This is a genomic window from Mesocryomonas fontinalis, assembly GCF_055730125.2.
Window position 1 is genome coordinate 278,060 of sequence record NZ_JBUZWG020000006.1, and the last position, 57,076, is coordinate 335,135.

At 67.6% G+C, this 57,076-nt stretch carries 52 protein-coding genes (2 of these 52 cut by a window edge); 38 read left to right on the forward strand and 14 right to left on the reverse strand.

Features of this window, described 5'->3' with window-relative positions:
• Positions 1-305, forward strand: partial view of a l-ornithine N(alpha)-acyltransferase gene (gene olsB / locus ACZL02_RS16530; RefSeq protein WP_472939347.1) — the final stretch only. Its footprint begins 619 nt before the window's first position; only the last 305 of its 924 coding nucleotides appear in the window; its start codon lies off the left edge, out of view; its stop codon occupies positions 303-305.
• Between the two features lie 182 nt (positions 306-487).
• On the opposite strand, the gene ACZL02_RS16535 is transcribed toward olsB, so the two are convergent.
• Positions 488-787, reverse strand: a complete 300-nt coding sequence (locus tag ACZL02_RS16535) for a DUF1236 domain-containing protein (protein WP_472939348.1) — start codon at positions 785-787, stop codon at positions 488-490.
• Between the two features lie 317 nt (positions 788-1,104).
• On the opposite strand from ACZL02_RS16535, the gene mutS reads away from it, so the two are divergent.
• The 27 genes from mutS (at position 1,105) to truB (ending at position 32,955) form a co-directional block, all read left to right on the forward strand.
• Positions 1,105-3,789 (forward strand): DNA mismatch repair protein MutS, encoded by a 2,685-nt coding sequence (gene mutS / locus ACZL02_RS16540; RefSeq protein WP_472939349.1) that lies wholly within the window; start codon positions 1,105-1,107, stop codon positions 3,787-3,789.
• A 271-nt stretch (positions 3,790-4,060) separates the two neighbouring features.
• On the forward strand, positions 4,061-6,859 hold the full coding sequence (locus tag ACZL02_RS16545) for a [protein-PII] uridylyltransferase (RefSeq protein ID WP_472939604.1): 2,799 nt from the start codon (positions 4,061-4,063) through the stop codon (positions 6,857-6,859).
• A complete protein-coding gene (gene murJ / locus ACZL02_RS16550) occupies positions 6,856-8,457 on the forward strand; it encodes a murein biosynthesis integral membrane protein MurJ (protein ID WP_472939350.1) in 1,602 nt (533 codons plus the stop codon). Before ACZL02_RS16545 ends, murJ begins: the two co-directional genes overlap by 4 nt.
• 184 nt (positions 8,458-8,641) lie before the next feature.
• Positions 8,642-9,910 carry an acyltransferase family protein gene (locus tag ACZL02_RS16555; protein WP_472939351.1) on the forward strand — a complete coding sequence of 423 codons (1,269 nt, stop codon included), beginning with the start codon at positions 8,642-8,644 and terminating at the stop codon, positions 9,908-9,910.
• Between the two features lie 73 nt (positions 9,911-9,983).
• The gene (gene trpS, locus ACZL02_RS16560; RefSeq protein WP_472939352.1) at positions 9,984-11,066 is read left to right on the forward strand and encodes a tryptophan--tRNA ligase; all 1,083 of its coding nucleotides are present in this window, start codon (positions 9,984-9,986) and stop codon (positions 11,064-11,066) included.
• A 53-nt stretch (positions 11,067-11,119) separates the two neighbouring features.
• Positions 11,120-11,404, forward strand: a complete 285-nt coding sequence (locus ACZL02_RS16565) for a CopG family ribbon-helix-helix protein (protein WP_472939353.1) — start codon at positions 11,120-11,122, stop codon at positions 11,402-11,404.
• Entirely contained in the window at positions 11,401-11,712 is a 312-nt protein-coding gene (locus tag ACZL02_RS16570; RefSeq protein ID WP_472939354.1) for a type II toxin-antitoxin system RelE/ParE family toxin, read from the forward strand. Before ACZL02_RS16565 ends, ACZL02_RS16570 begins: the two co-directional genes overlap by 4 nt.
• 39 nt (positions 11,713-11,751) lie before the next feature.
• A complete protein-coding gene (locus ACZL02_RS16575) occupies positions 11,752-12,243 on the forward strand; it encodes a universal stress protein (RefSeq protein WP_472934378.1) in 492 nt (163 codons plus the stop codon).
• 185 nt (positions 12,244-12,428) lie between these two features.
• Entirely contained in the window at positions 12,429-12,995 is a 567-nt protein-coding gene (locus ACZL02_RS16580) for a NifU family protein (protein ID WP_472939355.1), read from the forward strand.
• Positions 12,996-13,018: 23 nt separating this feature from the next.
• The gene (gene tsaB, locus ACZL02_RS16585; RefSeq protein WP_472939356.1) at positions 13,019-13,753 is read left to right on the forward strand and encodes a tRNA (adenosine(37)-N6)-threonylcarbamoyltransferase complex dimerization subunit type 1 TsaB; all 735 of its coding nucleotides are present in this window, start codon (positions 13,019-13,021) and stop codon (positions 13,751-13,753) included.
• Positions 13,754-13,840: 87 nt separating this feature from the next.
• On the forward strand, positions 13,841-14,365 hold the full coding sequence (locus ACZL02_RS16590) for a GNAT family N-acetyltransferase (RefSeq protein WP_472939357.1): 525 nt from the start codon (positions 13,841-13,843) through the stop codon (positions 14,363-14,365).
• 155 nt (positions 14,366-14,520) lie between these two features.
• Entirely contained in the window at positions 14,521-15,375 is an 855-nt protein-coding gene (olsA, locus tag ACZL02_RS16595) for a lyso-ornithine lipid O-acyltransferase (RefSeq protein ID WP_472939358.1), read from the forward strand.
• Positions 15,376-15,417: 42 nt separating this feature from the next.
• The gene (gene miaB / locus ACZL02_RS16600; RefSeq protein ID WP_472939359.1) at positions 15,418-16,887 is read left to right on the forward strand and encodes a tRNA (N6-isopentenyl adenosine(37)-C2)-methylthiotransferase MiaB; all 1,470 of its coding nucleotides are present in this window, start codon (positions 15,418-15,420) and stop codon (positions 16,885-16,887) included.
• The gene (locus ACZL02_RS16605) at positions 16,884-17,930 is read left to right on the forward strand and encodes a PhoH family protein (protein WP_472939360.1); all 1,047 of its coding nucleotides are present in this window, start codon (positions 16,884-16,886) and stop codon (positions 17,928-17,930) included. Before miaB ends, ACZL02_RS16605 begins: the two co-directional genes overlap by 4 nt.
• A 107-nt stretch (positions 17,931-18,037) precedes the next feature.
• Positions 18,038-18,559 (forward strand): rRNA maturation RNase YbeY, encoded by a 522-nt coding sequence (gene ybeY, locus ACZL02_RS16610; RefSeq protein WP_472939605.1) that lies wholly within the window; start codon positions 18,038-18,040, stop codon positions 18,557-18,559.
• Positions 18,560-18,696: 137 nt separating this feature from the next.
• Positions 18,697-19,614, forward strand: a complete 918-nt coding sequence (locus tag ACZL02_RS16615) for a hemolysin family protein (RefSeq protein WP_472939606.1) — start codon at positions 18,697-18,699, stop codon at positions 19,612-19,614.
• 104 nt (positions 19,615-19,718) lie between these two features.
• Positions 19,719-21,404, forward strand: a complete 1,686-nt coding sequence (gene lnt / locus ACZL02_RS16620) for an apolipoprotein N-acyltransferase (protein ID WP_472939361.1) — start codon at positions 19,719-19,721, stop codon at positions 21,402-21,404.
• A gap of 134 nt (positions 21,405-21,538) precedes the next feature.
• Positions 21,539-21,958 (forward strand): helix-turn-helix domain-containing protein, encoded by a 420-nt coding sequence (locus tag ACZL02_RS16625; protein WP_472939362.1) that lies wholly within the window; start codon positions 21,539-21,541, stop codon positions 21,956-21,958.
• 312 nt (positions 21,959-22,270) lie between these two features.
• Positions 22,271-23,479, forward strand: a complete 1,209-nt coding sequence (gene metK, locus ACZL02_RS16630) for a methionine adenosyltransferase (protein ID WP_472939363.1) — start codon at positions 22,271-22,273, stop codon at positions 23,477-23,479.
• Positions 23,480-23,523: 44 nt separating this feature from the next.
• Positions 23,524-24,231 (forward strand): tRNA (guanine(46)-N(7))-methyltransferase TrmB, encoded by a 708-nt coding sequence (gene trmB, locus ACZL02_RS16635; protein WP_472939364.1) that lies wholly within the window; start codon positions 23,524-23,526, stop codon positions 24,229-24,231.
• A gap of 254 nt (positions 24,232-24,485) precedes the next feature.
• Positions 24,486-25,124 (forward strand): ribosome maturation factor RimP, encoded by a 639-nt coding sequence (gene rimP / locus ACZL02_RS16640; RefSeq protein WP_472939607.1) that lies wholly within the window; start codon positions 24,486-24,488, stop codon positions 25,122-25,124.
• 103 nt (positions 25,125-25,227) lie between these two features.
• The gene (gene nusA / locus ACZL02_RS16645; protein ID WP_472939365.1) at positions 25,228-26,832 is read left to right on the forward strand and encodes a transcription termination factor NusA; all 1,605 of its coding nucleotides are present in this window, start codon (positions 25,228-25,230) and stop codon (positions 26,830-26,832) included.
• Between the two features lie 34 nt (positions 26,833-26,866).
• Entirely contained in the window at positions 26,867-27,688 is an 822-nt protein-coding gene (locus ACZL02_RS16650) for an RNA-binding protein (RefSeq protein ID WP_472939366.1), read from the forward strand.
• Positions 27,689-30,832 (forward strand): translation initiation factor IF-2, encoded by a 3,144-nt coding sequence (gene infB / locus ACZL02_RS16655; protein WP_472939367.1) that lies wholly within the window; start codon positions 27,689-27,691, stop codon positions 30,830-30,832. It begins immediately after the preceding gene.
• A gap of 267 nt (positions 30,833-31,099) precedes the next feature.
• Complete coding sequence (gene rbfA / locus ACZL02_RS16660) at positions 31,100-31,504, forward strand: 30S ribosome-binding factor RbfA (RefSeq protein ID WP_472939368.1); 405 nt, start codon at positions 31,100-31,102, stop codon at positions 31,502-31,504.
• Between the two features lie 4 nt (positions 31,505-31,508).
• Positions 31,509-31,967: a hypothetical protein gene (locus ACZL02_RS16665; protein WP_472939369.1), complete on the forward strand. Its 459-nt coding sequence runs from the start codon at positions 31,509-31,511 to the stop codon at positions 31,965-31,967.
• Position 31,968: 1 nt separating this feature from the next.
• Positions 31,969-32,955 (forward strand): tRNA pseudouridine(55) synthase TruB, encoded by a 987-nt coding sequence (truB, locus tag ACZL02_RS16670; RefSeq protein WP_472939370.1) that lies wholly within the window; start codon positions 31,969-31,971, stop codon positions 32,953-32,955.
• A 37-nt stretch (positions 32,956-32,992) separates the two neighbouring features.
• Here truB and ACZL02_RS16675 read toward each other — a convergent pair whose 3' ends face one another.
• Positions 32,993-34,366 carry a diguanylate cyclase domain-containing protein gene (locus ACZL02_RS16675; RefSeq protein ID WP_472939371.1) on the reverse strand — a complete coding sequence of 458 codons (1,374 nt, stop codon included), beginning with the start codon at positions 34,364-34,366 and terminating at the stop codon, positions 32,993-32,995.
• Positions 34,367-34,693: 327 nt separating this feature from the next.
• Between ACZL02_RS16675 and rpsO the strand changes: the two genes are divergently transcribed.
• From rpsO to ACZL02_RS16695, 4 genes are all read left to right on the forward strand, one after another.
• Positions 34,694-34,963, forward strand: a complete 270-nt coding sequence (gene rpsO, locus ACZL02_RS16680) for a 30S ribosomal protein S15 (protein ID WP_472939372.1) — start codon at positions 34,694-34,696, stop codon at positions 34,961-34,963.
• 341 nt (positions 34,964-35,304) lie between these two features.
• A complete protein-coding gene (pnp, locus tag ACZL02_RS16685) occupies positions 35,305-37,431 on the forward strand; it encodes a polyribonucleotide nucleotidyltransferase (protein ID WP_472939373.1) in 2,127 nt (708 codons plus the stop codon).
• Between the two features lie 154 nt (positions 37,432-37,585).
• Complete coding sequence (locus ACZL02_RS16690) at positions 37,586-37,882, forward strand: putative quinol monooxygenase (RefSeq protein WP_472939374.1); 297 nt, start codon at positions 37,586-37,588, stop codon at positions 37,880-37,882.
• 70 nt (positions 37,883-37,952) lie between these two features.
• Positions 37,953-38,489 carry a DUF2937 family protein gene (locus ACZL02_RS16695; RefSeq protein WP_472939375.1) on the forward strand — a complete coding sequence of 179 codons (537 nt, stop codon included), beginning with the start codon at positions 37,953-37,955 and terminating at the stop codon, positions 38,487-38,489.
• A 57-nt stretch (positions 38,490-38,546) separates the two neighbouring features.
• Here the strand turns inward: ACZL02_RS16695 and fabI are convergent, their stop codons facing one another.
• The 3 genes from fabI to fabA all read right to left on the reverse strand — a co-directional run bounded on the left by fabI (position 38,547) and on the right by fabA (position 41,340).
• Positions 38,547-39,395, reverse strand: a complete 849-nt coding sequence (gene fabI, locus ACZL02_RS16700; protein WP_472934401.1) for an enoyl-ACP reductase FabI — start codon at positions 39,393-39,395, stop codon at positions 38,547-38,549.
• 129 nt (positions 39,396-39,524) lie between these two features.
• The gene (gene fabB / locus ACZL02_RS16705; protein WP_472939376.1) at positions 39,525-40,745 is read right to left on the reverse strand and encodes a beta-ketoacyl-ACP synthase I; all 1,221 of its coding nucleotides are present in this window, start codon (positions 40,743-40,745) and stop codon (positions 39,525-39,527) included.
• Positions 40,746-40,815: 70 nt separating this feature from the next.
• Entirely contained in the window at positions 40,816-41,340 is a 525-nt protein-coding gene (gene fabA / locus ACZL02_RS16710) for a 3-hydroxyacyl-[acyl-carrier-protein] dehydratase FabA (protein WP_472934403.1), read from the reverse strand.
• 177 nt (positions 41,341-41,517) lie between these two features.
• Here fabA and ACZL02_RS16715 point away from each other — a divergent pair, with 177 nt between their 5' ends.
• Positions 41,518-41,997 carry a hypothetical protein gene (locus ACZL02_RS16715; RefSeq protein WP_472939377.1) on the forward strand — a complete coding sequence of 160 codons (480 nt, stop codon included), beginning with the start codon at positions 41,518-41,520 and terminating at the stop codon, positions 41,995-41,997.
• 233 nt (positions 41,998-42,230) lie between these two features.
• Entirely contained in the window at positions 42,231-42,680 is a 450-nt protein-coding gene (gene irrA / locus ACZL02_RS16720; RefSeq protein WP_472934466.1) for an iron response transcriptional regulator IrrA, read from the forward strand.
• 427 nt (positions 42,681-43,107) lie between these two features.
• Here irrA and ACZL02_RS16725 read toward each other — a convergent pair whose 3' ends face one another.
• Positions 43,108-43,689 carry an SH3 domain-containing protein gene (locus ACZL02_RS16725; RefSeq protein ID WP_472939608.1) on the reverse strand — a complete coding sequence of 194 codons (582 nt, stop codon included), beginning with the start codon at positions 43,687-43,689 and terminating at the stop codon, positions 43,108-43,110.
• A gap of 168 nt (positions 43,690-43,857) precedes the next feature.
• Here ACZL02_RS16725 and ACZL02_RS16730 point away from each other — a divergent pair, with 168 nt between their 5' ends.
• On the forward strand, positions 43,858-44,859 hold the full coding sequence (locus tag ACZL02_RS16730) for a 2-hydroxyacid dehydrogenase (RefSeq protein ID WP_472939378.1): 1,002 nt from the start codon (positions 43,858-43,860) through the stop codon (positions 44,857-44,859).
• 196 nt (positions 44,860-45,055) lie between these two features.
• Positions 45,056-46,867, forward strand: coding sequence for a flavin-containing monooxygenase (locus ACZL02_RS16735; protein ID WP_472939609.1), 1,812 nt, complete (start codon positions 45,056-45,058; stop codon positions 46,865-46,867).
• 293 nt (positions 46,868-47,160) lie between these two features.
• Here the strand turns inward: ACZL02_RS16735 and moeB are convergent, their stop codons facing one another.
• The 8 genes from moeB to mutM all read right to left on the reverse strand — a co-directional run bounded on the left by moeB (position 47,161) and on the right by mutM (position 55,614).
• Positions 47,161-47,940, reverse strand: a complete 780-nt coding sequence (moeB, locus tag ACZL02_RS16740; RefSeq protein WP_472939610.1) for a molybdopterin-synthase adenylyltransferase MoeB — start codon at positions 47,938-47,940, stop codon at positions 47,161-47,163.
• An 83-nt stretch (positions 47,941-48,023) separates the two neighbouring features.
• Positions 48,024-49,142: a DNA replication/repair protein RecF gene (gene recF / locus ACZL02_RS16745; RefSeq protein ID WP_472939611.1), complete on the reverse strand. Its 1,119-nt coding sequence runs from the start codon at positions 49,140-49,142 to the stop codon at positions 48,024-48,026.
• Positions 49,143-49,291: 149 nt separating this feature from the next.
• Positions 49,292-50,410, reverse strand: coding sequence for a DNA polymerase III subunit beta (dnaN, locus tag ACZL02_RS16750; protein ID WP_472939379.1), 1,119 nt, complete (start codon positions 50,408-50,410; stop codon positions 49,292-49,294).
• 258 nt (positions 50,411-50,668) lie between these two features.
• On the reverse strand, positions 50,669-52,264 hold the full coding sequence (gene dnaA / locus ACZL02_RS16755) for a chromosomal replication initiator protein DnaA (protein WP_472939381.1): 1,596 nt from the start codon (positions 52,262-52,264) through the stop codon (positions 50,669-50,671).
• Positions 52,261-52,692, reverse strand: coding sequence for a rhodanese-like domain-containing protein (locus ACZL02_RS16760; RefSeq protein WP_472939382.1), 432 nt, complete (start codon positions 52,690-52,692; stop codon positions 52,261-52,263). The genes dnaA and ACZL02_RS16760 overlap by 4 nt, the downstream gene beginning before the upstream one ends.
• 640 nt (positions 52,693-53,332) lie before the next feature.
• Positions 53,333-53,611, reverse strand: a complete 279-nt coding sequence (rpsT, locus tag ACZL02_RS16765; RefSeq protein ID WP_472939383.1) for a 30S ribosomal protein S20 — start codon at positions 53,609-53,611, stop codon at positions 53,333-53,335.
• A 181-nt stretch (positions 53,612-53,792) separates the two neighbouring features.
• Positions 53,793-54,566 (reverse strand): enoyl-CoA hydratase, encoded by a 774-nt coding sequence (locus ACZL02_RS16770; protein ID WP_472939384.1) that lies wholly within the window; start codon positions 54,564-54,566, stop codon positions 53,793-53,795.
• A gap of 145 nt (positions 54,567-54,711) precedes the next feature.
• Positions 54,712-55,614, reverse strand: a complete 903-nt coding sequence (mutM, locus tag ACZL02_RS16775) for a bifunctional DNA-formamidopyrimidine glycosylase/DNA-(apurinic or apyrimidinic site) lyase (protein ID WP_472939385.1) — start codon at positions 55,612-55,614, stop codon at positions 54,712-54,714.
• A gap of 158 nt (positions 55,615-55,772) precedes the next feature.
• Here mutM and ubiE point away from each other — a divergent pair, with 158 nt between their 5' ends.
• Together ubiE and ubiB are read left to right on the forward strand one after the other, a co-directional pair.
• Positions 55,773-56,552 (forward strand): bifunctional demethylmenaquinone methyltransferase/2-methoxy-6-polyprenyl-1,4-benzoquinol methylase UbiE, encoded by a 780-nt coding sequence (gene ubiE / locus ACZL02_RS16780; RefSeq protein ID WP_472939386.1) that lies wholly within the window; start codon positions 55,773-55,775, stop codon positions 56,550-56,552.
• Positions 56,553-56,557: 5 nt separating this feature from the next.
• Positions 56,558-57,076 carry the 5' portion of a 2-polyprenylphenol 6-hydroxylase gene (ubiB, locus tag ACZL02_RS16785; protein WP_472939387.1) on the forward strand. The gene runs 1,062 nt beyond the window's last position, so the window shows 519 of its 1,581 coding nt (coding positions 1-519); it begins with the start codon at positions 56,558-56,560; the stop codon falls past the right edge of the window.

Below are 57,076 nucleotides of genomic sequence, written 5' to 3' on the forward strand. Positions count from 1 at the left end.
GACTGGCGCTGCCGCTGTCGTTCCTGCGCTCCAACGCCTCGGCGCCGGCCGAATGGCGGGTCCTGGCGCAGCCGCACCGCGGCCTGCCGGTGGACGAGGACGTCGTCTGCGCCGACCCGCGCCGGGCGCTGGCCTCGCTGCCGCCGCTGCTGAAGGGGTATTTGAGGATAGGCGGCTATATCGGCGGCGACGCCGTGGTCGATGCGCAGTTCGGCACCACCGACGTGCTCGTGGTCGTCCCGGTCGCCAACATCGATCCGCGCTACATCGAATACTACGGGCCGGACTCGCGCTTCGCCGCCTGAGCGATAGAAGGCGGCGGCCAAGCCTTGCTGCGGTTTGGTCTCACACACCACAAGAGGCTGGGCGTTCAAGCCTCTTCCAGACTAGGCTTTCCCGGACTAAGCCTTCCCGGACGCGGCCTGAACGCGACGCAGCCCGAGGTCAGCCGCTCCGTCAGCCGCTCCGTCAGCGCGGAGGCGCGGCTCTACTGGCCGACGCGGACGACGCTGCGGGTGGTGACATCGACGATCACCGGCAGGCCGTTGTAGTAGAAGTAGGCGTAGCTCGCCTCGCCTTCGAGCGGCACCAGGTGGATCACCTCAGGCACGGTCTCGCCGAGCGTCGGCGCGAAGCGAAGGCTGGAATCGTCGACCGGGTTCTCGACCGCAAAATCATAGACGTTGACGCGCACGGCCGCCTTGGCGGGCTCCGCCGCCTGTCCATGCGCGATGCCGGTAAAGGCGAGCATTGTCAGGAGAGTGGTCAGCGACGGGCGGTGGGTCATGCGTTCCTCGGGGACTGGCAGGCGGACCAGATGGCCACCCGCACCGCCCCAATATAGAACGGCCCCCGCCGCTTGATAATGGCCGCGTGTGCGGCGCACGCAATTCTCTTGCAGTGTTGCTCTCGCCTCTTCCGGTGCGGCCACAACGGTGGACAGCGGGGCCGGGGCCTTTCCGCCGCCGCGCCCCACCGCTATGCCAGAGGTGCCACGCTGCCAGCGGCCCGCCGGAGGGCCGGCAGCCCGGCGGTCCGCCTTCGGAGCTGCTCTTTGAGGCGGCCTATCGGGGCAGAACTTCTAGGAGACGATCGATCGCCGCGATGAAAGAGGAGAACGCCCCGACGCCGATGATGGCGCAGTACATCGAGATCAAGGCGGCCAATCCCGATTGCCTGCTGTTCTACCGGATGGGCGATTTCTACGAGCTGTTCTTCGAGGACGCCGCCATCGCCTCGCGCGCGCTCGGCATCGCGCTGACCCGCCGCGGCAAGCACCAGGGCGAGGACATCCCGATGTGCGGCGTGCCGGTGGTCTCGTCCGACGACTACCTGCAGCGGCTGATCGGCCTCGGCCACCGCGTCGCGGTCTGCGAGCAGCTGGAGGATCCGGCCGAGGCGCGCAAGCGCGGTGGCAAGTCGCCGGTCAAGCGCGACGTCGTCCGCCTCGTCACCCCCGGCACCATCACCGAAGAGCGCCTGCTCGATCCCGGCCGGCCGAACTATCTGATGAGCCTTGCCCGCCTCGGCGGCTCGGGGCCGCAGGCCGAGTACGCGCTGGCCTGGGCCGATCTCTCGACCGGGCAGTTCACCGTCAAGGCGAGCGATGCGGCGCGGCTGTCGACCGACATGCTGGCGGTCGAGCCGTCGGAGATCATCGTCGCCGACACGGTGTTCCACGATGCGGCGCTGAAGCCGCTGTTTGCCCAGCTTCGCCAGCTTGCTCGGCCGGAGCCTGCCGTGCTCTTCGATGCCGCGACGGCCGCCGCGCGGCTCTGCCGCTTCTACGATGTCGCGACGCTCGACGGCTTCGGCGAGTTCGGCCGGGCGGAGCTTGCCGCGGCCGCCGCGCTCCTCGCCTATCTCTCGAAGACGCAGTTCGCCGCCAAGCCGGCTCTCGCGCGGCCCGAGCGCCTCGGCAGCAATGCGGTGATGCTGATCGACCCGGCGACCCGGGCGAGCCTCGAGCTGACCCGCTCGACCGACGGCAAGCGGCAGGGCAGCCTGCTCGCCACCATCGACCGCACCGCCACCGGCGGCGGCTCGCGCCTCCTCGCCCAGCGCCTCGCCGGCCCGCTGACGGCACCGGCGGCGATCCGGCGGCGGCTCGATGCGGTCGGCTTCTTCGCCGAGGAGCAAGGCCTGCGTGCGGGCCTGCGCGCGCTTCTGAAGACGCTGCCCGACACCGAGCGCGCGCTGTCGCGCCTGTCGCTCGAACGCGGCGGCCCGCGCGACCTTGCCGCCGTTCGCCACGGGCTCGCCGTCGCCCGCGAGATCGCCGCACTGCTCGCCGGCAAGCCGCTGCCGGACGAGCTCGGAGCTGCCGTCGCAGGGCTCGCGGCGCTGCCGGCCGGCATCGAGGGGGAGCTTGCCGGCATGCTGGCCGAGACCGTGCCGCTGCAGAAGCGCGACGGCGGCTTCATCCGCGACGGCGCCATTCCCGGGCTCGACGAGGCGCGCGCGCTGCGCGACCGCTCGCGCCGGGTGATCGCCGAGCTGCAGGGGCGCTATGCCGAGGAGACCGGCGTCCGCTCGCTGAAGATCAAGCACAACAACGTGCTCGGCTATTTCGTCGAGGTCTCCGAGGCGCATGCACCCTCGCTGAACGGCACCGACGCGCTGAAGGCGCGCTTCTTCCACCGCCAGACCATGGCGAACTGCCTGCGCTTCTCGACCGTGGAGCTCTCCGACCTCGAAAGCCGCATCGCCGGGGCCGCCGCCGAGGCGCTGGCGCTGGAACTCGCATCGTTCGAGACGCTGTCGGCGGTTATCGTCGCGGCCTCCGCGCCGCTGCAGCAGGCGGCCGAGGCGCTCGCCGTGCTCGACGTTTCCGCAGCGCTGGCGGAGCTTGCGCTGTCCGAGGCCTGGACCCGGCCGGAGGTCGACGACAGCCTCGCCTTCGCCATCGAGGGCGGCCGGCATCCGGTGGTCGAGGCGGCGCTGAAGGCGGGATCGGGCGATCCCTTCATCGCCAACGACTGCGACCTCTCGCCGCCGTCGGCCAGCGGCAAGGATTCCAAGGCCGGCGCGATCTGGCTGCTGACCGGCCCGAACATGGGCGGCAAGTCGACCTTCCTGCGCCAGAACGCGCTGATCGCCGTCCTCGCCCAGGCTGGCGCCTACGTGCCGGCGACCTCGGCGCATATCGGCGTCGTCGAGCGGCTGTTCTCGCGCGTCGGCGCGTCCGACGATCTGGCGGAGGGGCGCTCGACCTTCATGGTCGAGATGGTCGAGACCGCCGCGATCCTCAACCAGGCCGATGTGCGCACGCTGGTGATCCTCGACGAGATCGGCCGGGGCACCGCGACCTATGACGGCCTGTCGATCGCCTTTGCCGCGGTCGAGCACCTGCACGAGGCGAACCGCTGCCGGGCACTGTTCGCCACCCACTTCCACGAGATGACCGCGCTCTCGTCCCGCCTGAAGCGGCTGAAGAACGCCACCATGCGGGTGAAGGAGTGGGAGGGCGAGGTGATCTTCCTGCACGAGGTGAAGCCCGGCGTCGCCGACCGCTCCTACGGCGTCCAGGTGGCGAAGCTCGCCGGCCTGCCGCCGAGCGTCATCGACCGCGCGCGGCAGGTGCTGCATGAGCTGGAGAAGGGCGAGCAAGGCGAGAAGCGCACCGCCTTCATCGACGATCTCCCGCTGTTTGCCGCCGTTGCCCGGCGCGAGCCCGACAAGGTAGCCGAGCCGCCGGCGGCGCTGGCGGCGCTCGCCGGCATTAACCCCGACGAGATGAGCCCGCGCGAGGCGCTGGAGGCGCTCTACCGCCTGAAGTCGCTCGCCTGACGCGAAGCGGCGCGCCCACTCTGCGCTCTGCGCGTCGACAAGGACTGCAGGCGGGGCCGGCTTCTCGGCTGACGCGCTCCTCCGAGCGAGTGCCGCGACGGTTCGCATGGCGACGTTAACCGAAATGGCCTATACGCCCGGTCCGACGCTATTGATCCGAGGTCCGTCGCGGTGACGACGGGGCTGCGGCAGGACCGATGACATGCCGCTGGAAACCCGCAAGATCTCGCTGAAGGAAAACGCTCCGGCCGAGGGCGTGGCCGGCCTGCGCATGGGCGAGATCATCGACGTGCCCGCTCTGGTGCGCGACCTCGCCGCTTCGGCGGGCGCCGAGCCCGGCAGCGTCGCGCCAGCCAAGATGCGGGCCGACGTGCTCGCCCTCCTGAAGGACCGCATCGCCACCGGCCGCACCGCGGCGGAAGCCATGCTGTTCGAGGACGGCAGCGGCCTGTTCTGCGCCGCCCGGCTGTCGGCCCTGCAGGACGAGATCATCCGCGCGGTCTACGACTTCGCGCTCGAGCGCGTCTTCGTCGCCTCCAACCTCTCCTCCGGCGAGCGTGTCGCCGTGGTGGCCGTCGGCGGCTATGGCCGGGGGACGCTGGCGCCGGGCTCGGACATCGATCTCCTGTTCCTGCTGCCCTACAAGCAGACCGTCCTCGGTGAGCAGGTGCTGGAATTCCTGCTCTATCTGCTCTGGGATCTCGGCTTCAAGGTCGGCCACGCCACCCGGTCCGTGGAGGAGTGCATCAAGCTCGCCAAGACCGACTTCACCATCCGCACCGCGCTCCTGGAGCGCCGGCTGGTGGTCGGCGACCGCATGCTGCTGGAGGAACTCTCCGAGCGCTTCGACAAGGAAGTGGTGCAAGGCACCGCGCAGGAATTCGTCGCCGCCAAGCTTGCCGAGCGCGATGCCCGCCACACCAAGAGCGGCGACACCCGCTATCTCGTCGAGCCCAACGTCAAGGAGGGCAAGGGCGGCCTGCGCGACCTCAACACGCTGTTCTGGATCGCCAAGGACTACTACCGCGTCGAGACCTCGGAGGAACTCGTCGCCGCCGGCGTGTTCTCGCGGCGCGAGGCGCGCCTCTTCCGCAAGGCCGAGGATTTCCTCTGGGCGGTGCGCTGCCACATGCATTTCCTCACCGGCAAGGCCGAGGAGCGCCTGTCCTTCGACATCCAGCCGGAGATCGCCCGGCGGCTCGGCTACAATGCCCATCCGGGCATGCGCGACGTCGAGCGCTTCATGAAGCACTACTTCCTGATCGCCAAGGAGGTCGGCGACCTCACCGGCATCTTCTGCGCGGCGCTGGAGGAAGAGCAGGCGAAGGACTTGCCGGGCCTGAAGGGCTTCGTGCGCAGCCTTCGCAACCGAGCCCGAAAAATTCCCGGCACGCTCGACTTCCACATCGACAACAACCGCATCAACATCAGCGGCAAGGAGGTCTTCGAGAAGGATCCGGTCAACCTCATCCGGATCTTTGCGCTCGCTGCCGCGCTGAAGCTCGAATATCACCCGGATGCGCTGAAGCTGATCCGCCGCTCGCTGCGGCTGATCGGGCCGGCGCTGAGGGAGGATCCGGACGCCAACAGCCTGTTCCTCGACGTCCTCACCGACGTGACCGACCCGGAGCTGCATTTGCGGCGCATGAACGAGGCCGGCGTGCTCGGCCGCTTCATCCCGGATTTCGGCCGCATCGTCTCGATGATGCAGTTCAACATGTACCACCACTATACCGTCGACGAGCACCTGCTGCGCTCGGTCGCCATCCTCTCGCGGATCGAGAAGGGCGAGCTCGTCGCCGACCATCCGATGGCGAGCGAGATCGTCACCCCGCTGAAGGACCGCGTGCCGCTCTACGTGGCGCTGCTGCTGCACGACGTCGCCAAGGGGCGGCCGCAGGACCATTCGATCGCCGGCGCGAAGATCGCCCGCGAACTCTGCCCGCGCCTCGGCCTCGACGAGCGCGAGACCGAGCTCGTCGCCTGGCTGATCGAGGAGCACCTGGTGATGTCGATGACCGCCCAGCAGCGCGACCTCAACGACCGCAAGACGATCATCGACTTCGCCGAACGCGCCCAGACCCTCGACCGGCTGAAGCTGCTGACCGTGCTCACCGTCTGCGATATCCGCGCCGTCGGCCCCGGCGTCTGGAACGGCTGGAAGGGGCAGCTCCTGCGCACGCTCTACTACGAGACCGAGCTGATGCTGACCGGCGGCTTCTCGCAGTCCTCGCGCAAGCAGCGCTTCGCCCATGCCAAGGAGAAGCTCGCCGAGCGCCTCGCCGACTGGCCGGCGGCGGAGGCCGAGGCCTATGTCGAGCTGCATTACCAGAACTACTTCCTGACGACGCCGCTCGAGGAGCAGCGCCGGCATGCCGACTTCATCCGCCAGACGGGGGAGGGCGACGAGCAGCTGGCCACCATGGTGCGCACCGACGCCTACCAGGCGATCACCGAGATCACCGTTCTCGCGCCCGACCATCCGCGGCTGCTGTCGATCATCACCGGCGGCTGCGCGGCGGCCGGCGGCAACATCGCCGACGCGCAGATCTTCACCATGACCGATGGACGGGCGCTCGACGTCATCACCATCAACCGTGAATTTGCCGATGACGAGGACGAACTGCGCCGGGCCGAGCGGATCGGGCGCTACATCCGCGAGGTGCTGCAGGGCAAGCAGGGCATGCCGGACCTCATCGCCCAGCGCAAGAACGGCCGCGGCATGAAGCTGTTCTCGCTGAAGCCGCGCGTCACCGTCGACAACGCGCTGTCGAACCAGTTCACGGTGGTCGAGGTCGACGGCATCGACCGCCCGGGCCTCCTGTCCGACCTCACCAGCGCGCTCTCCGACCTCAGTCTCGACATCCGCTCGGCGCACATCTCCACCTATGGCGAGAAGGTGGTCGACGTGTTCTACGTCACCGACCTCATCGGCATGAAGATCGCCAGCCCCAGCCGCGTCGAGCGGATCGAGCAGCGCCTCACCTCGGTGTTCGAGAGCCCGGAGGGCGAGCTTTCCTCGCGCACCGCCATGCCCTCCACCAAAGCTTTCGGTTTCGCCGCCAAATGAGCCTGATCTCCAAATTTGCCACCGTCGGTGGCGCGACCCTCTTCTCGCGCGTCTTCGGCTTCGGCCGCGAGATGATGATGGCCTCGGCGCTCGGCATCGGGCCGGTTGCCGACGCGTTCAACCTCGCCTTCCGCTTCCCCAACCTCTTCCGCCGGCTGTTTGCCGAAGGCGCGTTCAACGCCGCCTTCATCCCGCTCTTCGCCCGCTCGCTGGAGGAAGACGGCGAGGAGGGCGCACGGGCCTTCGCGACGGAGATCTTCTCGACGCTCTTCGTCGTCCTCGCCGGCGTCACAGCCATTGCGATGGTGTTCATGCCCTTCCTCGTGCAGACGGTGATCGCGCCCGGCCTTGCCGCCTGCGTCGACGATCCCGCCAACGCCGCGCAAGCGATCTCCTGCGACGACCGCTTCGAGATCACCGTCGCCTTCTCGCGCATCATGTTCCCCTACCTCGCCTCGATGTCGCTGATGGCGATGGTGTCGGGCATCCTCAACGCCTTCCGCCGCTTCTTCGCCGCGGCAATCGCGCCGAGCCTCCTCAACTTCATCCTGATCGGCGTTCTCGCCTGGTGCCACTGGACCGGCGCCGACACCCGCACCATCGGCTTCCTGATGAGCTGGGGCGTGCTCGTCGCTGGCGTCGCGCAGCTGGCCGTCGTCACCTTCGCCATGCGGATGGCGGGCTTCGGCGTCTCGCTGCAGCGGCCGCGCTGGACCAAGGGCCTGAGGCGTCTCCTGATCCTCGCCGGGCCCGCCGCGCTGATCGGCGGCATCACCCAGATCAACCTCTTCGTCGGCCAGGCCATCGCCTCCTACAAGCCGGGCGCGGTGTCGATCCTCACCTATGCCGACCGGCCCTACCAGCTGCCGCTCGGCATGGTCGGCGTCGCCATCGGCGTCGTGCTGCTGCCCGAGCTTGCCCGGGCGCTGAAGGCCGGGCGCCTTGCCGAGGCGCAGCACACCCAGAACCGCAGCCTCGAATTTGCACTGTTCCTCACCGTCCCGGCGGCGGTGGCGCTGTTCCTGATCCCCGAGCCGATCATCCGGCTGATCTACGAGCGCGGCGCCTTCGATGCCGGAACCACCAAGGCTGTCGCCGACGTGCTCGGCCTCTACGCCCTCGGCCTGCCGGCTTTCGTGTTGATCAAGGTGTTCTCGCCCGGCTATTTCGCCCGCGAGGACACCCGCACGCCGATGATCGTCACATCGGCCTCGGCGGTCGGCAACATCGTGCTGTCGCTGATCCTCTTCTACTACTTCGCCGAGAAGGGCATCGCCTTGGCGACGACGCTCGCCGGCTGGATGAACGCGCTGCTGCTGTTCGAGGGCCTCCGCCGCAAGGGGCTCTGGCACCTCGACCGGCCGCTGGTGAAGCGCGGCGCCCTGGTCTTCGTCTCGGCCGGCCTGATGGGCATCGCCCTTGTCGGGCTCGAAGGGCTGACGCGGCCCTGGCTGGTGCCGAGCGCCAGCGTCGTCTCGCAGATCGCCGGCATCGGCGTCCTCGTTGGCGCCGCCATGGCCGTCTACTTCGCGCTGACGCTCGCGACCGGCGCCGTCGACCGCAACCTCGTGCTGAAGGTCGTGAAGCGCCGGCGCTGAGCGGAGGCCATCGCGCGCCTCCGGATCCCGGAGCGTTTCCCGGTCGGCGCGCCCGGCCACCGGATGTGTCGGCGTTTCGCTTGCCTGCCTACACGTTTAGCGGGTTAGCTCCGGTATATCTGCAACCATTTCATGTTCCGATGCGTCGACGTCCGGATGGGCCGGCCGCGCGGGAACGGCAGAGATGGCAGGCGAACGTGGCGAGCGACTGCACTATGTCGACGCGCTGAGGGTCGGGGCCTTCGGCGTCCTCATCCTCTATCACGCCTCCGCCGCCTTCTTTCCGGGGATGGTCTGGCTGGTCCACAGCGCCGAGACGAGCGCGCTCCTGGAGGCGGTGATGAACCAGCCGCGCGCCTGGCGGCTGCCGCTGCTGTTCTTCGTCGCCGGCATGGGCGCCTGCTTTGCCGCGTCCCGCACCCGTCCTTCCGTCTTTCTCGCCGAGCGCCTTCGCCGCCTTCTGCCGCCGCTGATGGCCGCCATGGCGCTTTTCGTCGTTCCGCAGGTCTGGTGCGAGCGGGTGATGGAGGAGGGTTACAAAGGCTCGCTCGCGACCTTCTGGCTGACGCGCTACTTCACCGAGGGCAAATACCCGGAGGGCAACATCACCTGGGCGCACATGTGGTTCGTCGGCTATCTCCTGGCGATCATGGTCGCCGTGGTGCCGCTGCTCCGATGGGCCACAAGGCCAGGCGGGCTTTCCGGCAAGCTCGAGCAAGCCGCCCGCGGCCCCTGGCTCTACGCCTTCTTCCTCGCGCCGCTGGCGCTGAACCTTGGCCTGTCGCCGTTCTTTCCGCGCCAGACCAACGCGCTCTACAATGACGGCGCCTGGTTCGCCACGTGGTCGGCCTGGTTCGGCCTCGGCTATGTCTTCGCCCGGCACCATGGGCCGCTCATCGGCCGCATCGTCGCCTTGCGCTGGCGCAGTCTCGGGCTCGCCGCGCTGCTCAGCGCCGTGTTGGCGGGCGTGTCGCTTGGCACCGCTGCAGCACCTTTCGTCGGCGGCTACGCGGAGATGCGGGCGCCGTTCAAGCTTTTGACCTTCGCCCTCGCCTGGTGGACGATCCTCGCCTTGGTCGGCTTCGCCGCCCGGCATCTGAACCGCCCGAGCCGCCTGCTCGCCTATCTCGGCGAGGGCGTGTTCGCCTTCTACATCATCCACCAGACGATCGTGGTGACCGGGCTCTATCTCCTCCTGCCGTGGTCGCTCGGGGTCGGGCCGACCTATGCCGCCCTCGTCGCGCTGACGGTGCTCGGCTGCCTCCTGTTCTACGAGCTCGGCCGACGTCTGCCGCCACCGCTGGCTCTGGCCTTCGGCATTCGCCCACGACGCTGGCCGGTACCGCTGGTGTCGCCGGCGGCACGGCGCGCCGCATCCGCGAGGAGCACCGCGCCATGCTCCGCCGGCAGCCGACAGGTGCTGCCAGCCTATGAGGCGGCCACCGAGCCTTGATCGCTTCCCCAGCGCCGTGCATATAGCCCGCCGATCCCCGGTCCTCTCCGCCGGGCGCGAAAGGGATGATCTGATGTCGGATGCGGCCTCGAACGGTTTCCAGCCGCGCGTCTTTTCCGGCGTGCAGCCCACGGGCAATCTCCATCTCGGCAATTATCTCGGTGCGATCCGCCGCTGGGTGGCACTGCAGGCGACGCATCCCTGCATGTTCTGCGTCGTCGACCTCCACGCCATCACCGTCTGGCAGGATCCGGCCCAGCTCGAGCGCTCGATCCGCGAGGTGACCGCCGCCTTCATCGCGTCGGGCATCGACGCCGAGAAGCACATCGTGTTCAACCAGAGCCGGGTGCCCGAGCATGCCGAGCTCGCCTGGATCTTCAACTGCACCGCGCGCATGGGCTGGCTCAGCCGCATGACGCAGTTCAAGGACAAGGCCGGCAAGGACCGCGAGAACGCCTCGGCCGGGCTCTTCGTCTATCCCGCGCTGATGGCCGCCGACATCCTCCTCTACCGCGGCACCCACGTGCCGGTCGGCGAGGACCAGAAGCAGCACCTGGAACTGACCCGCGACATCGCCGCCAAGTTCAACCACGACTTTGCCCACCGCATCGCCGAACTCGGCCTTGGCGTGCCGATGACGATGAACGACGCGCCCTCGACGGGCTTCTTCCCGATGACCGAGCCGTTGATCGAGGGCCCAGCGACGCGGGTGATGAGCCTGAAGGACGGGGCGAAGAAGATGTCGAAGTCCGACCCCTCGGACCTCTCGCGGATCAACCTCACCGACGACGCCGAGACCATCGCGCGCAAGATCCGCAAGGCCAAGACCGATCCCGACGCGCTGCCGTCGGCGGTCGAGGGCCTCGCCGGCCGGGCCGAGGCCGACAACCTCGTCGGCATTTTCGCCGCGCTGTCCGAGCGGACCAAGGCGGACGTCCTGTCGGAGTTCGGCGGCAAGCAGTTCTCGGCCTTCAAGCCGGAACTCGCGGACCTTGCCGTCGCCAAGCTCGGGCCGATCACCTCGGAGATGCGCCGCGTCCTCGCCGACCCCGGCGAGATCGACCGGGTGCTGTCGAAGGGCGCCGCCCGCGCCCGCGAGATCGCCGCGGTGACCATGGCCGACGTCAAAAGGATCGTCGGGCTCCTCGCCGACTGACTCGCCTATCCGCCGGCGTTTGCGTATCATTCAGCGAGCGACGGGGGCCGATCATGGCGAAGGCGAAGACCACGGTGACGATCGAGGGCAAGGCGGCGGAAAAGCTTGCCCGGCTTGCCGCGGAATCCGGCCGCAGCGAATCCTTCTACGTCGCCTACATGATCGAGGAATACGCAGCGCGCGAACTGCGGATCATCGGTGAGATGAAGGCCGCACGGGAGCGCGTCGCCAACGGCGAGGGCATTCCCCATGACGAGGTCATGGCCGAGATCGATGCGATCATCGAGGCGGCAAGATCTCGGGAGCCAAGGGCTGTTGGGCGTCGCGCCACGAAATGAGGCGCCTCGTCTGGGACGTGGATGCCCGGCGGGATTTTAGGGAGATCACGGCCTTCCTTGTGGACCGTGACGCAGATGTTGCAAGTCTTGTCCAACAGCGCCTAAGGGATGCCGTGATCCGCTTGGCTCGGTATCCAACCGGCCGACCAAGCCGCTTCACGGGCTTCTTCGAGAAGCGCGCGGAGGGTACGCCCTACATCATCGCCTATACGCTCGGCGACACTGTCATCACGATCACCCGGATCATCCACCAGCGTCGTGATTGGCCCATGGATGACTGGCCGGTGGACGACTGGCCGCAGCCCTGACGGCTTGCTCTCCACCGGCCCGCCTGCCATGTTCCCGCCATGGTTTCCAAGCGCATTGGCCGCGACGCAGGCGGCAAACGAAAATTCCTGGCGATCGTCGACGCGACGCCCGAATGCGGCCGCGCCGCCTCCTATGCCGCGCGCCGCGCCAAGGCGAGCGGCGGCGGGGCCGTGCTGCTCTACATCATCGAGGCCGAGGATTTCCAGCACTGGCTGGGGGTCGAGAAGATCATGCGCGCCGAGGCCGAGGCCGAGGCGAACTCGCGGCTGTCGAAGGTCGCCGAGGAAATCCGCGAATCCGTCGGCATCGAGCCCGAACTCGTGGTGCGCGAGGGCAAGACGGTCGAGGAGATCACCGCGGTGATCGAGGCCGACCGCGAGATCGCCATCCTGGTGCTCGCTGCCGGCGACAGCTCGGACGGCCCGGGTCCGCTGGTCTCCTCGATCGCCGGCAAGGCCGCCGCCTTCCCGATTCCGGTGACCATCGTTCCGGCGACGCTGACCGACGAGGACATCGAGAGCCTCTGCTGATCCCGGCACAGCCGGGGAGGTGCCGGTGAACGGCGGTGAACGGCACGTCGCCCTTTTGCTTCGCGGCGAACATCACTAGGTTAGTCTCAGTCATTTGCCTCACCGTCCGAACCTTGGCTGCGAAGCGAAGCCGGCCGGCCAAGAGCGCTTCCCGCAGGATCTAGGCATCCTCGAAAGGACGAAACATGTTCATCCAGACCGAAGTCACGCCGAACCCGGCGACGTTGAAGTTCCTGCCCGGCCGCGTCGTGCTCGACGAGGGCACGGCGGAATTCCTGTCGCCGGAGGATGCCGAGGTCCGCTCGCCGCTCGCCGCCCGCCTGATGGCGGTGGACGGCGTGACCGGCGTCTTCTTCGGCTATGATTTCGTCACCGTCTCGAAGGACGGGCCGGAATGGCAGCACCTGAAGCCGGCGATCCTCGCGGGCCTCATGGAGCATTTCATGTCGAATGCGCCGGTGATGGCCGAGAATGGCGCAGCTGCCGAGTCCGACAGTGGCGAGGAGTTCTTCGAGCCGGAGAGCGCCGGCATCGTCTCGACCATCAAGGAACTGCTGGAGACCCGCGTCCGTCCGGCCGTGGCTCAGGATGGCGGCGACATCACCTTCCGCGGCTTTCGCGACGGGACGGTGTTCCTCAACATGCGCGGCTCCTGCGCCGGCTGTCCGTCTTCGACCGCGACGCTGAAGCACGGCATCCAGAACCTCCTTCGCCACTTCATCCCCGAGGTCGAATCCGTCGAGGCGGTGTGAGCCTAGCGCCAGACTCCGCAGCCATGCCGCCGATCCTTCTTTGCATCGACACCGCGGGCCCGCGCTGTGCCGTGGCGCTCTGCGACATGGAGACCGGCGCAATCCTGTCGTCGGTCGAGCCGGACATCGGGCGCGGCCATGCCGAGGTGCTGATCGGCCTCGTCGACGAATGCCTGGCGACCGCCGGGGTCGTCTATGCCGACATCGGCAAGATTGCCGTCGTGGTCGGCCCTGGTTCCTTCACGGGGCTGCGTGTCGGTGTCGCGGCGGCCAAGGGGCTCGCGCTGGCGCTCGGCGTTCCCGCCATCGGCATCTCCAGCCTCGAAGCCCTTGCCGAGCCGCACCGTGGCGCCGGCAGACCCCTCCTTGCGGTCATTGATGCCAAGCGCAACGAGGTCTACGCCGCGCTCTTTGCGGCGGATGGCCGGGTGGTGGCCGAGCCACGGGCGCTCGACCCGCTGGATCTCCCCGCCTTTCTCGAAGGCGCCGGAGCCGGAGAGGTGAGCCTTCTGATCGCCGGAAGCGGCGCGGCCATCGCCGCCACGGCCTTGCCGGGCGTGCCGAGCGAGACCGTCAACCCCGCCGGCGACACCGAGATCGCCGCCGTCGCCCGGCTTGGCCGGCAGAGGCGTGCAGGCGCGCCGGTCCGGCCGCTCTACCTCCGCGGTGCCGACGCCAAGCCACAAGCGGCGACGGGGATCTCGCATAGGCCAGCCGATTCGATCTTGCCGGGGCCGGCTGCCGCAAGCTTGCCGTAACGCCTCGGCTGTACGATCCTCGTAAGGGTGGGCATGACGGGATTTCTTGCGGTGCGACCGCGGGAGATCGATAGGAAAGGCGCGGCCATGTATTGGTATCTGCCGTGGGTGTGGACGGTCTCGTTCTGGGACGGCCTGGTTCATCAGGGCCAGCTGGTCGCCATGCCGCTCGAGCTCGACGACATCGATTTTGCCGCCGAGCTGCACAGCGAGGCGTTTGCGCGGCCCTGGTCCGGCGACGAGTTCGCCGCCCTCCTGTCGCAGGCCGGCACCTTCGGCTTCGTCGTCCGCCGTGTCGGCGATACGCGCCACCCGCCGGTGGGCGTCGTCCTCGCCAGGACCATGGCGGGCGAGGCCGAGATCCTGACCATCGTCGTGTCGAAGAAGAGCCGCCGCCAGGGTGTCGGGCGGCTGCTGATGGATGCCGTCCTGCAGCGACTGCACGCCGATCGCACCGAGGCGCTGTTTCTGGAGGTCGACGAGGAGAATACGGGCGCGCTGGCGCTCTATCGCCGGCTGCGTTTTGCCGAGGTCGGCCGCCGTCCCGCCTATTATGTCGATGCGAGCGGCCGCAAGACCAGCGCGCTTGTCCTCAAGCGGGCGCTTCGCTAAACGCCTTTTGAAACAGGGGCGAAACAGGGGCGAACCCGGCCCGAAAGAGGGCGACCGCGCGGCATGGCGATGCAGATCCTTGATCCGGCGAGCGACGGCGGACGCGGCCCGGTCGTGATCGGCACCGGCCGCGGCCTGCCCGCGGCAGGAGCCGCTTGATGGCCCGGTTGCGGATCGCCTTGATGGTGGTGGTGCTGACGGTGCTGACGCTGGTCAGCCTGCCGCTGCAGGCGCTGGCGATTCGCTTCGACTGGCCGATCGCGCGCTTCCTGCCCTGGCTGTGGCACCGTATCGCCTGTCCGCTGGCGGGTTTGCGCGTCATCGTCCGCGGCACGCCGGCTTCGGCGCGGCCGCTGATGCTCGTCGCCAACCACCAGTCCTGGGCCGACATCATCGCCCTCGGCCATGTCATGCCGCTGTCCTTCATCGCCAAGTCGGAGGTGCGGGACTGGCCGGCCTTCGGGCTTCTGGCCCGGCTGCAGCGGACGATCTTCGTCGAGCGCGACGCCCGTCACCGCACGGCCGACCAGGCGCATGCCATCGCCGACCGGCTGACCGCAGGGGATGCGATGGTGCTGTTCGCGGAAGGGACGACCTCGGACGGCAACGAGGTGCTGCCGTTCAAGACCGCACTGTTCGGGGCCGCGCAGGCGGCGCTGCGCCGTTCGGACGCCGGTGCGGTGGCGATCCAGCCGGTGGCGATCGCCTATGTCCGCGCGCACGGCCTGCCGCTCGGCCGGTTCTTCCGCCCGCTCGCCGCCTGGCCGGGCGATGTCAGCCTTGCGCCCCACCTGCTGCGCTTCCTCCAGGAAGGCGCCATCGACGTCGAGATCAGTTTCGCCGAGCCGATCGTCTTCACCGGCGAGAGCGACCGCAAGGCGGTGGCGCGGGCGGCCGAGAGCGCGGTGCGGCACATGATGGCCGAGAGCCTGGCGGGGCACGCGGAGCGGGCGGATCGGCGCCTTGCGGCGCCGACGCCGCAATCGGCGCTTGCGTCCGGCCCCGGCTGAGCCGATATAGAAAGCCTGCTGACAGGTCTTCCAGAAGGGCGCATGACCTCAAGACTCGACGATGCTTTCCCGGCCCTGGCCGGCGACGACGCCCTGACGCCGGTGCTCGGCGGTTTGACCGTCGGGGCTCCGCCCGCCCGCAAGGTCTTCATCAAGACCTATGGCTGCCAGATGAACGTCTATGATTCGCAGCGGATGGGCGATGCCCTCGCGAGCGACGGCTATGCGCCGACCGAGACGATCGAGGATGCCGACCTTGTCCTCCTCAACACCTGCCATATCCGCGAGCGTGCCGCCGAGAAGATCTATTCGGAGCTCGGCCGCATCCGCCAGATGAAGGCCGAGCATGCGAGCGTCGGGCGTACGCTCAACGTCGTCGTCGCCGGCTGCGTGGCGCAGGCGGAGGGGCGCGAAATCCTCGGACGCTCGCCGGTCGTCGACCTCGTCATCGGCCCGCAGACCTATCACCGCCTGCCGCAGGCGCTGGCCCGCGTCGCCAAGGGCGAGCGCGTGGTCGAGACCGACTATGCCGTCGAGGACAAGTTCGAGCACCTGCCGGCCTCCACCGCCAGGCAGACCCGCACCCGCGGCGTCACAGCCTTCCTGACGGTGCAGGAGGGCTGCGACAAGTTCTGCACCTTCTGCGTTGTGCCCTATACCCGGGGCGCCGAGGTGTCGCGGCCGACCGCGCAGATCATCGAGGAAGCGCGGAGCCTTGCGGCAGCGGGCGTGCGCGAGATCACCCTGCTCGGGCAGAACGTCAACGCCTGGTATGGCGAGCACGACGGGGCCGAGATCGGTCTTGGCCAACTGCTGCGCGCGCTGTCCGACATCCCCGGCATCGCCCGGCTGCGCTACACGACCTCGCACCCGCGCGACATGGCCGACGATCTGATCGAGGCCCACCGCGATCTCCGCACCTTGATGCCCTACCTGCACTTGCCGGTGCAGTCGGGCTCCGACCGCATCCTCAAGGCGATGAACCGGCGCCACAAGGCCGCCGACTATCTGGCGCTGATCGAGCGGATCCGCGCGACGCGGCCGGGCATCGCGATCTCCGGCGACTTCATCGTTGGCTTCCCCGGCGAGACCGAGGAAGATTTCCAGGCGACGCTCGATCTGGTGCGGGCGGTCAACTACGCCTCGGCCTTCTCGTTCAAATACTCGCCGCGCCCGGGAACGCCGGGCGCGCTGCTGCCCGATCACGTGCCGGAGGCGGTGATGTCGGAGCGGCTGGAGCGCCTGCAGGCGCTTCTGCGCGACCAGAACCTCGCCTTCATGGCCTCGCTGGTCGGAGAGGAGATCGAGGTTCTCATCGAGAAGCCCGGCCGCTATCCGCACCAGCTGGTCGGACGCTCGCCCTATCTGCAGCCCGTCGTCCTGCCGGTTTCGGCGGGCGCGATCGGCGACGTGGTGACGGTGCGGATCGAGGGGCTTCTGGCGAACTCGCTGATGGCCGCAGGGGCGAGCCCCGCCGAGACTGAAACCCGCCTGTTGAGGAAGAGCGCATGAAGGCTGTCCGTGGAGCTTCCTCGCCGTCCGGTGCCTCCGACATGGCGCACATCGTCCTCACCTACGAGGACAACCGTCTGGCGAGCTCCCTCTTCGGCCAGTTCGACCAGAACCTTGCCTTGATCGAGCAGAAGCTCGGCGTCGACGCGCGGACCCGCGGCAACACCGTCGAGCTGCGCGGCGAGCGCACGGCCAGCGAGCAGGCGCGCCGGGCGCTCGACACGCTCTATGCCCGGCTGCAGTCCGGCGGCGAGGTGCAAGGCTCCGACGTCGAGGGCGCCATCCGCATGGCTATCGCCCAGGACGACCAGCTGGTCCTGCCGACGCTCGAGAAGAAGGGCCGGCTGTCGCTCGCCTCGATCGCCACCCGCAAGAAGACCATCCACGCCCGCACGGCGACCCAGGACGCCTACATGCGCGCCCTCGACCGGGCGGAGCTGGTGCTCGGCGTCGGCCCGGCCGGTACCGGCAAGACCTATCTCGCCGTCGCCCATGCCGCGATGCTGCTGGAGCGCGGTCAGGTCGACCGCATCGTCCTTTCGCGCCCTGCGGTGGAGGCGGGCGAGCGGCTCGGCTTCCTGCCCGGCGACATGAAGGACAAGGTCGATCCGTATCTGCGCCCGCTCTACGACGCGCTCTACGACATGATCCCGGCAGAGAAGGTCGAGCGGGCGCTGGCCGCTGGCGCCATCGAGGTGGCACCGCTCGCCTTCATGCGCGGCCGGACCCTCTCCAACTGCTGCGTCATCCTCGACGAGGCGCAGAACACCACGTCGATGCAGATGAAGATGTTCCTGACGCGGCTCGGCGAGAACGCCCGCATGGTCGTCACTGGTGATCCCTCGCAGATCGACTTGCCGCCCGGCCAGAAGTCGGGCCTCGTCGAGGCGATGCGGGTGCTCGCCGATATTCCGAACGTCGTCACCGTCCGCTTCGAGTCCAAGGACGTGGTGCGCCACCATCTGGTGCAGGCGATCGTCGAGGCCTACGAGTCGGATGCCACGCGGGGGCGTCCCCCGGTGCTGGCCGGCGACCGGTCGTGAGCCCGGTCCCGCAACCCAGCGCCCCGTCCGGCGGGCCCGATAGTTCCGACGGCGATTTCGCCGGCGCCGACGGTGCCTATTCGGTAGAAGGCGGCGACTTTGCCGGCCTGTCGATCCTCGTCACCGTCGAGGACGACGCCTGGCTGGCGCAGGGCCTCGGCGACCTGCCGGCGCTGGTACGAAAATGCGTCATTGCCGCCGCCCGCGTCGCAGAGGTTCCGGCCGACGTGGTGACCGAGTTCAGCGCGACCTTCACCGACGATGCCGCGGTGAAGCTGCTCAACGCCGAATGGCGCGGCAAGGACAAGCCGACCAACGTTCTCTCCTTTCCCATGCTCGACCTCGTCCCGGGCGACCGCCCCGGTGCGATGCTCGGCGACATCGTCCTCGCCCGCGAGACGGTGATGGCCGAGGCGCAGAGCGAGGAAAAATCGCTCAACGATCATTTCTGTCATCTCGTCGTGCACGGCTTCCTGCATTGTCTCGGTTTCGATCACGTCGATCCCGAGGATGCCGACGAGATGGAAGGCCTCGAGATCGACATCCTGGCCGATCTCGGCATTGCAGATCCCTATGCTGCGGCGGGTGCGCCGATCGATGAAACGGAGAGAACGGCAGACCGACGATGAGCCAGAGCAACACCGACACCGCCGGCGGCATCGACGCCAACCGGCCAGAAACCGGCGGCGAGCCGCAGACCGACGACCGAAGTCCCGCCGAGCGACGGGAACCGGCGTGGCCGGGTTTCATCGCCGGCGTCCTCGCGATGCTGAAGCCGCGCGTGCCGGCCATGCTGCGCACGGATCTTGCCGAGGCGCTTCTGGATGAGTCCGGCGACGGCGCCTTCTCGTCCGATGAACGGGCGATGCTGAAGAACATTCTTCGCCTGCGGGAAGTTCGGGTCGAGGACGTGATGGTGCCTCGCGCCGAGATCGAGGCGGTGGAGATCACCGCAACGCTCGGCGAATTGATGCGGTCTTTCGAGTCCAGTGGCCATTCGCGCATGCCGGTCTACGGCGACGATCTCGACGATCTCCGCGGCATGGTGCACATCCGCGACGTGCTCGCGCACATCACCGGCACGGCCGGGCTCGGCAGCTCGGCGGAGGTGGCGGAAGCCGCGGGCGATCCGACCGGCGGCCTCGACCTGCAGCGGGTCGACCTCTCGCTCGAGATCGGCACCCTCGGCATCATCCGCGAAGTGCTGTTCGTGCCGCCATCGATGCTGGCCTCCAACCTGATGGCGCGGATGCAGGCGACGCGCACGCAGATGGCGCTGGTCATCGACGAATATGGCGGCACCGACGGGCTGGTCTCGCTCGAGGACGTCATCGAGATGGTGGTCGGCAACATCGAGGACGAGCACGACACCGAGGAGGTGCTGATCACCGCGCGCGGCGACGGCGTCTACTTCGCCGATGCGCGCGCCGACCTGCAGGACGTGCGCAAGCTCGTCGGCAGCGACTTCGACGTGACCGCCTTCGAGGAAGAGGCCGATACGATCGGCGGCCTGCTGTTCTACGCGCTCGGCCGCGTGCCGACCCGCGGCGAGGTGGTGCAGGCGATGTCGGGCTTCGAGTTCCAGGTGCTCGAGGCCGATCCGCGCCGGGTGCTGAGCGTCCTCATCCTGCGCAAGCCGCTGACGGGCAGCCACGCCCACCCGCTTCCCGGCCTGAACAGCTGACCCGGCGCTGACGCGGCACCGCCAAGCCGCTTGGCGGACGGCGGCGGGCGTGCTTGAACGACCCGCCCGCCGTTGCGGCCTGGGGCTATTCGGGATGCTTTGAAATGCGCAGACTGGCCGAACGGATTGTCCTGCTCGACGGCTGGCGCCGGGCTTTGCTCGCCGTGTTCGCCGGTGCCGTCGCTGCGCTTGGGCTTGCGCCGGTCAACCTCATTGCTGCCGGCTTCCTGGCGTTTCCGCTGCTCGTGCTCCTGCTCGACGGGGCCGCCGGCGATCCCGGCCGGAGCTGGCTGCGCCGGTTGTTGCCGGCTTTCCGGATCGGCTGGCTGTTCGGCTTCGGCTATTTCGTCGCCGGGCTCTGGTGGCTCGGCGCCGCCATGCTGAACGACGGCGACGCTTTCCTCTGGGCAATCCCGCTGGCCGTCCTGGTGCTGCCGGCGATCCTCGCCCTCTATTTCGGCCTCGGGGCCATGCTCGCCCGCGCGTTCTGGAGCGATGGCTCGGCCCGGATCCTCGTCCTCGCCGGCAGCCTGTCGGCGGTCGAGGTGCTGCGCGGCCTGCTGTTCACCGGCTTTCCCTGGAACGAGATCGGCATGCTCGCCGCGCCCGTGCCGCTCTTGATGCAGTCGGTATCGGTGGTCGGCCTGCATGGCCTGACGCTCGGCGCCGTCATCGTCTTCTCCGCCCCGGTGCTGCTGGTGCTCGGCGGCCGCGGCAGGCTGGCGTTCGGCCTGGCGCTGGTGCTCGTCGCCGCGCATCTCGGCTACGGCGCCTGGCGGCTGCAGAATGCGGAGACGCGGTTCGTCGACAATGTCCGATTGCGCGTCGTGCAGCCCAACATTCCGCAGACCGAGAAATGGGACGAAGCCGAGGCCGACCGCATCTTCGACCGATTGATCACGCTGACCGAGATGCGGGGCGAGACGCCGGCGGCTGGCGAGGCGACGCCTACGGATGCCGCTCCGGCCGTCGAGGGGCTATCCGGTGAAGGCGAGGGGGCGCCAGCGACGGGCAGTGCCCCGGCACTGCCTGAAACGCCGCCGCGCACGCTGGTGATCTGGCCGGAGTCTGCCTTCCCCTTCCTGCTCACCGATCGCCCCGACGCCATCGCCCGCCTTGCCGACGTGCTGCAGCCTGGCGAGACGCTGATCGCCGGCGCTGCCCGGGTGGAGTACGTCGCCGCCGGTCGGCCGCTGGTCTACAACTCGGTCTACGTCATCGACGACAACGGGGAGATCCGGGACGCCCGCGACAAGGTGCATCTGGTGCCTTTCGGCGAGTACCTGCCGTTCCAGGCCTTCCTCGAAGGCCTCGGCTTCCGCCAGCTGGCGAAGCTGCCGGGCGGCTTCTCGGCCGGGCCCGAGCGTCATCCCGTGCCGCTGGAAGGCCTGCCGTCCTTCCTGCCGCTGATCTGCTACGAGATCATCTTCCAGGACGAGATCAAGGCGACCGACGGCGCCGGCTTCATCATCAACGTCACCAACGATGCCTGGTACGGCGCGACGCCCGGTCCCTACCAGCACCTGCGGCAGGCCGAGATCAGCGCCGTCGCTTTCGGGCTGCCGCTGGTGCGCAGCGCCAATACCGGCATCTCCGTGGTCAGCGACGGCTATGGCCGGGTGGTGGAAGGCCTCGCTCTCGGCTCGGCCGGCGTGGTGGCCTCAGGCCTCCCGCAGGCCCTCCCGCCGACGATCTTTTCACGTCAAGGCAATGCCCTGTTTTGGTATTTGTTTGCAACGACATGGGCGCTGGGGTGGGCATGTGCGGTGAGGAATGCCCGTGAGGATTGATTGACACTCTCGACATGCAACGCATACGCCGATGCCAGCAGTTGTTTTTGCCCCCTCCGCCATTGCAGTATCTTTGTTGCTACAGTGATCACTGACGGTGCGGGGCAGGTCGGTAGTGAAGTAAAGGTCGCGTCATGATGGAGAACAAGAAGAAGCCCAACCCGGTCGATACCCATGTCGGTTCGCGCGTTCGGCTTCGTCGTACCATGCTCGGCATGAGCCAGGAAAAGCTCGGCGAGGCGCTCGGCATTACCTTCCAGCAGATCCAGAAGTACGAGAAGGGCTCGAACCGCATCGGCGCCAGCCGGCTGCAGCGGATTTCCGAGGTCCTCAACGTCGCCATCTCCTTCTTCTTCGAGGACCTGCCGGGCGGCACCGCCGCAGCGGGTCTCTCCGAGCCGAGCGGCCCGGACTACGTCGTCGACTTCCTCTCGACGTCCGAGGGCCTCCAGCTGAACCGGGCCTTCGTCAAGATCGGCGATCCCAAGGTCCGCCGCCGCATCATCGATCTCGTCCGCTCGCTCGGCGACAGCCCCGAGCCCGACGCGGCCTGAAGCCGAGAGCGCCGCGCGTCCGGAAGGACGCATTAGGCATGCTCTATCTTGCTGAATCGAGAGCATCTTTCTCTTCTGCGGTGAGTCCACCCCATTGCAGGATGCTCTCGTCGGTCGACGCCCGGAACGGGCGCTGGACGATTTTGCCTTGACCTTTCTCCCGCGCCTCTGCACACCGCATCGTCCCTGCTGAAGGCCGGGACTAGGCGTTCTGCAGATATGTAGTTGCCTATTGTTCTTGTCGGGCAACGGCGTTGACGGCGATAGCTTCCCTGCGTCCGGTAGGGAGCGCGACACATACCGGGGTTGAACATGGCACGCAGCGCATATCTTTTCACGAGCGAGAGCGTCTCCGAGGGACATCCCGACAAGGTCTGCGACCGCATCTCCGACGAGATCGTCGACCTGCTGTACAGGGAAGCCAAGAAGAGCGGCATGGATCCGGCGCTGGTGCGCGTCGCCTGCGAGACGCTGGCGACCACCAACCGGATCATCATCGCCGGCGAAGTCCGCTGCTCGCTCGACGAGAAGAAGATGCGCGCGAAGGTCAAGACTGCCGCGCGCAAGGCGGTGAAGGCGATCGGCTACGAGCAGGACGGCTTCCACTGGAAGCACGCCAAGATCGACGTGCTCCTGCACAACCAGTCGGCCGACATCGCGCAGGGCGTCGATGCCGGCGGCAACAAGGACGAGGGCGCCGGCGACCAGGGCATCATGTTCGGCTATGCCTGCCGCGAGACGCCCGACCTGATGCCGGCCCCGATCTACTACGCCCACAAGATCCTCGAGCGGTTGGCGGTCGCCCGCAAGCTCGGCGAGGGCGATGCCGGCAAGCTCGGCCCCGACGCCAAGAGCCAGGTCACCGTGCGCTACGAGAATGGCGTGCCGACCGAGGTCGTTTCGATTGTCCTGTCGACCCAGCATCTCGACGAGAGCTTGAGCTCGGCCGACGTGCGCGACATCGTCGAGCCCTTCATCCGCGAGCAGCTGTCGACGCTGAAGATCGCCGAGGATTGCGTCTGGCACGTCAACCCGACCGGCAAGTTCGTCATCGGCGGACCCGATGGCGATGCCGGCCTCACCGGCCGCAAGATCATCGTCGACACCTATGGTGGCGCGGCCCCGCATGGCGGCGGTGCCTTCTCCGGCAAGGACCCGACCAAGGTCGATCGCTCGGCCGCCTATGCCGCGCGCTACCTCGCCAAGAACGTCGTCGCCGCCGGCCTCGCCGACCGCTGCACCATCCAGCTCTCCTATGCTATCGGCGTCGCCGAGCCGCTGTCGGTCTATGTCGACCTGCACGACACCGGCAAGGTCGACGAGGCCAAGCTCGAGAAGATCCTGCGCACCGTCGTCAGCCTGACGCCGCGCGGCATCCGCGAGCACCTCAACCTGTCGCGGCCGATCTACGCGCAGACCTCGGCCTATGGTCATTTCGGCCGCAAGCCGGGCCGCGACGGCAGCTTCTCCTGGGAGAAGACCGACCTCGTCGCGCAGCTGAAGGCCGCGGTCGCCGCCTGAGGCGGCACCGGCAGGAGCAGCCGCCAGTGGAGCAGGAAACCAGCGTGACGGCCGAGGCCGAAGGGACGAGGCCGACGCGGCTGCGCGAGGCCTTCTACGGCCGCGTCAAGGGCAAGCCGCTGAAGCCCCGGCAGGAGGAACTGCTGGACGGCCTGCTGCCGCGGCTGCTGCTCGATCTTGGCGCGCCCGCGCCCGAGGACTTGCGCGCGCTGTTTCCCGCCGAGGTCGGCGCCGTCCGGCTGGAGATCGGCTTCGGCGGCGGCGAGCACCTGCTCTCGATGGTCCGGCGCCTGCCCGATACCGGCTTCATCGGCGTCGAGCCCTTCGTCAACGGCATGGCGAAGCTCCTCGTCGGCCTCGGTGACACCTCGCCGGATACGCTGCGGCTCTACGACGACGACGCCACGCGGCTGCTCGACTGGCTGCCGCCCGCCTCGCTCGCCGGCGTCGACCTGTTCTATCCCGATCCCTGGCAGAAGCCGAAGCACTGGAAGCGCCGCTTCGTCAGCGCCGCCAACCTCGACCGCTTTGCCCGCGCGCTGCAGCCCGGTGCCTGTTTCCGCTTTGCCTCCGACATTCCCGGCTATGTCGGCTGGACCGTGCGCCATTGCGCCGCGCATCCCGAGTTCAGCCTCGAAACCGCCGACGAGGCCCGCGCCACGCCTTACGAGAACTGGCCCGGGACCCGCTACGAGGCCAAGGCGTTTCGCGAAGGTCGCCGGCCCGCCTACCTGACGTTTCGCCGCCGCTGAGCCGATCCGCATGCGGCTTCCGGCCAGTCGGGTTGATACTTCCGGCAATTTGGCCTATACGGCTTAGAAATTCTCTTCGATGCGATCGTGAGAGTGGGTCCTGCCGGTCCCGCTCTTTTTTGTTACCGGGGTCCGGTGGCAGAAGTCTTCCGGTCGCGGCTGGCCGCCATCGCTTCGAACGGGATCGACGTTCGCCCGCCGGAGGCCATCTATCCCCGGAGGGCCGGCGCAGAAGCGAGCGGGCGGATCGAAGCCTGTCAGAGGATACCGGAGCACGAGTGACGAGCGATACCCCAGCACCAGCCATTGAGAAGCGCCTCATCGTCGAAGACGGGATCGAGGGCACCGTCGCCGCGATCGTCGAGCCGGTGATCGAGCAGCTCGGCTATCGGCTGGTCCGCGTACGGCTGTCGCAGATGAACGGGCAGACGCTGCAGATCATGGCCGAAAGGCCGGACGGCACGATCTCGGTCGAGGACTGCGAGGCGATCTCGCGGGCGATCTCGCCGGTGCTGGATCTGGAAGATCCGATAGACCGCGAGTATCATCTCGAGGTCTCGTCCCCCGGCATCGACCGGCCGCTGGTCCGCCGCGCCGACTTCGAGACCTGGATGCACCATACGCTGAAGCTCGAGACCACCCGCATCGTCGCCAACCGCAAGCGGTTCCGCGGCAAGATCGTCGAGGTCGTCGGCGACGCGATCCGTCTGGAGCGCGACGAGACGTCGCCCGGCGAGGAGACTGTCGTCGAGGTGCCGATGGATGCCATCGGCGACGCCCGGCTGATGCTGACCGACGAGCTGATCGCCGCGGCGCTGAAGGCCGACAAGATCGCCCGCAAGGCGCGGGCCGGAAATGACAACGACCCCGACGGCGAGGCCGCGGGCGACTAGCATGGCAGGCTCCCGCCAGCGGCGGGGGTGACGAACTGCGAGGGCGCGGGGCCGCATGGGCTGCTGGCGTCGCCGATCGCGGCTTTGGTTGAGGAGAGATTTGATGGCAGTCAGTGCGAACAGGCTCGAGCTTCTGCAGATCGCGGACGCCGTCGCGCGCGAAAAATCGATCGACCGCGAGATCGTGATCGAGGCGATGGCCGACGCGATCCAGAAGGCCGCGCGCTCCAAGTACGGCCAGGAGACCAACATCCGCGTCGACATCAACACCAAGACCGGTGAGATGAAGCTGCAGCGGCTGCTGGAAGTCGTCGAGGAAGTCGACGATCCGAACACCCAGATCTATCTCGACCTTGCCCGCGACAAGAACCCCGACGCCGAGCCGGGCGACTTCATCGCCGAGCAGTTGCCGCCGATGGATTTCGGCCGTATCGCCGCCCAGTCGGCCAAGCAGGTCATCGTCCAGAAGGTCCGCGACGCCGAGCGCGACAAGCAGTTCGAGGAATACAAGGACCGCATCGGCGAGATCGTCAACGGTACGGTCAAGCGTGTCGAATACGGCAACGTCATCGTCGATCTCGGCAAGGGCGAGGGCATCATCCGCCGCGACGAACAGATCCCGCGCGAGCTCTTCCGTTATGGCGACCGCGTCCGCGCCTTCGTCTACGACGTCCGCCGCGAGCAGCGCGGGCCGCAGATCTTCCTGTCGCGCACCCATCCGCAGTTCATGGCGAAGCTCTTCACCATGGAAGTGCCGGAGATCTACGACGGCATCATCGAGATCAAGTCGGTCGCCCGTGATCCGGGCTCGCGCGCCAAGATCGCCGTGGTCTCCCGCGATTCCTCGGTCGATCCGGTCGGCGCTTGCGTCGGCATGCGCGGCTCCCGCGTCCAGGCGGTCGTCGCCGAACTGCAGGGCGAGAAGATCGACATCATCCCGTGGTCGCCGGATGCGGCTTCCTTCCTCGTCAACGCCCTTCAGCCGGCGGAAGTGTCGAAGGTCGTGCTCGACGAGGATGCCGAGCGCATTGAAGTCGTGGTCCCGGATGACCAGCTATCCCTTGCGATCGGTCGTCGCGGACAGAACGTTCGCCTCGCATCGCAGCTGACCGGCTGGGACATCGACATCCTGACCGAGCAGGAAGAATCCGAGCGCCGCCAGAAGGAATTCGCCGAGCGCTCCGACCTGTTCATGAACGCGCTGAACGTCGACGAGGTCGTCGGCCAGCTGCTCGCATCCGAAGGCTTCGCCACCGTCGAGGAGGTCGCCTACGTCGATCCGTCCGAGGTCGCTGCGATCGAAGGCTTCGACAGCGATACGGCCGAGGAGATCCAGTCTCGCGCCCAGGAATATCTGGAGCGGCGCGAGACCGATTTCGACGACAAGCGCAAGGCGCTGGGTGTCGAGGACGAATTGCGCGAGATCGAGGGCCTGACGACGCCGATGCTGGTGGCGCTGGGCGAGGATGGCGTGAAGACGATCGAGGATTTCGCCGGCTGTGCGGCCGACGACCTCGTCGGCTGGACCGAGCGTAAGGACGGCGAGACCAAGCGGTTCCCGGGGGCGTTGACGCCTTTCGAGATCAGCCGGGTCGACGCCGAGAACATGATCATGAAGGCACGCCTCAAGGCGGGCTGGATCACCGAGGCCGACATGGCTGGTCCGGTGGTAGAAGAGGAAGAGGAAGAGACGGCCGAGGCGGTCTGAGACGGCGGTTCGAGAGAGCATCGGGCGTAGCGCGATGACCGATCAGCCGAACGAGGTGCCCGTGCATGCCGATGATGTCGACGATGCCCTCAAGGGACGTCGTCCCGACGCCACCCTGGAGGGGCCTGTGAACCCTCGGATGTGCATCGTCACGCGGCAGACCTACGCGACGGGCGACCTCATCCGCTTCGTCGCGGCCCCCGACGGTTCGGTGGTCGCGGACCTGAAGCGGCGGCTTCCCGGGCGTGGCGCGCATGTCGCGGCAAGCCGGACGGCGGTCGACCTGGCGGTAAAGCGAAAGCTGTTCCGCCGGGCCCTGAAGAGTGAAGTGAAGAGCCAGGAAAGCCTTGGCGCCGAGGTCGACGAGATGTTTCGCCGTTCGGCGCTGGGCTTCATGGGCCTCGCCCGCAAGGCGGGGCAACTGGTGACCGGGGCGACCAAGGTCGACATCGCGATCCGTTCGGGCCAGGCCCTGGCGGTGCTGCATGCCGATGATGCCGCGGCCGACGGCATACGAAAACTGACCGGCGCGCGGCTTGCGTCGGTCGCCAGTGGTGCCGCGAAAGACATCCCCGTTTTCAATGCCTTCACGGCGGATGAAATGGGTTTGGCCTTTGGCGGGGGTAATGTGATACATGCAGCCGTCCTTGCCGGTGATGCGGGTACGGCGCTTCTGAAACGTTTGGAAGCGCTGTCGAAATATCGGGGTCACGGCCCCCAGGCGATATCCAGCGAGGCCGATGGGCCGGAAAGCTCGGATGTCGCGGCTAAGACGAATTCGGGGCGACCTTTGCAGGCTGCCTCCGGCATGGATGGTGGGTGCGGGATCGATCCCGCGCAGGAAGCGGAAGCGTAAATGAACGACACGAAATCCGGCGACGACAAGACGCTGAGCGTGACACCGAAGAAGACCCTGACGCTGAAGCCCAGTGGTGTTCAGCAGTCGACCGTGCGCCAGAACTTCTCGCACGGCCGGACGAACAACGTCGTGGTCGAGACGAAGAAGCGTCGGATCCTTGGTCCCCAGGATGCGCCCGTTCCGGCCTTGTCGCCGGACCGAGCCGCCGCGCTTGCCGCTTCGCTGAAGGAGGCCGCCAAGGCGCCGCCGCCGGCAGCCGAGCCGACGCCCGTCGAAGCCAAGGCCGAGGCGCCCGCAGCGCCGCAGCCCGCCCCGGCAGAGCCCGTGGCGGCAGCGCCGGTGGAAGCCGTCGTCGCCAAGGCGCCGGTCGAGGCCCCCGCGGCAAAGGCGTCGGAGCCGGTGAAGGCCGAGGCACCCGTTGCCGCGCCCGAGACCAAGGCGCCGGCTCCTGAGCCTGTCGCCGAAGCTGCACCCGCGCCAGCCGTTTCTGCGCCTGCAGCCGTCGCACCGGCAGCGCCCGTTGCGGCAGCGCCTGCTACCCCGGCGCCGGTCGCACCGACGCCGGCTCCGACGGCGCGCACCGAGCCGCAGCGTCCGGCCGTGCCCGTGGCCAACCAGCCGCGTCCGTCCGGCAGCTACCCTGCCTCGAACCGGTCGGCGTCGCCGCAGCCGCAGCGTCCCGGTCAGTCGCCCCAGCAGAACCGTCCGGGCCAGCCAGCGCAGTCGGGTCGTCCGGGTGCTCCGGCGCAGCGTCCCGGCACTTCCGGCGCGCCGGCGGCCCGCCAGCCGCGCGGTGCCGTGCTGAACGATCTGTCGTCGCGTGAGATGGACGCCCGTCGCCGGGCGCTCGAACTCGCCAAGCAGCGCGAGGCCGAAGAGCGTCGCCTGTTCCTGGCCGACGAAGCCCGCCGCATCGCCGACGACGAGCGTCGCCGTGCCGAGCGCGAGGAGAGCGAGCGTCGCCAGGCCGAGGAGGCAGCCCGTCTCGAAGCCGAGCAGGCCGCCCGTCGCAAGGCCGAGGACGAAGCCGCCCGCCGGCCGTCGAACATCGCCCAGCCGCCGGTCTCCAACGTGCCCGGCGAGGACCCTGCGGTCCGTCCGGCGCGTGGCGAAGTGGTCAAGGGCACCCGCCGTGCCGATGGCGAGCTGGAAGAGGTTGCCTCGCGGTCGCGTGGTGGTCCTGCCGGTGCCCGTCGTCCGGTCAAGGTCGAGGTCGCCAAGCCGACCCGTGCCCGTACCGAGGAAGATCGCCGCAAGGGCAAGCTGACCCTCGACAAGGCGCTGACGTCGGAAGAGGGCGCCCGCGGGCGTTCGCTCTCGTCGATGCGCCGTCGCCAGGACAAGCTGAAGCGCTCGCAGATGAATCAACAGCGCGAGAAGATCGCGCGTGAGGTCACCATCCCAGAAACCATCACCATCCAGGAACTCGCCAACCGCATGTCGGAGCGGGCCGTCGACGTCATCAAGTTCTTGATGGCGCAGGGCCAGATGATGAAGCCAAGCGACGTCATCGAGGCGGACCTTGCAGAACTCATCGCAGCCGAATTCGGCCATGTCGCCAAACGCGTCGCCGCGTCCGACATCGAGGAAGGCATCTTCAACGTTGCCGACAACGTCGAGAAGCTCGTGCCGCGGCCGCCGGTCGTGACCATCATGGGCCATGTCGACCACGGCAAGACGTCGCTTCTCGACGCCATCCGCAAGACCAACGTCGTGTCGGGCGAGGCCGGTGGCATCACCCAGCATATCGGCGCCTATCAGGTCGAGCACGACGGCTACAAGATCTCGTTCATCGACACGCCGGGCCATGCTGCGTTCACGCAGATGCGTGCGCGTGGCGCCCAGGCCACCGACATCGCCATTTTGGTGGTGGCGGCGGACGACAGCGTGATGCCGCAGACGATCGAGTCGATCAGCCATGCGAAGGCTGCCGGCGTTCCGATCATCGTGGCGATCAACAAGATCGACAAGTCATCGGCCGATGCCCAGAAGGTGCGCACGCAGCTCCTCCAGCACGAGGTGTTCGTGGAATCCATGGGCGGCGAGGTTCTCGACGTCGAGGTCTCCGCCAAGACCGGGCTCAACCTCGACAAGCTGCTGGAGGCCATCCAGCTGCAGGCCGAACTGCTCGAGCTTCAGGCCGATCCCGACCGTACCGCAGAGGGCGTCGTCATCGAGGCGCAGCTCGACAAGGGCCGCGGCCCGGTCGCGACCGTGCTGGTCCAGTCCGGCACCCTGCGCATCGGCGATATCGTCGTTGCCGGCGACGTCTGGGGCAAGGTCCGCGCCATCGTCGACGACAAGAATGCGCAGCGGAAGACCGCGGGTCCCTCGACCCCGGTCGAGGTGCTCGGCATGCAAGGGACCCCGCAGGCCGGCGATCGCTTCGCGGTCGTCGCCGACGAGGCCCGTGCCCGCGAGATCGCCGAGTACCGCCAGCGCCTGACGCGCGAGAAGCAGGTGGCGAAGTCCGCCGGCCAGCGCGGCTCGCTCGAGCAGATGATGTCGCAGCTGCAGGATACGGGGCTCAAGGAGTTCCCGCTGCTGATCAAGGGCGACGTGCAGGGTTCGGTCGAGGCGATCATCACGGCGCTGGATCGGCTTGGTACAGACGAAGTGCGGGCGCGGATCGTCCATTCGGGCGCCGGTGCGATCACCGAGTCCGACATCACGCTGGCCTCGGCTTCCAATGCCGCGATCATCGGCTTCAACGTCCGGGCGAACGCCCAGGCGCGGACGGCTTCCGAGCGCGAAGGCATCGAGATCCGCTACTACAACATCATCTACGACCTCGTGGATGACGTGAAGCAGGCGATGTCGGGCCTCCTCTCGCCGGAGCGCCGCGAGACCTTCCTCGGCAATGCGGAGATCCTCGAGGTCTTCCACATCACCAAGGTCGGCAAGGTTGCGGGCTGCCGGATCACCGAGGGCAAGGTCGAACGTGGTGCGGGCGTTCGCCTCATCCGCGACGGCGTCGTCATCCACGAGGGCAAGCTATCGACGCTCAAGCGCTTCAAGGACGAAGTGTCCGAAGTGCCGTCGGGCCAGGAATGCGGCATGGCCTTCGAGAAGTACGAGGACATGCGCCAAGGCGACGTCATCGAGTGCTTCCGCGTCGAACACGTCGCGCGCACGCTCTAGCGCCGTCACTGATCGAACAGGAAAAGGGGCCGGGATCTCACGATCCGGGCCCCTTGCCAGTTCTTCGAAAAGCAGAAATTCGAGGTTCGGGCGATCATCCGGATCTTTTAATGCGGTGGCCGGCGACGGCTCGGCGTGCAGGTTCGTCCGGCGCGATGCGGCAAGATCGCCTGGCAGTCGGATCATTGACGGGCGAGCGCGGGTTTTCCGCCGTCGGGCAAAAGTGTCCGCAGCCGGGCGTTGCGCGACCCGAACAGGAGAGTTTTGATGGCAGGCAGGAAGGACCAGGGTCCGACGCAGCGCGCGCTCAGCATCGGCGAGATGGTGCGCAAGGCGCTGACCGAGATCCTCGCCCGCGAGGAGTTGAACGACCCGGTGCTGAAGAACGTTCTGGTCTCGGTGTCGGAGGTCCGCATGTCGACCGACCTGAAGCTCGGCACCGCCTATGTCACCATTCTCGGCCAGACCGAGATCGACGCCTATGTCGATGCATTGAACCGCCAGGCGAAGTTCCTGCGCGGCAAGCTCGGCCCGGCGCTTCGGCAGATGAAACACATGCCGGAAGTCCGCTTCCGGCCCGACACGTCCTTCGACAACTATGCGCGCATCGATGCGCTGCTCCGCTCGCCGGAAGTTGCCAGGGACCTAGAAGACGACGAAGAGAAGGAATGATCTGATGAAATGGACCGAAGAAAAGCTGGGCGCGAAATCGCCGGGCGAACGCCACCAGCTCTACATGAATGCCCGGTCGATGGATTCGGATGACGCCCGCGCACTGGTGACGATGATCGAGGAGTCGGGCCTGCCCTATTCGCTCGACCGTTCGCTGCGCACGCCTGACCCGATCGCGACGAAGATCGCCGAGATCGTCTACTCGGCCGAGGCCACCAAGGCGATGGAAGAGGCGATCCGCAATTCCGTCCCGCCGATGGCTGCGCTCGACCCGATGCTGGTCCAGGCGCTGGGCGACGACTACGGCTCGCACAATTCGACCACCACCTTCGCCGGCCGCCTGTCGGCCGAGCGCATGCAGCAGCGCGGCTACCAGAAGCTCGGCAAGAAGCAGAAGCTGCCGGCCGAGTGCCGCGCCAAGACCGCCGACCTGATGTCCAAGGCACCAGAGGTACTGCAGTAGCATGGCACGACGCGGCAAGAAGCCGAAGGGCCGGCCGGTTTCCGGCTGGGTGATCCTCGACAAGCCGAAAGGCATGGGGTCGACCGAGGCGGTTTCGAAGATCAAGTGGCTGTATTTCGCCCAGAAGGCCGGCCATGCCGGCACGCTGGATCCCTTGGCGTCCGGCATGCTGCCGATCGCGCTGGGGGACGCCACCAAGACGGTTCCCTACGTCATGGACGGCTTGAAGGTCTATCGCTTCACCGTGCAGTGGGGCACACAGACCACGACCGACGATACCGAGGGGCCGGCGGTGCACAGCTCCGATGCCCGGTCGGACGAGGCGTCGATCCGCGCCGCGATGATCAACTATACCGGCGAGATCCAGCAGATCCCGCCGCAGTTCTCGGCGATCAAGATCGACGGCAACCGCGCCTATGACCTTGCCCGCGAAGGCGAGACGGTGGAGATCGCGGCCCGGACCGTCACCGTCCACCGGCTCGAACTCGTGGAGATGATCGGCTCGGATGCGACCGTCTTCGAGGCGGAGTGCGGCAAGGGGACCTATGTCCGCTCGATCGCCCGCGATCTCGGCCAGGACCTCGGTTGCTACGGCCACGTCACCGACCTCCGGCGCGTCTCCGTCGGTGGCTTCGACGAGGACGACATGGTGACGCTCGCCGATCTAGAGCTCGCCGCCGACGAGGGCCGCGAGACCCTCGGCGAGGAGGAGATCGCTGCCGGCGCCAGTGCCCGCGTCGTCGTCTTCGACGGCCTCGACGAGTATATCCTCGATGCCGCGCTGGCGCTGTCGGACCTCTACGAGGTGACGCTCACCGACGAGCAGGCGGGCCGCGTCCTCTCCGGCAATCCGGTGCTCCTGCGCGGCCGCGACGCGCCGGCCTTCTGCGAGGAAGCCTACGCCACCGGCCAGGGCAAGCTCATCGCGCTTGGCGCCGTGGAAGAGGGCTCGTTCAAGCCGCACCGGGTGTTCGGCGGCCGCGGGTAGGACCGCGGCATCCGCCTCCGCGAGCAGACTGCGACGGTCAGCCGACGAGCTGGACTCGCTGCTCGCTGAGGTGGAAGCGGATCTGTCTCTTGCCGCTGCGCTTACCGAGCAGCAGGGCCTGGTCGGCATAGCGCAGCAGCAGGATCGGATCGGTCGCATCGTCCGGCGCAAGCGTCGCGCCGATCGTTGCCCCGACCCGGACGACCTCGCCCGTGGCGAGCGTGATCGGTGTTGAAATCGCCGCGATCATCCGTTCTCCCACCGCCATGACCGTGCCGGCGTCTGCGCCATCCTTGCCGTGAAAATCCAGGATCAGCGCGAACTCGTCTCCGCCCAGCCGGGCAACGAGGTCGTGTTCCGACAGTTGCCCGAGGATGCGGCTGGCGACCTTTCGAAGCACCTCGTCGCCAGCATCATGTCCATGCGTCTCGTTCACCGCCTTGAAGCCGTCGAGATCGAGATAGAGCACCGCGAAGCCGTTACCGTCGATGCAGGCGGCGTGCGCCATGTGGTCGAGGCGGTCGAAGAAGAACACGCGGTTCGGAAGCCCGGTCAGCGTATCATGGGTGGCCCGGCGTTCGCTGTCGGCGATCATATGGGCAGACCTCTCTGCCTGCCGCAGCACGATGGCGGTGAGGGCGCCGAAACCGATCGCCAGGATCACCCAGACCGGCACCGCGGTGCGCAGCAGCGTATCGCCGGGGCGGGCTTCGTCCCAGACAAGTTGTGCCACCTCTTCGCCGTCCACCGTCCGCAGCGCCGTCATCGCGGCGATACCCTCGTCGCGGCTAAGGAGGCGCAGGCGCGGCAAGAGGTAGACCTTGCCGAGTTCGTCGAGCAGTTTCGGGTCGATCACATCGACGAGCACGAGGAGGTCCTGGCGCGCCGCGTTGATGCTTGTGCCATCGAGCCGGCGAATTGGTGCGACCGCCGCGATCGCCGGCCGGCCACCGGCGAGGACAAGACCGGAAGCCGAAGCTGTCCGATCTCCCGCCCGTTGGGCCGCGATCAGCTTGTCGAACCCGCCGGTCAGCAGGTTGTCGGTGGTTAGCGTCGCACGCTCGCCCTCGATCATCGTGTATCGCGTTCCGTTGTCGCCGCCGATGACGAACGCCATCTCGAAGCCGAGATTCTGGAACGTCGGCTTGCCGATGTTCTCGTCTGCCCAGGCTGGATCGAGATTGTCGACGAGATGCTCGACGGCCTCGTCCCAGGCGGCGTAGTCCAGCACCGTCTTCTCGACGTGTTGCCCGCGAACCATGATCGCCCCGTTGGCAAGCTTGATCTGCGTCTCGCGAGCGACGTCGGTCTGGTATTGCGCGACGACGACGACAGTCGCCAGAAGCACTGCGACCAACATGCCGACCGGAGTGGTCAACCGCAGGATAAGGCGCTTATGGCGGGCTGGCATTTCGACCACCTTCCGAAATTCGCACCATTCTAACGTGGATCGCTAAACAACCAGTGAGCCCGATGCCTCGCTTTCTCATCAATCTGCGATGGGCAAAGGACCGGCGAACCCTCCGGCAGGCAACCGTGCTGTTCTTGCGCGCGACGAACACCGCTGCCCAAGGCCAGCACGTCCTGTCCCCCGCCTCTGGCCTTTCCCCGTCATTTGCCATATACAGCGCCCAGCGCCCGGTGCCTCGCAGTGAGGCGCCCGCGTTTTCATGGCCCGGGCTGGACGACATCCCTGCCCAGGGCGACCCATACCCTCCCGATCAGAAAGGGCATCCCGATGTCGATCACGCCTGAGCGCAAGAACGAAGTCATCAAGGAATTCGCGACCAAGGAAGGCGACAGCGGTTCGCCGGAAGTCCAGGTCGCACTGCTCTCCGAGCGCATCAACAACCTGACCGAGCACTTCAAGTCGCACAAGAAGGACAACCACTCGCGCCGTGGCCTTCTGCGCATGGTCGCCACCCGCCGCAGCCTGCTTGACTACCTCAAGCGCAAGGAAGAGGCGCGTTACACCGCCATCGTTGCAAAGCTCGGCCTGCGCCGCTAGCACTTGGATCGGCGGGCATCCTCTGGATGAACCCGCCGGTTTCGCATTCGGGCCCCGCTGCAAGGCGGGACCCTCCGGGCTTCGCCACAGGGCGCCGCCCCACTGCCCCGGCCGCTCCTTGTGGGCGCCGGCACCGACCGAACCGAAACGGTCATGGGGCAGGATTGCCGGGGGCTTCCCGGCACGCTCCGCGGCGTCATCGCCCGGACGAGATCGTGCCGAAGGGTTTGCCCTTCCCGAAGCCTCCCGCCGTCTTGCCCATGACCCGCTTCTTCTAAACGAGCCCCGCGATAGCGTGCCGCCCATCCAGGCCGGCAGGTCGCAGCAAAAAGGCAACCTCCATGTTCAATGCCCACAAAGTGCAAATCGAATGGGCGGGCCGCACGCTCACCCTCGAGACCGGCACCATCGCCCGCCAGGCTGACGGCGCCGTCCTCGCCACCTATGGCGAGACCGTCGTGCTCGCGACCGTCGTGTCGCAGAAGCAGCCGAAGGCCGGCTTCGACTTCTTCCCGCTGACCGTCAACTACCAGGAGAAGACCTTCGCCGCGGGCAAGATCCCCGGTGGCTTCTTCAAGCGCGAGGGCCGTCCGTCCGAGAAGGAGACGCTGGTCTCCCGCCTGATCGACCGTCCGATCCGCCCGCTCTTCGCCGAAGGCTACAAGAACGACACCCAGGTCGTCGTCACCGTCCTGCAGCATGACCTCGAGAACGATCCGGACGTGCTGGCCATGGTCGGTGCCTCCGCTGCCCTGACGCTCTCGGGCGTGCCCTTCATGGGCCCGATCGGCGGCGCCCGCGTCGGCTACATCAACGGCGAGTTCAAGCTGAACCCGCATGTCGACGAGATGCCTGAGTCCGAACTCGACCTCGTCGTCGCCGGCACCGATAGCGCCGTGCTGATGGTCGAATCCGAGGCGCACGAGCTGTCGGAAGACATCATGCTCTCGGCCGTCATGTTCGGCCACCGCGGCTTCCAGCCGGTGATCGACGCGATCATCAAGCTGGCCGAGCTCGCCGCCAAGGAGCCCCGCACCCACGTCATCGCCGACAACTCCGCCCTCGAGGCCGAGATGCTCGGCATGGTCGAAGGCGAGCTGCGCGACGCCTACAAGAACACCGACAAGATGGCCCGCTACACCGCCGTCGACGCGGTGAAGGCGAAGGTCATGGCCCACTTCCTGCCGGAGGGCCAGGAGCCGAAGGCTGCCAAGGAAGTCGTCGGCGCCGTCTTCAAGGAACTGCAGGCCAAGATCGTCCGCTGGAACATCCTCGACACCGGCAGCCGCATCGACGGCCGTGACCTGTCGACGGTCCGCCAGATCGTCGCCCAGGCCGGCATCCTGCCGCGCACCCACGGCTCGGCGCTGTTCACCCGCGGCGAGACCCAGGCGCTGGTCGTCGCCACGCTCGGCACCGGCGAGGACGAGCAGTTCGTCGACGCCCTGACCGGCACCTACAAGGAGACTTTCCTCCTTCACTACAACTTCCCTCCCTATTCGGTCGGCGAGACCGGCCGCATGGGCTCCCCGGGTCGTCGCGAGATCGGCCACGGCAAGCTCGCCTGGCGCGCCATCCGTCCGATGCTGCCGGGTAAGGAAGCCTTCCCCTACACGATCCGCGCCGTCTCCGAGATCACCGAGTCCAACGGCTCGTCCTCGATGGCGACCGTCTGCGGCACCTCGCTCGCTTTGATGGACGCCGGCGTTCCGCTCGGCCGTCCGGTGGCCGGCATCGCCATGGGCCTGATCAAGGAGAACGAGCGCTTCGCCGTGCTCTCCGACATCCTCGGCGACGAGGATCACCTCGGCGACATGGACTTCAAGGTGGCCGGCACCTCCGAGGGCATCACCTCGCTGCAGATGGACATCAAGATCCAGGGCATCACCGAGGACATCATGAAGATCGCCCTCGACCAGGCGAAGGGCGGTCGCCTGACCATCCTCGACGAGATGGCCAAGGCGCTCTCGACCAACCGCGCCGAGCTCGGCGAGTTTGCGCCGCGCATCGAGGTCATGATGGTGCCGACGGACAAGATCCGCGACGTCATCGGTTCGGGCGGCAAGGTGATCCGCGAGATCGTCGAGAAGACCGGCGCCAAGATCAACATCGAGGACGACGGCACGGTGAAGATCGCATCCTCCTCGGCGAAGGAGATCGAGGCCGCCAAGAAGTGGATCCACTCGATCGTCGCCGAGCCTGAAGTCGGCGCGATCTACGAGGGTACCGTCGTGAAGTGCGTCGAGTTCGGCGCCTTCGTGAACTTCTTCGGTGCCCGTGACGGCCTCGTCCACATCTCGCAGCTGGGCGCCGAGCGTGTCTCCAAGACGACCGACGTCGTCAAGGAAGGCCAGAAGGTCTGGGTCAAGCTGATGGGATTCGACGAGCGCGGCAAGGTCCGCCTGTCGATGAAGGTCGTCGACCAGGCCACCGGCGAAGAGATCAAGGGCGGCGAGGAAGCGGCGTAAGCCTTTTCCCCACCCGTCTGAATCGACGAAAGGCGCGCCCGGAAACGGGCGCGCCTTTTGTTTTGCCGCTGGACAAGACACGGCCTTTCGCCAAATGAAGATGGCAGGGCTGCGCCATGCGCGGCCCGGTTGTCGCAAGCGAGGGGGAACGGGCATGCTCTATCTGGTAGCAACGCTGAAGACGGTGACCGGCGAGCGCGCGGCGGTCGTGGCAGCGGCGCGACCTTGCATCGAGGCGACGCGGCAGGAGCCGGGATGCCTGCGCTACGATCTCTTCGAAAGCGTCACCGACCCCGATCTGCTGACCTTCATCGAGGCGTGGGAGGACGAGGCGGCGCTCGCCCGTCACGGCACCATGCCGCATGTCCTCGCCTGGCGCGCGGCCTCGGCGCCGCACCGTACGACGACGCAGCTGGAGATCATCTTCCCCGATCGCGTCGAGGTTCGATGACGCCGCTTCCTGTCTTGCCCGGTAGATCGAGGGCCTCCGACCCCGTGGATACTTTCTTGAGGCGAAGCCGATGAGCGCGCTTCTCGTGCGCGCGGTCGGCGCGCTTCTCGGCGGCTTCCTGTTCAGTCAGGCGAGCGAGTTCACCCAGCAGTATCTGCAGCGTCTCGGCGGTGCGGCCGACGAGCTGCGCACCATCGTCCGCCGCTTCGACGACAGCGCCAGGCTGGAGGGGCTGCAGCGCGATGCCGCGATCGCGCGGCTGCGCTCGGCCGATGACGGCTTTGTCGCGCGCCAGGGCGAGGATGCGGCCAGTCTCGTCGCCCGCCAGGACGCGGTGGAGCGGCGTTATCAGAAGCTGACCGGCACCGCGCCTCTGCTTCGCCCTTTCGAGGCGCTTGCCGATCCCGACGGAACGATCCTCGCCCGCACCTTCGACGATTTTCGCCCGGCGCTGCCGATCACCGCCGACGGGCTGTTCCTGATGGTGGCAGGCTTTGCGGGTGGCTGGGGTCTCGGGGCAGGAGCCGCCGGCGTCCACGGCATCCGCAAACGCCGCCGCGCAAGACGGGCCGCGGCGCCCAGCGCCGGCGGTTCGCGACTGGCCTAAGCTTGATGCGCCAAGACCCTCGGCGCCTGGCGCCGAGGGCAGTTCGATGCCGGATGATTACTTGGCGGCCTGGGCGACGTCAACGTCCTCGGCGATGACCGCACGGCGCTCCTGCGCCTTCAACTCGTCGAGTGCCGGCATCGACATGATGTTGTAGCCGGAATCGACGTAGTGGATCTCGCCGGTGACGCCGGCGGCAAGGTCCGACAGCAGGTAGAGGATGGCGCCGCCGACCTCGTCGATGCTGACGTTCCGGCGGAGCGGGGCGTTCTTGCGCTGGTAGCTGAACATCAGCCGGGCATCCGAGACGCCGGCGCCGGCGAGCGTGCGCACCGGGCCCGCCGAGACGGCGTTGACGCGGATGTTGCGCGGGCCGTAATCGGCGGCGAGATAGCGCACCGAGGCTTCCAGCGCCGCCTTGGCGACGCCCATGACGTTGTAGTTCGGCATCACGCGGGTGGCGCCGCCATAGGTCAGCGTCAGCAGCGAGCCGCCGGGCGCCATGATATCGGTCGCCCGCCGGGTGATCTCGGTGAAGGAGAAGCAGGAGATCAGCATGGTCCGCGTGAAGTTGTCGCGCGTGGTGTCGGCGTAGAGGCCCTTCAGCTCGTTCTTGTCGGAGAAGGCGAGAGCGTGCACGAGGAAGTCGATCTGGCCCCACTCGGCCTTCAGCGTCTCGAACACGCGGTCGACCGAGGCGATGTCCTCGACGTCGCAGTCGAGCAGCAGCGTCGAGCCGATCTCGGCGGCGAGCGGCTTCACCCGCTTGCCGAAGGCGTCGCCCTGATAGGTCAGCGCCACTTCCGCGCCCTGGGCAGCGAGCGCCTTGGCCGCGCCCCAGGCGATGGAATTGTGGTTGGCAACGCCCATCACGAGGCCGCGCTTGCCCTTCATCAGATCGCCCATGGACGGCCCCTTCTCATTCTACGCATCGCGAAACCCGCGGTCACATCTCGGCCCGAGCGATAGCACACCACCCGTTGCTGCGGGCGCACGTCGTATGTCCGCCCGCAACACATCGTTTGGGCAGAAGGCTCAGTCCGTGACGCGGCGGAACACCAGCGTCGCATTGGTGCCGCCGAAGCCGAAGGAGTTCGACAGCACGGTGTTCAACTTCACATTGTCCATCCGCTCGCGCACGATTGGCAGATCGGCAAACTCCGGATCGATCTCGTCGATATGGGCGGACTTCACGATGAAGTCGTTCTGCAGCATCAGCAGCGAGTAGATCGCCTCCTGCACGCCGGTCGCCCCGAGCGAATGGCCGGTCAGCGACTTCGTCGCCGAGATCGGCGGGATCTTGGTCCCGAACACTTCGCGGATCGCCTGGATTTCCATCTTGTCGCCGACCGGCGTCGAGGTGGCATGCGGGTTGATGTAGTCGATCTCGGTGTCGACCGTCTCCAGCGCCATCTTCATGCAGCGCGCCGCACCCTCGCCGGACGGGGCGACCATGTCGTGCCCGTCGGAGGTGGCGCCATAGCCGACGATCTCGGCGATGATCTTCGCGCCGCGGGCTTTCGCGTGCTCGTATTCCTCGAGCACCAGCACGCCCGCGCCGCCGGCGATGACGAAGCCGTCGCGGTCCTTGTCATAGGCGCGGGAGGCGACCGTCGGCCGGTCGTTGAAGTCCGAGGACATCGCGCCCATCGCGTCGAAGAGGTTGGACATCGTCCAGTCGAGATCCTCCGACCCGCCGGCGAAGATCACGTCCTGCTTGCCGACCTGGATCGTCTCGTAGGCGTTGCCGATGCAGTGGTTCGACGTCGCGCAGGCCGACGAGATCGAATAGTTGACGCCCTTGATCTTGAACTGGGTGGCCAGCACTGCCGAGGCGGTCGAGCTCATCGCCTTCGGCACCGCGGTCGGGCCGATGCGCTTCGGGCCGCCCTTGGTCTCGGTGATCTCTGCGGCTTCCACGATGATGCGCGTCGAGGGGCCGCCCGAGCCCATGATGATGCCGGTGCGCGGGTTGACGATGTCGTCTTCCGTCAGGCCCGAATCGGCGATCGCCTGCTGCATGGCGATGTAGTTCCACGCGGTGCCCTTGCTCATGAAGCGCGCGGTGCGCCGGTCGAGCACGGCGAACGGGTCGAGGTTGGGCTCGCCCTGGACGTGGCAGCGGAAGCCGTGGCTCGCATAGTCCTCGGCGAAGCTGACGCCCGAGCGGGCGTTCTTCAAGGAGTCCAGCACCGCCTCGACATCGTTGCCGATCGACGAGACGATGCCCATTCCGGTCACAACGACACGTTTCATCGCATATTCCTCCAGTGGTACAGGGCCGCGAGCCGCCGGGTTTGCCGGTCGGCCGCGGCTGGCGCAGGGGTCAGGCCGCGGCGGGTTCTTCGTCCTTGAACAGGCCGACGCGCAGGTCGCTCGCCTTATAGATCAGCACGCCGTCGGCCTTGACCCAGCCTTCGGCGATGCCGAGCTTCAGACGCGAACGCATGACGCGCTTGAACTCGACGCCGTACTCGACGAGCTTCACCTTCGGCGTGACCTGGCCCGAGAATTTTACCTCGCCGACGCCAAGCGCCCGGCCACGGCCTTCTTCGCCGAGCCAGCCGAGATAGAAGCCGGTCAGCTGCCAGAGCGCATCGACGCCGAGGCAGCCCGGCATCACCGGATCGCCCTCGAAATGGCATTTGAAGAACCAGAGGTCGGGATTGACGTCGAACTCGGCCTTGATCGAGCCCTTGCCGAACTGGCCGCCATCGGTGGTGACCTCGGTGATCCGGTCGAACATCAGCATCGGCGGCAGCGGCAGCTGCGCGTTGCCGGGTCCGAACAGCTGGCCGTGGCCGCAGGTGATCAGCTCGTCGTAATCGTAATGCGTCTTGCCGGGTGCCATGATCTTCCATATCCGTCCGGACGCTGCCCCACGCCGGTTTCGGCGACGCCTTTAGCACGGGCGCGTCCGGACACAAACCCGGCAGGTCCGCCGGCGTGCATGTCTCCCGGCAAAGCTAGGGTCACCGAATGGCGAATGAAAGTCTCCTTGGCGTTTCTCTTGTCTGGAAAGGCGGCGATGCCCGTTGAAACCCTGCGTCTGACGGCCCTCTGCGGTCTTCTTCTCGCCGGCATGGCGTTGCCCGCGGCGGCCGCCGACGGCTGGCGCGCCGAGCCGGCCGGGGCAAGTGCCCGGACCGCCGGCTATGCTGCCGGCCGCGGCTTCACGACGATCTGGATGAGCTGCGCCGGTCTGCCGCCAGGGCGCCTCGTACTGCGATTCTCGGGCTTTGCCGCCGGCCTGCCGACCGATGGCAGCTATACCGTGGTGGTCTCGGCGAACGACATCGCCTTCCTGCAGGAGACGCGCCCGGTGGCGCGCGGCGATGGTGGCCATGATCTCGCCCGCACGGCGTCGCTTGGCGAGCTGCAGCCGATGATCGATGCCCTGAAGAAGGGCCGCAAGGTCGAGGTCTCGGCGCCAGCCGGCCGGGTCACCTTGCCGCTGACCGGTTCGGGTAAGGCGCTGACGGCGCTGGAGGCGGGCTGCAAGGGGTAGCGCGGCAGACCGCGATCTCGTCTCGAAGCATCAGCGTCCCGTCACACCCCCGACACCACAGGCGTTCCGGCCGAGAAAAAAGTCGGAGCCGCATGAGCGTTTTCCGGCAACCTCCTCATCTTGCCGCGACGCAGCGTTTGTGATCTCGCCACGAATTGTCTATATCATCGGTGTTATCAGCGCTCTCCGGTGGGGCGCGCGGTGTGATGGACGTGAAGATGGTGGGCAAGGCGATGGAAAATCGGGGCCGTGGACAGTTCTTCTGTGTGTTCGAGCGGCTGCGGGCTGCGGGCCTTCGCCCGACCCGGCAACGCGTGGCGCTGTGCAATCTGATCTTCGGATCGGGCGACCGGCATCTCTCGGCCGAAGAACTGCACGAAGAGGCGCACCGCGCCGGCGAGCCGGTCTCGCTCGCCACCGTCTACAACACGCTGCACCAGTTCACCGATGTCGGCATCATCCGCCCGCTCACCGGCGAGGGCCAGCGCACCTATTTCGACACCAACACCTCCGATCACCATCACTTCTTCCTCGAGGAGGCGAACGAGATGATCGATATCCCGAACGGCGGCATCAAGCTTTCGGAACTGCCGGAGCCGCCGGAAGGCATGGAGATCGTCAATGTCGACGTCGTCGTGCGCCTGCGCCGCAAGGTTGCCCGCCCGGCCGACGCCCTGTCCTGAGACTGCCGGCTGGCCACGCCTTAGCGCGGCGGCGAACCAGCGTTGAAAGCCCGGTCCTCGTGAGAGAGCCGGGTTTTTTATTGGCTACGTGGCGGTGTGATGTACCGGATCGACGGGGTTGAGGCGCAGCTTTCGAGCCTCGTCATCCGCGGGGCCATAGCCCCGGGGGCCATGCCGTGATGCCGGATGATGCCGAGGGCGTCTAATTTTGCGCCGGAGTGCAGGGTCCGCGGAGAGGCATGGGTCCCCGCGCTGCGCGCGAGGATGACGATGATACTCTGGCTTCTGGCGAACCCTGATCAGAGTGGGCGAAGGAGGCCTGCGCGTCGGGGCTCGAAGGTTATCGGTCTATCCCGCGCTGATGCGGTTCCAGCATTCTCTCATCATCCGGCGCTTCGCGTGGACCGGTTCCCGATCGCTGGATGGCCTAGAACCGCTCGTCGGGATAGACGCCCCAGATCTCGTGCTGGTGGACGTAGCCCTTGCGGCCGGAGACCTCGACCTCGCACCAGCCGAGGCCGCATTCCCGCACGCTGGTGATGACGCCGGGCTCGAGCTTGGCGACGAGCGTCGCGCTCTCGCCGGCGCTGTTGTGCATGTCGATCGTCGTGCTCTTGCCCTTCAGCCAGGGGGCGGCGATGGCGGTGCGCTCGCCCGACAGCAGCGAATGGTAGACCCAGCCCTCGGTGCCTTCGCTGTCGCGCACCCGGCGCCAGAGCTCGTATTCCTGCACCACTTCGACCGGCAGGCCGGGCTTCAGGTAAAGCCAGGAGACGGCGTAGTCGCGGCCCGGGCCGACGCGCAGGTTCACCCGGCCGGATTTCAGCGAGACGAAGCGCGGCAGTGCGAGCTTGGAATAGGCGCCGGTGATCGAGCCGGTTTCCTGCGCGAGCGCGGGGGCCGGCATGGCGGCGGTGGCGAGGAGAGCGGCCGTGCCGGCCAGTGCCAGGACGAGGGAACGAAGACGCAACGGAAACACTCCAGACAGGGCCTGCCGAGACAGGGCCATCCCCAGCGCGCCCTGAATGCTGCGATGCAGCATGGCTGGGGCACCGAACCTTTGCCGGAAAGCTTTGTTTTCGGGAGGACGGCTTGCTATGGACGGGACTTCTCGACTGGTCCGATTATCGCGCGTTGAGGTTAACAAGCCCTTGAGGCGGCGAGCGGAGGAGGCACGATGACGGAGCGCCCTAGACCGGTCGTCGCGATCACGCGCCGGCTGCCCGAGCCGATCGAGGCCCGCATGGGCGAGCTTTTCGATGTCAGCCTCAATGCCAGCGACAAGCCGATGAGCCAGCCCGAGCTCGTTGCCGCGCTCCGGCGCGTCGACGTGCTGGTGCCAACGGTGACCGACCGCATCGACCGCGCGATGATCGAGCAGGCGGGCGAGCGGCTGAAGCTGATCGCCAATTACGGCAATGGCGTCGACAATATCGACGTCGAGGCGGCGCACGCCCGCGGCATCTTCGTGACCAACACGCCCAACGTCCTCGACGAGGACACCGCCGACATGACCATGGCGCTGATTCTCGCGGTGCCGCGCCGACTGGTCGAGGGCGGCATGCGGCTGATCGGCGGCGAGCCCTGGGCCGGCTGGTCGCCGACCGCCATGCTCGGTCGCCGCCTCGGCGGCAAGAAGCTCGGCATCGTCGGCATGGGCCGCATCGGCACCGCCGTCGCGCGGCGGGCGAAGGCCTTCGGCCTCGAGATCCACTATCACAACCGCCACCGCGTCAGCCCGAAGACCGAGGAGGCGCTCGGCGCCACCTATTGGGCGAGCCTCGACCAGATGCTGGCGCGGATGGACATCGTCTCGGTCAACTGCCCGTCGACACCGGCGACCTTCCATCTTCTCTCGGCGCGGCGGCTGGCGCTGATGCCGTCGCACGCCTTCATCGTCAACATCGCCCGCGGCGACATCATCGACCAGCCGGCGCTGATCGGCCTGATCGAGGAGGGCCGCATCGCCGGCGCCGGGCTCGACGTGTTCGAGGGCGAGCCGGCGGTCGACCGGCGGCTGATGCGGCTTGCCGAGGCGCACCGCGTGGTGCTGCTGCCGCACATGGGCTCTGCGACGATCGAGGCGCGCATCGACATGGGCGAGAAGGTGATCATCAACATCCGCACCTTGATGGACGGCCACCGCCCGCCCGACCGGATCCTGCCCATCCGGATTTAGGCGGCAACGCGAGAACGAGGCGCTGCCTGACGCGACGATCTTCCCCTCAAGCGGGGAGATTACCCCGTTGCCTGCCGCTTGCTGCAATGCATCAGCATTTTTCCGCCCGCTCTTCGCACCCGCAAGATGGACAAGCCGGGCCCGCGCGGTCGATCCTTGCCGAAAAGCATTCGGGAGGAACGGCATGAGCGAGACGATGGAACGGCCGGCGACGGTCTCAAGCCCGGCGCGCGGGGCAATCGAGGCCTGGCTTGCGGCCTTCGAGGCGGCGCTGGCCGCGGGCGACGCGACGGCGGCCGCCGCCCTGTTCAACACCGACAGCTACTGGCGCGACCTCGTCAGCTTCACCTGGAACATCAAGACCGTCGAGGGTCCGGCCGGGGTCGAGGACATGCTGACGGCGGTCCTCGCCGACGTGCAGCCGCGGCACTTCCGGATCGAGGAGGAGCCCTCCGAGGCCGGCGGCGTGACCGAGAGCTGGATCACCTTCGAGACCGCCGTCGCCCGCGGCCGCGGCCATCTCCGGCTGAAGGACGGCAAGGCCTGGACCTTCCTCACCACCATGACCGAGCTGAAGGGGCATGAGGAGAGGATGGGCGAGCGTCGTCCGACGGGCGCCGAGCACGGATCGGCCCAAGGGCGCAAATCCTGGCTGGAGCAGCGGCAGGCGGAGGCCGAGGCGCTCGGCCGCACCACCCAGCCGGAGGTGGTGGTGATCGGCGGCGGGCAAGGCGGCCTCGCGCTCGGCGCGCGGCTGCGCCAGCTCGGCGTTTCCACCATCATCGTCGACAAGCACGAACGGCCCGGCGACGCCTGGCGCAAGCGCTACAAGTCGCTCTGCCTGCACGACCCCGTCTGGTACGACCACCTGCCCTACATCGATTTCCCGAAGAACTGGCCGGTCTTCGCGCCGAAGGACAAGATCGGCGACTGGCTGGAAATGTACGCCAAGGTGATGGAGCTCAACGTCTGGAACTCCACCGAGGCGAAGACGGCACACTGGGACGAGGCCCGGAAGGAATGGAACGTCACCGTCGTCCGCGACGGCGAGGAGATCACGCTCCGCCCGAAGCAGCTCGTCTTCGCCACCGGCATGTCGGCGAAACCGAACCTCCCGACCTTCAAGGGCATGGAGCGCTTCAAGGGCGAGCAGCACCACTCCTCGGTGCATCCCGGCCCAGACGCCTGGGCCGGCAAGAAGGCCGTGGTGATCGGCTCCAACAACTCGGCGCACGACATTTGCGCCGCGCTGTGGGAGGCCGGCGCCGACGTCACCATGGTCCAGCGTTCGACCACCCACATCGCCCGCTCCGAGACGCTGATGACCGAGAGCCTCGGCCCGCTCTACTCCGAGCAGGCGCTGGCCAATGGCGTCACCACCGCCAAGGCCGACCTGATCTTCGCCTCGCTTCCCTACCGGATCATGCACGAGTTCCAGATCCCGGTGGCCAACCGCATGCGAGAGGTCGACGCCGAGTTCTACGCCGCGCTGGAAAAGGCCGGCTTCATGCTCGACTTCGGCGCCGACGGGTCCGGCCTGTTCATGAAGTACCTCCGCCGCGGCTCCGGCTACTACATCGACGTCGGCGCCAGCCAGCTGATCATCGAGGGCAAGATCAAGCTGAAGAGCGGCGTCGAGGTCGAGGAGATCACCGAGACCGGCGTCAGGTTCGCCGACGGCTCGGAGCTTCCGGCCGACCTCATCGTCTACGCCACCGGCTACGGCTCGATGAACGGCTGGGTCGCCGACCTCGTCGACCGCGAGACCGCCGACCGGGTCGGCAAGTGCTGGGGCCACGGCTCGAACACGCCGAAGGATCCCGGCCCCTGGGAGGGCGAGCAGCGCAACATGTGGAAGCCGACGCAAGTGGAAGGCCTCTGGTTCCACGGCGGCAACCTCCACCAGTCGCGGCATTACTCGCAGTTCCTGGCGCTACAGCTAAAGGCCCGGGCGGCGGGGATCGCGACGCCGGTGTATGGGCTGCAGGAGGTGCATCACAAGGGGTGAGGGGGAACTGATGCTGGACCCGGCTGAGGAAGCGATGACCGCTGGAGGCGGCAGATCGCCCGCGGCAGCTCCAGTGTGTGCCTCGTCATCCTCGGGGCTTTAGCCCCGGGGACCCATGCCAGGCCATTGAGCATCCACACTCCGATCGACATTCCCCTCCTCAACCGGACCGTGGCCTTGCGGTGGAGGCATGGGTCCCCGGCCTGTGGCCGAGGATGACGACTTTGGTGGCGAGCCTCTTTCAACAGCGCCTCCTCACGCTGGGCTATCGGGAACTTCAGTCCCTACGGCCCTCAGCGCTTTCGCCGGTACCGCACCGTCTCGAACCGCATCTCCAGCGTGTCGACCATCAGCAGGCGGCCGACCAGCGGCTCGCCGATGCCGCAGGCGAGCTTGATGGCCTCGGTCGCGGCGAGGGTGCCGAGGATGCCGGTGACGACGCCGAGGATGCCGGCCTCGGCGCAGGAGGGGACGAGGCCCGCCGGGGGCGCTTCGGGGAAGAGGTCGCGGTAGCCGGGATGTCGCACGCCGGCCAGTGACGTCGCATAGGGCATGAGTACCGTCAGCGAGCCGGAGAAGCGGTTCACCGCCGCCGTCACCAGCGGCCGCTCGGCTGCCTCGCAGAGATCGGCCAGGGCGTAGCGGGTGGAAAAGTTGTCGGAGCCGTCGATGACGAGGTCGTAGGCCGCGACGATGTCAGCGCCGTTGGCGGCGTCGAGGCGCAGCGGGTGCGGCACGACGGTGACGTGCGGGTTGATCGCGGCCACCGCATCAGCGGCGCTGTCGAGCTTGAGGCGGCCGACGTCGGCGGTGCCGTGCAGCACCTGGCGCTGGAGGTTGGAGAGCGAGACCGTGTCGTCGTCGGCGATGCCGATCGTGCCGACGCCGGCGGCGGCAAGGTACAGCACCACCGGCGAGCCGAGCCCGCCGGCGCCGATCACCAGCATCTTCGCCCGCTTCAGCCGCTGCTGGCCGGGGCCGCCGACTTCCGGCAGCACGATGTGGCGGGCATAGCGCTTGAGCTCGTCGGCGGACAGCGGTGCAGGCGGAGCTGCAGGGGGTGGTCCGGACATCGGATCCAGCAAGGCCTCGGCGGCGGAGATGGTCGTAGCCGGACCGGCCGGGTCGGCTGGGCCGAACGGGGTGGGGCGGTCGCTCATGTCACGCGCCCATGGTCGACCGTCAGGTGCTGCGCGCGGTCGCCGAGCGCCTCGAACAGCGCTGCGTCGGTGCCGGTCATGAAGGCCTGCACGCCGAGGCCCTCGATGATGTCGAAGAGGCCGGCGCGGCGGCCGGGGTCGAGATGCGCGGCGACCTCGTCGAGCAGCAGCACCGGGCCCATGCCGCTCATCGCCCTGACGAGGCCGGCATGCGCCAGCACCAGGCCGATCAGCAGCGCCTTCTGCTCGCCGGTGGAGGAAAGCGCGGCCGGCATCGCCTTTGCGCGGTGGGTGATCAGGAGATCGGCGCGGTGCGGGCCCTCGAGCGTGCGCCCCGCGGCGCGGTCGAGCGGCCGCTGCCGGGCGAGCCGCTCGGCAGCCTCGTCCTCGAGGTCGACGGCGGGCCGGGCAAGATCGTCGAAGCCGTAGCCGCTGGTCAGCGCGAGGTCCGCCTTCGGAAACGGGCTGTCATCCGTCGAGGCGCCGATCATCGTTCTGAGCAGGCCGACCAGCTCGTGCCGGGCGATGGCGATGGCGATGCCGAGCTCGGCGAGCTGCGCCTCGAGGCCGGCGAGCCAGGCGTCGTCCTGTCGACCGTCGGCGAGCAGCCGGTTGCGCTGGCGCATCGCCCGCTCGTAGTCGGAGGCCCGTCGGCCATGCGCGGGATCGACGGTCAGCACAAGGCGGTCGAGGAAGCGGCGCCGGTCGCCGGACGAGCCGGTGAAGAGGCCGTCCATCGCCGGCGTCAGCCAGAGGATGCGGAGATGGTCGAGCAGTTCGTCGGCCGATTTCGCCTGCGTCTCGTCGATCCTGACGGTGCGGGCGAGCCCGTTGCCCGCCTCGGGGCGGACGAGGGTGGCGAGCTGCAGCGTATCATGCTCCGATGTGAGGTCGGCGCGGACCGAAAAGCCGCCGCTGCCGCCGGCGCGGATCATGTCGGCATAGGCCGCCCGGCGAAGGCCGCGGCCGGGGGTCATCAGCGAGACCGCTTCCATCAGATTGGTCTTGCCGGCGCCGTTGTCGCCGGCAAGCACCACGAAGCGCGCGGCGAGATCGACCTGCAGCGTCGAATAGTTGCGGAAGTCGACGAGGCGGAGCGCCGAGAGATGCGACATGGTCTTGCCGGTGGGGACGGGCGAAGCATGGGCCGGCCCCGAGACGCCGTCGTCATCCGCGCGGGCAGTGTCGTCGCGAACGATCGGGACCGCGGTCTCCACGACGGGGATCTCGTTCTCCGCGACGGAGATCGGGAGCGCGGTGCCCGTCACACCCGCATGGGCATCAGGACATAGAGCGTGCCGTCGTCGCCGCCGTCCTTGATGAGGGTGGGCGAGCCGGGATCGGCGAGCATGAACACCGCGGTGTCGCCGGAGAGCTGCCCGGTGATGTCGAGGAGGTAGCGGGCGTTGAAGCCGATCTCGATGTCGTCGGATTCATAGCCGACGGCGAGTTCTTCCGTCGCGGTGCCGGCGTCCGGGCTGTTGACCGTCAGCGTCAGCTGGCCATTGCTGACGGCAAGCTTCACCGCGCGGCCGCGCTCCGACGAGATGGTCGAGACGCGGTCGACGGCGGCCGAGAAGGTCTGCCGGTCGAGCGTCAGCTCCTTGTCGTTGTTCTGCGGGATGACGCGCTGGTAGTCGGGAAAGGTGCCGTCGATCAGCTTCGACGTCATCACCACCGGGCCGATGGTGAAGCGGATCTTGGAATCGGAGAGCTCGACGAGGATCTCGTCGTCGCCACTGTCGAGAAGCTTCTGCAACTCGCCGACCGTCTTGCGCGGGATGATGATGCCCGGCATGCCCTCGGAGCCCGCGGGTGCCTCCATCTCGGCCCGCGCCAGGCGGTGGCCGTCGGTGGCGACGGCGCGCAGGCGCAGCGAGCCCTCGGACTCGATGGTGTGGAGGAAGATGCCGTTGAGGTAGTAGCGCGTCTCCTCGGTCGAGATCGCGAACTGGGTGCGCTCGACGAGGCGGCCGAGGGCCGAGCCCTTGAGCTTGAAGGAATGCGAGAAGACGCCGGCGGTGATGTCGGGGAAATCCGATTCCGGCAGGCACTGCAGGCGGAAGTTCGAGCGGCCGGAGGTGACCGTCATCTGGTTGCCGTCGGCGTTCGTCGCGAGCTTCACCTCCGAGCCGTCGGACAGCTTGCGGACGATGTCGTAGAGGAGGTGCGCCGGCACCGTCGTCGCGCCCTCCTGCTCGCCGTTCGCCGCCACCGTCTCGGTGATCTCGAGATCGAGGTCCGTCGCCTTCAGCCTGAGCGCCCCATCCTCGGTCTTGACGAGGACGTTGGACAGGATCGGGATGGTGTTGCGCCGCTCGACCACGCGGTGGACATGGCCCAGCGTCTTCAGAAGGTTGGAACGCTCGATGATGATACGCATGGGAGACAACCATTTCGTTCGGGGGAGCGCCGGCATCTCGTCGCGGACAGCGCTTGGGCGCCGGCGTTTCCCCGCGGGAGTGCGAACCTTTTAGAGGCTCCGGGACGGCTTGAAAAGCCTTGCGGCGCACAGTCGAGACAGCAGCGCCGGCGACCCGTAAAAGCGGGGCGCCGGCGTCATTCAGGAAGGGTCAACCAGCGGGAGGGTTCGACCGTCAGGCGTTATCGACCGGCGGGAACCAGCCTCGCACCAAAGTGCCTATTCCTCGATCATGCGGCGGATGAGGTCGAGCTCCTCGCCGAGCTTCTCGTCCTTGGCGCGCTCGCCTTCGATCTTGCGCACGGCGTGCAGCACCGTGGTGTGGTCGCGCCCGCCAAACCGGCGGCCGATCTCCGGCAGCGAGCGCGGCGTCATGGTCTTGGCCAGATACATCGCGATCTGCCGCGGGCGCACGATGGTGCGGGTGCGGCGGGCGGAGAGGATGTCGGTGCGCGTCACGTTGTAGTGGCGCGAGACGAATTTCAGGATGTCCTCGATGCGGATCCGCTTCTCGCCATTGGTGCGGGTCAGCGAGTTCAGGAGGTCATCGAGGTGGTCGGCCGAGAGCGGCTGGCCGACGGCGTGGCGGAAGGCGATCTGGTTGAACGCGCCCTCGAGGTCGCGGCCGGAGCCGATCACCCGGCGGGCGATGGTGTCGACCACCTTCTCGTCGATGAGGAAGCTCGGATCCTCGACCTTCAGCGCGTCGACGCGGGTGGTGAGGATCTCCTTGCGCATGTCGAAGTCCGGCGAGACCATCTCGATGGCGACGCCACCCGACAGGCGCGAGCGCACGCGCGCATCGAGCGATTCCAGCTCGAAGGCCGGGCGGTCGGCGGCGACGATCACCTGGCGCGCCGAGTCGATCAGCGCGTTGAGGAGATGGCAGAACTCCTGCTGGATCGACTTGCCTTGCAGGAACTGCATGTCGTCGATGATCAGGATGTCGATGCCGCGGAGATTCTCCTTGAAGTCGAGCGCCTGGTTGTCGCGGATAGCGGTGGCGAAGCGCCACATGAAGTATTCGGCGGTGAGATAGACGACGCGCGGCTGGTCGGCCCGGCGGGTCGCGGCATTGGCGATCGCCTGCAGCAGGTGCGTCTTGCCGAGGCCGACATTGGCGTGGACGAAGAGCGGGTTAAAGCGCACCGACTGCGGGCCGTTCTCGGCGATCGCCTTGGCGGCGGCGAGCGCCACGCGGTTCGACGTGCCCTCGACGAAGGTGTCGAAGACGTAGCGGTTGTCGAGCGGCGAGCCGAAGGAGGTGCCGTTGTGGTGGCGGTCGCGGGCCGAGAGGTCGGCCGTGCGCTCCAGCGCCGGATGCGAGGCGTGGCTGGCGGCCGGCACGTCCATGATGCCCGGTCCGCGCGCGGCCGGCTTGGCGATCTCGGTCACCTCGCGGGCGGTCTGGTTGGCCGCCGGCCCGCTGCGCACGGCGGTGCGCACGGCGATGTCGACCTTCAGCGTGCCCGGCACCTCCTCGGCGAAGATGGCCAGCAGCATGTCGGAATAGTGCGAGTTGATCCAGGTCTTCAGGAAGGCGGTCGGCACCGACAGACGGACGGAGCCCTTGCCCATCTCGTCGATCTTCATCCGCTCGAACCAGCTGGCATAGATGTCCTTGCCGAGCTGCGCCTGCAGGCGGGCCTTGACGCGCAGCAAGATCTCGCCGTCGCCCTTCGGCCCCGATACCTGCATTTCCGTCATTCCGTTACCCGCTCCCTGTCCCTGCGGGACCGTTTTCTGTTCGATCGAGCCCGACCGCATGAACGGCCGCACCGAGGGTGACCGCACCGTTGCCGCGACGGCGCTCATCGCTGCGCCCAAGGCAGGTCCGCGGCTTTCCAGCCGGCGGTCGTCCCGCGGTGTCCCTCGTCGTCCGGCGGTCCCTCGAAGCCGTCGAGGACGTTGTAGCAATGTTGGAAGCCGGCGGCGGTCAGCGCGGCCGCGCTGGCCATGCTGCGCACACCCGACCGGCAGAGGAAGTAGAGCTTCGATGCCTCGCTGCCACCGAGCTCCGCAATGCGGGCGGCGACCTTCTCGGCAAAGCGCGGATCGACGGCCATCGAGGGGAAGACCTGCCATTCCTGGAACAGCTGGCGCTCGGACGCAGGAAGGCGGGGAAAGCCGACATAGGTCCATTCGGCGGACGTGCGGACGTCGATCAGGAAGGCGTCGGCCTGTTGGCTGACGGCTTCCCAGCAGGCGCCGACGGTGACGTCGCCCGAATATGGAGTGCTCATGGAAAATCCCCCGGCAGCAAGGTCCTGTCAGGACCCGCTTGCGTGTCTTCGAAATATCGTTGGTATGGCTCGGGTTTAAGGTGCCCGAAATACTTGCTAAAGCCTTAAGGCCCAGCACCTTCTGACTTGCTGAAGGATTTAAGATATTCTGGGGCTGATGAACTTACTGGAAAACACGCTTCGTCCCCACGTTTCGTCTTTTCGCTCTCTTGCCTGAGGTTTGAAACTACGCAAGCGCCGACGCTCGGGCAAGCCGAGTCTTCGATGAATCGTTGAACGGGTGAGGCCGGTGTGGCGGACTCGTCATGCGCGCAAGGGGGTGGGCAGGGGTAATCCCCTGATTCCTCTGGAAAATCATAAACCCGCCAAACTAAACCCGGGGGACAAGGTTTAAATTTTGGGAATCTTGTAGAGGCCCGCTTGACTCAAGGGCTTGCGAAAATTTGGTTAGCCGACCCCAGTGCCGGAAATGGCGACCTGTCGCAACCTATTGAAATTAGTGTAGAAATTATGTCGTCGACGGCGAGGGTCGATACGGCGGCAACATGCTGATGACAGCGGCGTGACACGCCTTTAAAAGCGCCATGAATCAAAAAGGCCCGGCAGAGCCGAGCCTTTCGAACAGCGTATTTAAGAGGTGTTAAGCGGACGCGGCTTCGCCAGTGCTCTTCACCCGGCCCGACAGGCGCGAGATCTTGCGGGAGATGGTGTTCTTGTGGAACACGCCGCGCGAGACGGCGCGCATCAGCTCGGGCTCCGCAACCTTGAACGCGGCCTGGGCAGCGTCCTTGTCACCCGACAGGATGGCTTCCTCGACCTTGCGCAGGAAGGTCCGAACGCGCGAGCGGCGGTTCTTGTTGACCTCGGTGCGGCGGGCGATCTTGCGCGTGGCCTTCTTGGCCGATGGCGTATTGGCCATGACTGGACTCTCTTGTCTGTGGTTGCCGGGGGCCTGCAGCCTTGGACCGGACCGGACCAGAGCGCGAGCACATACGGCCCCTTATGGCGCCGCCGAATATCGAGCGGCTTATAGGCAAGCCGCGTGGCCGCGTCAACATCTAACCGGACCGGCGGCCGCGCCCGATCGCGATTTTCGCCGATCAGCGATTCCGGAAAACCGCCGGCCGCTTCTCGATGAAGGCGGCCATGCCTTCGCTCTGGTCGTCCAGCGCGAAGGTCGAGTGGAACAGCCGGCGCTCGAAGCGCAGTCCCTCGGCAAGAACGGTCTCGAAGGCACGGTTGACCGACTCCTTGGCCATCATCACCGAGGGCTGCGAGAAGCCGGCAATCTTCTCAGCCGCCGCGATCGCCTCCTTCAGGAGGTCCGCCGCCGGGACGACGCGCGCCACGAGCCCGCACCGCTCGGCTTCGACGGCATCCATCAACCGGCCGGTGAGAACGAGATCCATCGTCTTCGCCTTGCCGATCGAGCGCGCCATGCGCTGCGTGCCGCCCATGCCCGGCAGGACGCCGAGCGTGATCTCGGGCTGGCCGAAACGGGCGCTGTCGGCCGCGATGATGAAGTCGGCCATCATCGCGAGCTCGCAGCCGCCGCCGAGCGCATAGCCGGCGACGGCGGCGATCATCGGCTTACGGAAGCCGGCGACTTCTTCCCAGCCGCGGGCAAAATCGTCGGCATAGGCCTCGACGAAGGTCAAAGCCTGCATCTCCTTGATGTCGGCGCCGGCAGCAAAGGCTTTTTCCGACCCGGTCAGCACCACCGCGCCAATGGCGTCGTCGAGGCCGAGAAGGCGAAGGGCGTCGAGGAGTTCGGCGAGCAAGGTGGCGTTCAGCGCGTTGAGGGCCTGCGGGCGGTCCAGCGTCACCAGCCCGACCCGGCCGCGGGTCTCGACCCGGATCGTCTCATAGGCCATCGACCGTCTCCTTCACTTTACCGCGCGGTACTTCATTGCTGGGCTTTCGGAGTGCCGCATCCCGCGAGGCGCCACGCCACAGGCGGCCGAAGATAGCGGTTCGGCCGCACCCGGCAAGCGTCTGCCCTCGCCGCGCCGCCCCGCGCTATCCCTGGCAGACCGGGCAGAAAAACGTCGAGCGGCCGGACTGCACCACCCGCCGCACGATGCCGCGACAATTCTCGTGCCGGCAAGCCTCGTCCTCGCGGCCGTAGACCGCGAAGCTGTGCTGGAAATAGCCGAGGGAGCCGTCGGCCTGGCGGTAGTCGCGCAGCGACGAGCCGCCGGCGGCGATGGCATCGGCAATGGTCTCGCGGATCTGCACGGCGAGGTTATCGAGCCTCACCGTCGGGCGTCCGTCCTTCTTCACCAGCGTGCCGGCGAGCCGGCGCGGCGACAGGCGGGCCCGCCACAGCGCCTCGCAGACATAGATGTTGCCAAGGCCGGCGATGATCTTCTGGTCGAGCAGCACCGCCTTCAACGGCGCCGCCTTGCCGGCAAACAGCGGCGCCAGCAGTGCCCCATCCAGCGCATTGCCGGTCGGTTCGATGCCGAGGCCTTTGAAGTGCGGGTGCGCGGCAAGGTCGGCGGCCGGCTGCAGCGTCATGTAGCCGAAGCGGCGGGGATCGTTGAAGACGATCGACAACCGGCCCCATTGCGGCTGCTCGATGTGGAAGAGCACGTGATCGTGCGTGCGGCTCTCCGAGCGCGGATGGTGGAACACGCCGGGGGTCAGCGTATCGTCCGAGGTCTCGATGCGGAACGAGCCGGACATGCCGAGATGCATGGCGAGAACGAGGTCGGCGGGCGTGTCGGCGACGTGGGCGAGCAGGTATTTCGCCCGGCGCGACAGGCTGTCGATCCGCCGGCCCTCCAGCCGCGCGGCAAACCCCTCGGGCAAGGGAAAGCGCAGGTCTGGCCGGCGCAGCTCGACCCGGCGGATCATGGCGCCCTCCATGAACGGCTGCAGGCCGCGGCGGACGGTCTCTACCTCTGGCAATTCCGGCATGGCTGATTAAGTCCTCGGGCAAGGCATGGCGCTGCAGACATGGCCTCTTCGGCGCGGTTCCGCTAGAGGATCGGTCGAAGCCGGCCGTGGCGGGCCATTCCCGCCGGACGAACCCGTAACGAGCCCGCCGGACGAACCCGTAACGAGATGGACTTCCAATGTCGCAGAGCCGAGTGACCGGTGCCGAGGGAATGGAAACCACCTATGGCTTCCAGGCCGTGGGCGGCGCCGAGGAGAAGCAGGCCCGGGTGAACGAGGTCTTCCACCGCGTCGCCGAGCGCTACGACCTGATGAACGACCTGATGTCGGGCGGGCTCCACCGGGTGTGGAAGTCGGCGATGGTCAACTGGCTGGCGCCCTCCAAGCGTCCGGGCTGGACCTTCCTCGACGTCGCCGGCGGCACCGGCGACATCGCCTTCCGCATCGTCGAGGCTTCGCGCGGCGCGGCGCGGGGCACCGTGCTCGATATCAACGGCTCGATGCTCGCCGTCGGCGCCGAACGCGCGGCCAAGCTGAAGCTCGACGACAAGCTCACCTTCGTCGAGAGCAATGCCCAGAGCCTCGGCCTGCCCGATCAGAGCTTCGACGCCTACACCATCGCCTTCGGCATCCGGAACGTGCCGCGCATCGACCTCGCGCTCGCGGAAGCCTACCGCGTGCTGAAGCCCGGCGGCCGGTTCCTGTGCCTCGAATTCTCCGAGGTCGACATGCCGGTGCTCGACAAGGTCTACGAGGCCTGGTCGTTCAAGGCGATCCCGGCGATCGGCAAGGCGGTGGCGGGTGACCGCGAGTCTTATGAGTATCTCGTCGAATCGATCCGCCGCTTTCCCAACCAGGCGAATTTCGAGACGGCCATCCGCAGTGCCGGTTTCGAGCGCGTGACGCACCGCAACTTTTCCGGCGGCATCGCGGCGCTGCATTCCGGCTGGAAGCTCTAGGGGTGGTGAACCCGCTCTCCGGCACGCTGGCGCTGATGCGGGCAGCCTACGTCCTCGCCCGCGAGGGCGTCGTCACCTCGCTGCCGGCCGATGGGCTGTCGGCCGGGCCGCTCCTCGCCTATCGGCTGGCTGGCCTCGTCGAGCGCAAGTCGGCGGACGAGGCGGAGCGGTCAGAGAAGCTGTCGCGTGCGCTGAACCGGCTCGGGCCTTCCTATGTGAAGCTCGGCCAGTTCCTGGCGACCCGCCCGGACCTCGTCGGCCTGAAGATCGCGGGCGAGCTCTCGAGTCTGCAGGACAGCGTGCCGCCGTTTCCGACGGCGGAGGCGATCGCCGAGATCGAGACCACCCTCGGGCGGCGGATCGACGACCTCTTCGTCGAGTTCGGCGAGGTGGTGGGGGCGGCCTCGATCGCCCAGGTGCACCGGGCGCGGACGCGCGACCGCAACGGCGTCGAGCGCGAGGTCGCCGTCAAGGTGACGCGGCCGGGCGTGCGCGTGAGGTTCAAGCGCGAGCTCGACAGCTTC

Coding starts and splice junctions, on each gene's coding strand:
- ACZL02_RS16695 (WP_472939375.1), top strand. CDS start 37,953: ATGAGCGCGCTTCTCGTGCGCGCGGTCGGCGCGCTTCTCGGCGGCTTC.
- ACZL02_RS16625 (WP_472939362.1), top strand. CDS start 21,539: ATGATGGAGAACAAGAAGAAGCCCAACCCGGTCGATACCCATGTCGGT.
- ACZL02_RS16565 (WP_472939353.1), top strand. CDS start 11,120: ATGGCGAAGGCGAAGACCACGGTGACGATCGAGGGCAAGGCGGCGGAA.
- ACZL02_RS16575 (WP_472934378.1), top strand. CDS start 11,752: ATGGTTTCCAAGCGCATTGGCCGCGACGCAGGCGGCAAACGAAAATTC.
- fabA (WP_472934403.1), bottom strand. CDS start 41,340: ATGGCACCCGGCAAGACGCATTACGATTACGACGAGCTGATCACCTGC.
- rbfA (WP_472939368.1), top strand. CDS start 31,100: ATGGCAGGCAGGAAGGACCAGGGTCCGACGCAGCGCGCGCTCAGCATC.
- fabI (WP_472934401.1), bottom strand. CDS start 39,395: ATGGGCGATCTGATGAAGGGCAAGCGCGGCCTCGTGATGGGCGTTGCC.
- ACZL02_RS16690 (WP_472939374.1), top strand. CDS start 37,586: ATGCTCTATCTGGTAGCAACGCTGAAGACGGTGACCGGCGAGCGCGCG.
- metK (WP_472939363.1), top strand. CDS start 22,271: ATGGCACGCAGCGCATATCTTTTCACGAGCGAGAGCGTCTCCGAGGGA.
- tsaB (WP_472939356.1), top strand. CDS start 13,019: ATGCCGCCGATCCTTCTTTGCATCGACACCGCGGGCCCGCGCTGTGCC.
- ACZL02_RS16570 (WP_472939354.1), top strand. CDS start 11,401: ATGAGGCGCCTCGTCTGGGACGTGGATGCCCGGCGGGATTTTAGGGAG.
- murJ (WP_472939350.1), top strand. CDS start 6,856: ATGAGCCTGATCTCCAAATTTGCCACCGTCGGTGGCGCGACCCTCTTC.
- ACZL02_RS16615 (WP_472939606.1), top strand. CDS start 18,697: ATGCTGAAGCCGCGCGTGCCGGCCATGCTGCGCACGGATCTTGCCGAG.
- ACZL02_RS16535 (WP_472939348.1), bottom strand. CDS start 787: ATGACCCACCGCCCGTCGCTGACCACTCTCCTGACAATGCTCGCCTTT.
- infB (WP_472939367.1), top strand. CDS start 27,689: ATGAACGACACGAAATCCGGCGACGACAAGACGCTGAGCGTGACACCG.
- rpsO (WP_472939372.1), top strand. CDS start 34,694: ATGTCGATCACGCCTGAGCGCAAGAACGAAGTCATCAAGGAATTCGCG.
- fabB (WP_472939376.1), bottom strand. CDS start 40,745: ATGAAACGTGTCGTTGTGACCGGAATGGGCATCGTCTCGTCGATCGGC.
- ACZL02_RS16605 (WP_472939360.1), top strand. CDS start 16,884: ATGAAGGCTGTCCGTGGAGCTTCCTCGCCGTCCGGTGCCTCCGACATG.
- ACZL02_RS16555 (WP_472939351.1), top strand. CDS start 8,642: ATGGCAGGCGAACGTGGCGAGCGACTGCACTATGTCGACGCGCTGAGG.
- lnt (WP_472939361.1), top strand. CDS start 19,719: ATGCGCAGACTGGCCGAACGGATTGTCCTGCTCGACGGCTGGCGCCGG.
- ACZL02_RS16545 (WP_472939604.1), top strand. CDS start 4,061: ATGGGCGAGATCATCGACGTGCCCGCTCTGGTGCGCGACCTCGCCGCT.
- ACZL02_RS16665 (WP_472939369.1), top strand. CDS start 31,509: ATGAAATGGACCGAAGAAAAGCTGGGCGCGAAATCGCCGGGCGAACGC.
- miaB (WP_472939359.1), top strand. CDS start 15,418: ATGACCTCAAGACTCGACGATGCTTTCCCGGCCCTGGCCGGCGACGAC.
- mutM (WP_472939385.1), bottom strand. CDS start 55,614: ATGCCGGAATTGCCAGAGGTAGAGACCGTCCGCCGCGGCCTGCAGCCG.
- ACZL02_RS16580 (WP_472939355.1), top strand. CDS start 12,429: ATGTTCATCCAGACCGAAGTCACGCCGAACCCGGCGACGTTGAAGTTC.
- recF (WP_472939611.1), bottom strand. CDS start 49,142: ATGTCGCATCTCTCGGCGCTCCGCCTCGTCGACTTCCGCAACTATTCG.
- ubiE (WP_472939386.1), top strand. CDS start 55,773: ATGTCGCAGAGCCGAGTGACCGGTGCCGAGGGAATGGAAACCACCTAT.
- ACZL02_RS16735 (WP_472939609.1), top strand. CDS start 45,056: ATGGAACGGCCGGCGACGGTCTCAAGCCCGGCGCGCGGGGCAATCGAG.
- ACZL02_RS16590 (WP_472939357.1), top strand. CDS start 13,841: ATGTATTGGTATCTGCCGTGGGTGTGGACGGTCTCGTTCTGGGACGGC.
- dnaA (WP_472939381.1), bottom strand. CDS start 52,264: ATGAGCGCCGTCGCGGCAACGGTGCGGTCACCCTCGGTGCGGCCGTTC.
- truB (WP_472939370.1), top strand. CDS start 31,969: ATGGCACGACGCGGCAAGAAGCCGAAGGGCCGGCCGGTTTCCGGCTGG.
- ACZL02_RS16730 (WP_472939378.1), top strand. CDS start 43,858: ATGACGGAGCGCCCTAGACCGGTCGTCGCGATCACGCGCCGGCTGCCC.
- ACZL02_RS16760 (WP_472939382.1), bottom strand. CDS start 52,692: ATGAGCACTCCATATTCGGGCGACGTCACCGTCGGCGCCTGCTGGGAA.
- moeB (WP_472939610.1), bottom strand. CDS start 47,940: ATGTCCGGACCACCCCCTGCAGCTCCGCCTGCACCGCTGTCCGCCGAC.
- ACZL02_RS16770 (WP_472939384.1), bottom strand. CDS start 54,566: ATGGCCTATGAGACGATCCGGGTCGAGACCCGCGGCCGGGTCGGGCTG.
- dnaN (WP_472939379.1), bottom strand. CDS start 50,410: ATGCGTATCATCATCGAGCGTTCCAACCTTCTGAAGACGCTGGGCCAT.
- rpsT (WP_472939383.1), bottom strand. CDS start 53,611: ATGGCCAATACGCCATCGGCCAAGAAGGCCACGCGCAAGATCGCCCGC.
- pnp (WP_472939373.1), top strand. CDS start 35,305: ATGTTCAATGCCCACAAAGTGCAAATCGAATGGGCGGGCCGCACGCTC.
- mutS (WP_472939349.1), top strand. CDS start 1,105: ATGAAAGAGGAGAACGCCCCGACGCCGATGATGGCGCAGTACATCGAG.
- ACZL02_RS16650 (WP_472939366.1), top strand. CDS start 26,867: ATGACCGATCAGCCGAACGAGGTGCCCGTGCATGCCGATGATGTCGAC.
- trpS (WP_472939352.1), top strand. CDS start 9,984: ATGTCGGATGCGGCCTCGAACGGTTTCCAGCCGCGCGTCTTTTCCGGC.
- ACZL02_RS16675 (WP_472939371.1), bottom strand. CDS start 34,366: ATGCCAGCCCGCCATAAGCGCCTTATCCTGCGGTTGACCACTCCGGTC.
- ACZL02_RS16725 (WP_472939608.1), bottom strand. CDS start 43,689: ATGGCCCTGTCTCGGCAGGCCCTGTCTGGAGTGTTTCCGTTGCGTCTT.
- irrA (WP_472934466.1), top strand. CDS start 42,231: ATGGAAAATCGGGGCCGTGGACAGTTCTTCTGTGTGTTCGAGCGGCTG.
- nusA (WP_472939365.1), top strand. CDS start 25,228: ATGGCAGTCAGTGCGAACAGGCTCGAGCTTCTGCAGATCGCGGACGCC.
- ACZL02_RS16715 (WP_472939377.1), top strand. CDS start 41,518: ATGCCCGTTGAAACCCTGCGTCTGACGGCCCTCTGCGGTCTTCTTCTC.